Annotated in this window: 31 protein-coding genes and 5 pseudogenes (2 of these 36 running past the window's edge); 23 read left to right on the forward strand and 13 right to left on the reverse strand. The window is 66.4% G+C overall.

What is annotated here, in order from left to right; genetic code table 11:
* A protein-coding gene (locus tag K8O92_25380) for a class II glutamine amidotransferase (protein ID UAK31151.1) crosses the window boundary here: on the forward strand, window positions 1-531 show its 3' portion. It extends 291 nt beyond the left edge of the window; 531 of the gene's 822 nt are visible here — the last part of the coding sequence; its start codon lies beyond the left edge, outside the window; its stop codon occupies window positions 529-531.
* A gap of 280 nt (window positions 532-811) precedes the next feature.
* Here K8O92_25380 and K8O92_25385 read toward each other — a convergent pair whose 3' ends face one another.
* Window positions 812-1,177, reverse strand: a complete 366-nt coding sequence (locus K8O92_25385) for an HPF/RaiA family ribosome-associated protein (protein UAK31152.1) — start codon at window positions 1,175-1,177, stop codon at window positions 812-814.
* A 119-nt stretch (window positions 1,178-1,296) separates the two neighbouring features.
* On the opposite strand from K8O92_25385, the pseudogene K8O92_25390 reads away from it, so the two are divergent.
* The 7 genes and pseudogenes from K8O92_25390 (at window position 1,297) to K8O92_25420 (ending at window position 19,253) form a co-directional block, all read left to right on the forward strand.
* Window positions 1,297-1,781 (forward strand): annotated as a pseudogene (locus tag K8O92_25390) (SDR family NAD(P)-dependent oxidoreductase).
* A gap of 204 nt (window positions 1,782-1,985) precedes the next feature.
* A complete protein-coding gene (locus K8O92_25395; protein ID UAK31153.1) occupies window positions 1,986-8,483 on the forward strand; it encodes an acyltransferase domain-containing protein in 6,498 nt (2,165 codons plus the stop codon).
* Entirely contained in the window at window positions 8,473-13,767 is a 5,295-nt protein-coding gene (locus tag K8O92_25400; GenBank protein ID UAK31154.1) for a type I polyketide synthase, read from the forward strand. Before K8O92_25395 ends, K8O92_25400 begins: the two co-directional genes overlap by 11 nt.
* Complete coding sequence (locus K8O92_25405) at window positions 13,764-16,757, forward strand: acyltransferase domain-containing protein (protein UAK31155.1); 2,994 nt, start codon at window positions 13,764-13,766, stop codon at window positions 16,755-16,757. Before K8O92_25400 ends, K8O92_25405 begins: the two co-directional genes overlap by 4 nt.
* Entirely contained in the window at window positions 16,754-17,419 is a 666-nt protein-coding gene (locus tag K8O92_25410; protein UAK31156.1) for a glutathione S-transferase N-terminal domain-containing protein, read from the forward strand. Before K8O92_25405 ends, K8O92_25410 begins: the two co-directional genes overlap by 4 nt.
* Complete coding sequence (locus K8O92_25415) at window positions 17,416-18,624, forward strand: cytochrome P450 (GenBank protein ID UAK31157.1); 1,209 nt, start codon at window positions 17,416-17,418, stop codon at window positions 18,622-18,624. The genes K8O92_25410 and K8O92_25415 overlap by 4 nt, the downstream gene beginning before the upstream one ends.
* Window positions 18,621-19,253: a hypothetical protein gene (locus tag K8O92_25420; protein UAK31158.1), complete on the forward strand. Its 633-nt coding sequence runs from the start codon at window positions 18,621-18,623 to the stop codon at window positions 19,251-19,253. Before K8O92_25415 ends, K8O92_25420 begins: the two co-directional genes overlap by 4 nt.
* Here K8O92_25420 and K8O92_25425 read toward each other — a convergent pair.
* The 4 genes and pseudogenes from K8O92_25425 to K8O92_25440 all read right to left on the reverse strand — a co-directional run bounded on the left by K8O92_25425 (window position 19,177) and on the right by K8O92_25440 (window position 21,378).
* On the reverse strand, window positions 19,177-19,581 hold the full coding sequence (locus K8O92_25425; GenBank protein UAK31159.1) for a PIG-L family deacetylase: 405 nt from the start codon (window positions 19,579-19,581) through the stop codon (window positions 19,177-19,179). The genes K8O92_25420 and K8O92_25425 overlap by 77 nt on opposite strands.
* A gap of 123 nt (window positions 19,582-19,704) precedes the next feature.
* Window positions 19,705-19,887, reverse strand: a pseudogene (locus K8O92_25430) (resolvase).
* A 21-nt stretch (window positions 19,888-19,908) separates the two neighbouring features.
* Window positions 19,909-20,238 (reverse strand): annotated as a pseudogene (locus tag K8O92_25435) (MFS transporter).
* Between the two features lie 27 nt (window positions 20,239-20,265).
* The gene (locus K8O92_25440) at window positions 20,266-21,378 is read right to left on the reverse strand and encodes an epoxide hydrolase N-terminal domain-containing protein (GenBank protein ID UAK35938.1); all 1,113 of its coding nucleotides are present in this window, start codon (window positions 21,376-21,378) and stop codon (window positions 20,266-20,268) included.
* A 211-nt stretch (window positions 21,379-21,589) separates the two neighbouring features.
* Here K8O92_25440 and K8O92_25445 point away from each other — a divergent pair, with 211 nt between their 5' ends.
* The 7 genes and pseudogenes from K8O92_25445 to K8O92_25475 all read left to right on the forward strand — a co-directional run bounded on the left by K8O92_25445 (window position 21,590) and on the right by K8O92_25475 (window position 29,830).
* Window positions 21,590-22,039, forward strand: a complete 450-nt coding sequence (locus tag K8O92_25445) for a hypothetical protein (GenBank protein UAK31160.1) — start codon at window positions 21,590-21,592, stop codon at window positions 22,037-22,039.
* A gap of 1,152 nt (window positions 22,040-23,191) precedes the next feature.
* The gene (locus K8O92_25450) at window positions 23,192-23,374 is read left to right on the forward strand and encodes a hypothetical protein (protein UAK31161.1); all 183 of its coding nucleotides are present in this window, start codon (window positions 23,192-23,194) and stop codon (window positions 23,372-23,374) included.
* 384 nt (window positions 23,375-23,758) lie between these two features.
* Window positions 23,759-24,607, forward strand: a complete 849-nt coding sequence (locus K8O92_25455) for an alpha/beta hydrolase (GenBank protein UAK31162.1) — start codon at window positions 23,759-23,761, stop codon at window positions 24,605-24,607.
* A gap of 35 nt (window positions 24,608-24,642) precedes the next feature.
* Window positions 24,643-25,088: pseudogene (locus K8O92_25460) on the forward strand (VOC family protein).
* Between the two features lie 21 nt (window positions 25,089-25,109).
* The gene (locus K8O92_25465; GenBank protein ID UAK31163.1) at window positions 25,110-26,585 is read left to right on the forward strand and encodes an NAD(P)/FAD-dependent oxidoreductase; all 1,476 of its coding nucleotides are present in this window, start codon (window positions 25,110-25,112) and stop codon (window positions 26,583-26,585) included.
* Window positions 26,582-28,024 (forward strand): aldehyde dehydrogenase, encoded by a 1,443-nt coding sequence (locus K8O92_25470; GenBank protein ID UAK31164.1) that lies wholly within the window; start codon window positions 26,582-26,584, stop codon window positions 28,022-28,024. Before K8O92_25465 ends, K8O92_25470 begins: the two co-directional genes overlap by 4 nt.
* 210 nt (window positions 28,025-28,234) lie before the next feature.
* Window positions 28,235-29,830 (forward strand): ATP-binding cassette domain-containing protein, encoded by a 1,596-nt coding sequence (locus tag K8O92_25475; protein ID UAK31165.1) that lies wholly within the window; start codon window positions 28,235-28,237, stop codon window positions 29,828-29,830.
* Between the two features lie 50 nt (window positions 29,831-29,880).
* On the opposite strand, the gene K8O92_25480 is transcribed toward K8O92_25475, so the two are convergent.
* Both K8O92_25480 and K8O92_25485 read right to left on the reverse strand, forming a co-directional pair.
* Window positions 29,881-30,933: an alpha/beta hydrolase gene (locus tag K8O92_25480; GenBank protein ID UAK31166.1), complete on the reverse strand. Its 1,053-nt coding sequence runs from the start codon at window positions 30,931-30,933 to the stop codon at window positions 29,881-29,883.
* Between the two features lie 81 nt (window positions 30,934-31,014).
* The gene (locus K8O92_25485; GenBank protein ID UAK31167.1) at window positions 31,015-33,726 is read right to left on the reverse strand and encodes an AAA family ATPase; all 2,712 of its coding nucleotides are present in this window, start codon (window positions 33,724-33,726) and stop codon (window positions 31,015-31,017) included.
* Between the two features lie 131 nt (window positions 33,727-33,857).
* Here K8O92_25485 and K8O92_25490 point away from each other — a divergent pair, with 131 nt between their 5' ends.
* The gene (locus K8O92_25490) at window positions 33,858-34,286 is read left to right on the forward strand and encodes a hypothetical protein (GenBank protein UAK31168.1); all 429 of its coding nucleotides are present in this window, start codon (window positions 33,858-33,860) and stop codon (window positions 34,284-34,286) included.
* A gap of 1,078 nt (window positions 34,287-35,364) precedes the next feature.
* Window positions 35,365-35,970: a dihydrofolate reductase family protein gene (locus K8O92_25495; GenBank protein UAK31169.1), complete on the forward strand. Its 606-nt coding sequence runs from the start codon at window positions 35,365-35,367 to the stop codon at window positions 35,968-35,970.
* A gap of 416 nt (window positions 35,971-36,386) precedes the next feature.
* On the opposite strand, the gene K8O92_25500 is transcribed toward K8O92_25495, so the two are convergent.
* Window positions 36,387-36,824, reverse strand: coding sequence for a MerR family transcriptional regulator (locus K8O92_25500; protein ID UAK31170.1), 438 nt, complete (start codon window positions 36,822-36,824; stop codon window positions 36,387-36,389).
* A gap of 38 nt (window positions 36,825-36,862) precedes the next feature.
* On the opposite strand from K8O92_25500, the gene K8O92_25505 reads away from it, so the two are divergent.
* A complete protein-coding gene (locus K8O92_25505; protein ID UAK31171.1) occupies window positions 36,863-37,516 on the forward strand; it encodes a methyltransferase domain-containing protein in 654 nt (217 codons plus the stop codon).
* Between the two features lie 440 nt (window positions 37,517-37,956).
* On the opposite strand, the pseudogene K8O92_25510 reads toward K8O92_25505, so the two are convergent.
* Both K8O92_25510 and K8O92_25515 read right to left on the reverse strand, forming a co-directional pair.
* Window positions 37,957-38,211, reverse strand: a pseudogene (locus tag K8O92_25510) (cysteine hydrolase).
* 501 nt (window positions 38,212-38,712) lie between these two features.
* Window positions 38,713-39,024: a PaaI family thioesterase gene (locus tag K8O92_25515; protein ID UAK35939.1), complete on the reverse strand. Its 312-nt coding sequence runs from the start codon at window positions 39,022-39,024 to the stop codon at window positions 38,713-38,715.
* Window positions 39,025-39,392: 368 nt separating this feature from the next.
* On the opposite strand from K8O92_25515, the gene K8O92_25520 reads away from it, so the two are divergent.
* The 3 genes from K8O92_25520 to K8O92_25530 all read left to right on the forward strand — a co-directional run bounded on the left by K8O92_25520 (window position 39,393) and on the right by K8O92_25530 (window position 41,461).
* The gene (locus K8O92_25520) at window positions 39,393-40,520 is read left to right on the forward strand and encodes an erythromycin esterase family protein (GenBank protein ID UAK31172.1); all 1,128 of its coding nucleotides are present in this window, start codon (window positions 39,393-39,395) and stop codon (window positions 40,518-40,520) included.
* Window positions 40,521-40,642: 122 nt separating this feature from the next.
* Window positions 40,643-40,984: a MerR family transcriptional regulator gene (locus K8O92_25525; GenBank protein ID UAK31173.1), complete on the forward strand. Its 342-nt coding sequence runs from the start codon at window positions 40,643-40,645 to the stop codon at window positions 40,982-40,984.
* Between the two features lie 345 nt (window positions 40,985-41,329).
* The gene (locus K8O92_25530; GenBank protein UAK35940.1) at window positions 41,330-41,461 is read left to right on the forward strand and encodes a helix-turn-helix domain-containing protein; all 132 of its coding nucleotides are present in this window, start codon (window positions 41,330-41,332) and stop codon (window positions 41,459-41,461) included.
* Window positions 41,462-41,524: 63 nt separating this feature from the next.
* Here the strand turns inward: K8O92_25530 and K8O92_25535 are convergent, their stop codons facing one another.
* From K8O92_25535 to K8O92_25545, 3 genes are all read right to left on the reverse strand, one after another.
* A complete protein-coding gene (locus K8O92_25535; protein UAK31174.1) occupies window positions 41,525-43,534 on the reverse strand; it encodes a polyprenyl synthetase family protein in 2,010 nt (669 codons plus the stop codon).
* Between the two features lie 907 nt (window positions 43,535-44,441).
* Entirely contained in the window at window positions 44,442-46,322 is a 1,881-nt protein-coding gene (locus K8O92_25540; GenBank protein ID UAK31175.1) for a glycosyltransferase family 39 protein, read from the reverse strand.
* Between the two features lie 25 nt (window positions 46,323-46,347).
* Complete coding sequence (locus K8O92_25545) at window positions 46,348-46,656, reverse strand: hypothetical protein (protein ID UAK31176.1); 309 nt, start codon at window positions 46,654-46,656, stop codon at window positions 46,348-46,350.
* 388 nt (window positions 46,657-47,044) lie between these two features.
* On the opposite strand from K8O92_25545, the gene K8O92_25550 reads away from it, so the two are divergent.
* Together K8O92_25550 and K8O92_25555 are read left to right on the forward strand one after the other, a co-directional pair.
* Window positions 47,045-48,190 carry a hypothetical protein gene (locus K8O92_25550; GenBank protein UAK31177.1) on the forward strand — a complete coding sequence of 382 codons (1,146 nt, stop codon included), beginning with the start codon at window positions 47,045-47,047 and terminating at the stop codon, window positions 48,188-48,190.
* A 193-nt stretch (window positions 48,191-48,383) separates the two neighbouring features.
* Window positions 48,384-57,671 carry the 5' portion of an amino acid adenylation domain-containing protein gene (locus K8O92_25555; protein UAK31178.1) on the forward strand. It continues 6,045 nt past the right edge of the window, so only the first 9,288 of its 15,333 coding nucleotides appear in the window; its start codon is at window positions 48,384-48,386; its stop codon lies beyond the right edge, outside the window.

Genomic DNA, 57,671 nt, shown 5'->3' on the forward strand with positions numbered 1-57,671 from the left:
TTTCGGCACGGGAAATGGTTGTGGGTGCACAACGGCGTCCTACGCGGTTTCCGCGAGATCAGGCGCGACCTGTTGATGGCCGTCGACCCGGTACTCTTTTCCGACATCGAGGGTTCCACGGATACGGAAGCTCTGTTCTACCTTGCTCTGACGTTCGGTCTCGTCGATGATCCCTTCGATGGTGTCGCCCGCGCGGTCGGCTTCGTCGAAGATGTCGGGCACGCGAACAAGGTCGAGCATCCGGTTCAGATGACCGTCGCGACCACCAACGGCGAATTCTTGTGGGTCTTCCGATATTCCAGCGAGCGGCAAACGCGGTCATTATTCTTCTCCACCGAGCTCTCCCAGCTGCGCGCCCTGCACCCGGAAATCGAGGTTCTGCGCGAACTGGGCGGCGAAACCCGTTTCGTGGTGTCCGAGCCCCTGCGCGACCTCGAGGGCGCGTGGAACGAAGTGCCGGAATCGTCGGCGGCGGTGGTGGGACCCGGCACCGCCGAGATTCGGGCCTTTGCGCCGATCTCACCGGTCTGAGTTCGGAGATCAGCACAACGCCGATATCGAGTAAGGTTACCGACTCGGGCCTGGATGGATGCCGCTCATCGAGGACAGATCACGGACCTCCTCGATGTCAGTGGCAGCAGATGCGCAACCGCCCGACCGCGGCTATCGGCCGGGCGGGGCAGCGCGTCTCAGGAATCGGTGAAGATCCCGCTGGTGGTGACGTCCTACAGTCACGTGCCGCCCGAATTCCTGAACCGAGTCAACGGATCGACGGGCCGCCCCGAGTACCGAACAGCCGGGTGCTGCCGACTCAGTTCGTGTGTGGGTGGTTCTTGTGCGGGTGCCTGATGGAGTCGCCACCTTTTGTCTCGTGCAACCGGCCGAACCGGCTGGCGAGCAGATGCGCCATGCTCTCGGCCGCGCCCCGGCAGGCGTCATCGATCGTCGCGGCGTTGTGGGTCACCGCGACCGGCTGCTGACCGGTTGGACGAGCCTGCAGCACGCATCGCTTGTCGTCCGGTCCGCCTTTGCCCGCGTTCTGGTCACTGAGGTGGGCTTCCACGCTGGTGATCTGGTCGCTGAAGCGCTCGAGCGTCGACGCGATCTCCTCCTCGACGTGCCGGATCAGCTTTTCGCCGCTGTCGATGTTGCTGTCGGTGTTGACCTGAATCTGCATGTGCGCATCCATTCCGGTAGGTGGCGACTGTTACTCGGACGGAAGCGGATGATGTTCGTCATCGACTCCACCGCCGTTGCCTGCTCCGCGTATACCCCCGGTACCCGCCGTAATCCCCGATGATCATCGGACCGAGCGGGCTGGGGCGCCGAAATGGTGATGACCAGCCTCGGCTGGTGGAGGTCATGGTCGACAACGCGGGAGTCATGCCGCTGTCGCCGTTGAGCGCGTTGACAGTCGACGAATGGAACCGCGTGCTGGATGTCAACGTAGGCGGAGTGCTCCACGGCATCGCCGCCGCGCTTCCGGTCATGCAAGGCAGGGCGGCGGGCACTTCGTAAACCTCGCTTCGGTCGGCGCCTACGAGGTCGTCCCCAGCGCGGCGGTCTACCATCACGGCCGATCCGGTGGCCAGCGGCTCGGTTGCCGGAGAGGGCGGGTGTTGCCGCCGGTCAGCTATCCCGCAGTTCGCTCCCGAGCCGGGTCCAAGCGGGTGCCGGAACCGGGGTTGGGCGTTGATGTCGGACCAACCGCGGTGAAATCGCCCGGCGCTCGCTATCGCCGACCAGATCGTGGAACTCGGGATCCTCCGAACCGCTGGTAGACATCTGAAGCCGACCTACGAATCCCGCACTTTACATAGGCAATTCAGCGGGGATACCATCTGGTCTGATTCGGGCGAGCCGCCGGTCGGGCATCGGATATGCCACGAACTAGATTGTTGCTGGAGGTAGCTTCACCCGTGTTGTCCTGGTCTATGGAAGCTGTCCGGGACTGGCTCATAGCTAGAACCGCCGCCCTCAGTGGGTTGGATCCCCTTGCGATCGATGGACGTGAGCCGTTTACCAGCTACGGGCTCGACTCGCTGATGTTGACGGTGCTCGCCGACGAATTGAGTGAGGCAGGGGGACACCCCGTTTCGCCAGTCCTGTTTTGGGCGCATCCGTCGCCGATCACTCTGGCGCGCAGGCTGACCGGAGCCGCCTCGACGTCACCGGTGCAGCGCGAAACGCCGGATCAACAGCTTTCGATCGCCATCGTCGGTCTTTCTTGCCGGTTCCCCGGCGCTCCCGACCCGATGGCATTCTGGCGATTACTCAGCTCGGGCGCCGACGCGCTCACCGAACCGCCGGATGGTCGATGGCGCGACGGTCCGCCGCGCGGCGGGTTCCTCGACCGGATCGACGAGTTCGACCCGGAGTTCTTCGGTATATCTCCCCGTGAGGCTCCGCACGTCGACCCGCAGCAACGGCTCATGCTCGAACTGATGCAGGAAGCTCTCGATGACGCGGGCATTCCGCCCAGCGGTCTCGAAGGCAGCCGGACCGGAGTTTTCGTTGGTGCGATGTGGAGTGAGTACGGAGCGGGAATTCGCGCGGACCCCGACCTGGTCACCCAGCACACCTTGGCCGGAGGCGATCCGAGCATTATTCCCGCCCGATTGTCCTACACGCTCGGTGCGCGCGGCCCGAGTCTTCAGGTGAACACCGCATGCTCGTCGTCACTGGTAGCGGTCCACCTCGCGGCGCAGAGCCTGCGTGAAGGCGAGTGCGATCTCGCCTTGGTCGGTGGTGTGAGCCTGATGCTCGCGCAGGACACGGTGCACGCACTGTCCCGGCTCGGCGCGCTGGCACCAGACGGGCGGTCCAAGGCGTTCGACGCGCGTGCGGATGGATACGGCCGCGGCGAAGGTGGCGGGATGGTCGTACTCAAGCCGCTCGATCGGGCGCTCGCCGACGGTAGTCCGATTCACGGTGTGCTCAAGGGCAGCGCGGTCAACCACGACGGATTCAGTAACGGCCTGACCGCGCCGAGCCCGCTGGCCCAGGAATCCCTGCTGCGCAGCGCTTATCGCCGAGCGGGGGTTGCGCCTGCCGAGGTCGGGTACGTCGAAGCGCACGGAACGGGAACGGCGCTCGGTGACCCGATCGAGGCGAGCGCGCTGGGCGCGGTGCTCGGCGCGGGCCGGTCTCGCGACCAGCTGCTGCCGGTCGGTTCGGTCAAAAGCGCGATCGGCCATCTCGAGCCTGCGGCCGGGATCGCCGGGCTGATCAAGGTGCTGCTGGCGATGCGGCATCGCACCGTGCCGCCATGCGGCCAGTTCGAGGAAGCCAACCCGAATATCCCTCTCGGTGAATGGGGTTTGCGGGTGCCTACGCGGGCGGAACGGTGGCACGGTGACGCAGAGGGCCGCCTCGTCGCCGGGGTGAGTGCGTTCGGCTTCGGCGGCACGAACTGCCATGTGGTCCTCGAGAGCGGCGATTACGCTCCGGTCTGCCTGTTGCCCCTTGCCGCGGGCACCGAAGACGGCCTCCGTGCCGCGGCGCGGGAGCTGGCGTCCGCTCGGGACCTGACGCCGATCGCCCGACTGTGCGCCGCCGCGTCGGTCGAGGCGGACGGCTCGCACCGGCTCGCACTGTCCGTTCGCGACCGCGACGATATCGCCACGGGCGCCGAGAAATTCCTCAGCGGCCGTGCCGGGGCTGGAATCAGCACCGGGATTGTCGACCGCGACCGGCCGAAGATCATGTTTCTGTTCGGCGGCCAGGGTGGGCAGTGGACCGGGATGGGTGCGCCGTTGTTGCGTGAGCCCGCGTTCCGCTCGGCCATCATGCGGTGCGAGACCGCGCTGCGCCCACACGTCGACTGGTCCCTCACCCGGCTGCTGACCTCAGCCGACGAGAGCTGGATCGAGCGTACTGAGCTGGCCCAGCCGGCGATCTTCGCGATGCAGATCGCCCTGACCCACCTGTGGCGATCACAGGGAGTCGAGCCGGATGCCGTCGCTGGGATGAGCATGGGTGAAGTCGCCGCCGCGCACGTCGCCGGAGCGATCACTCTCGATGATGCCGCGCTGATCATGTGCAGGCGCAGCGCGATCGCCGCCAGACTGTCCGGCCACGGCGGAATGGCCGTGCTCGACCTGTCCGCTGAGGACACGAACGACCTGCTGTCCCGGCACGGCGGTGACGTATGGGTCGCAGGCAGCGCGAGCCCGGGATCCACGGTCGTCTCCGGTGATCGATCGGCGATCGAGGCGATACGGGACGAACTCGCCGCGCGCTCGGTCGCGTCGGCATGGATCAGGGTCGACTACGCCTCGCACAGTCCCTACGTCGACTCGGTGCTGCCCGACTTACGGGCCGCGCTCGCTGACCTGCGGCCCGGCGAGACCCGGATACCGTTCTACTCCGCGGCCACCGGGGCGCAGATGAAGGGCGCGCTGCTCGATGCCGAGCACTGGGTGCGCACCGAACGCGAACCATGGCGATTCGACACCGTAATGGGACACCTGCTCGCCGGGGGCCGCCAGATCTTCGTCGACGTGGACCCGCATCCGATCCTCACGTCGGTGGTCGAGCAGCACGGCGGCACGGCGCTGCCGACATTGCGCCGTGCGGACCGCGACCGCTCGACCTTGATCGACTCGATGGGCGCGCTGTACACCCTGGGCGCCGCCCAGCCGCCGCCGGACCGGGGCCGGACGGAGTTGCTGGTGCTCTCCGCCCGCTCTCGCGATTCCCTGCTGGCATCGGCGGCCACGATGGCACGCGAACTCAGCGATGCCGACGACATCGCCCTGCGCGATTTGTGTTACACGGCCGCGGTGCGGCGGGACCACCACGAATACCGGCTCGCGGTGACGGGTTCATCTTCGAAGGAGCTGGCCGATTCATTGCGTGCCGCGGCTGTGGGGACCATGCCCGGCAACACATGGATGGGCAGCGTGGCTCGTGGCGAGCGGCGAGCGATCGTGTTCGTGTGCTCCGGCCAGGGTTCGCAGTGGGCCGGTATGGGCCGGAATCTGTTGCGTGCCGAGCCGGTGTTTCGCGCGGCTGTCGAAGAATGCGAGAAGTGGTTACGGCCGCTGACCACCTGGTCGCTTACGGCCGAGCTGACCGCGCCGGTGGAACGTAGCCGCCTCGATGAGACCGCGGTCGCGCAGCCGGCTCTGTTCGCTGTCCAGGTGGGGATCGCGCGACTGTGGCAGGAATGGGGGCTTGTGCCGGACGCGTTGATCGGCCACAGCTTCGGCGAAGTCACCGCCGCGTACCTGGCCGGGTCGCTGTCCCTCGCCGAAGCGGTCGAGGTGGTGTATCACCGGGGCCGGTTGATGCAGGCCGCGGCCGGAGAAGGTGGGATGGCTTCGGTGGAGCTGCCCGCCGAGCGGGTGCGCGACCTGCTGAGCGCGTACCAGGGTGAGCTCACGATCGGCGCGATCAACGATCCCGATTCGACCGTCGTGTCCGGTGACGCCGCCGCGCTGGCCGACTTGCTCGGACGGCTGCGCGGCGAGGGGATCGCATGCCGTGAACTCCGGGTCGGTTACGCGTTCCATAGTGCGCGGATGAACCCGGCCGGGCGTGAATTGTCTCGAGCGCTCGGCACGCTTACTCCAGGGCCGAACCGGTTGCCCATCTACAGCACAGTCTCCGGAAAACTCGTCGACGATCAGCGATTCGACGCGGACTACTGGGCACGAAACGTGCGGGACACCGTGCGATTCGCGGACGCCATGAACGGGGCGATCTCCGACGGATACCGGGTTTTCCTGGAGATCGGCCCGCATCCGGTACTGCTGGAGAACGCCCAGCGATGCCTCGCTGCCCGCCGGATCGATGGTCATGCCGTTGGTTCGCTGCGAAAGGGCGAGGACGAACGATCCGCGCTGCGCCGCGCGGCCGGCGCCCTGTACGCCGGTGGCTGCTCGCCAGATTTCGATCGGCTACTCGAGACCGGCAGGGTCGTTTCGCTGCCCGCTTACCAGTGGCAACGGAAGCGATACTGGCTCGCGGCCGACCGGCGTACCGCGCTCGCCGGCGACGACGGGGGCCATCCGCTGCTCGGCACAGGCCTGATCTCGGCCGTAGAGCAGGGAACCTGCTACTGGCAACGCGCGCTGGACCCGGTAAGGCTGCCGTATCTCGCGGACCTCACGGTGTGCGGGGACACCGTGATCTCCGCGGCCACGTTCGCCGAAATGGCGTTGGCATCGGGCGCCGAGGCGTACGGAACCGAGGACATCGCCGTTACCGATTTGGTGTTCGAGCGCATGCTGGAAGTGACCGCGGCCGCGGTGCCCACGACTCAGACGGTGATCAGCACGCGGGAGGGACTCTTCCAGGTATTCGGCCCCCACGGTCCGGATCGGGTGCGGCACGCACTGGCCACCGTCGCGCCGGACACCGAAAAGCCGGATGTGCGCGAGGCGCCCGCCCTGATTCGGCACCGCTGCACCACGCACCGAGACCGGACCGAGCACTACCGCGCGCTGGCCGGGGCGGGGCTGGGAATCGGAGAGCACCTTCGTGGGGTATCGGAGCTGTGGTTCGGCCACGAGGAAGTGCTTGCCCGGCTCGTGCCGCCGGAGCGGCCACATGCTCGAGAGACCGGTTACCGCATCCCTCCCTCGATGCTCGACGCCGGTCTGCAGGCGCTGATCGCCCTGTGCAACGGTTCGTCCGGAAGCAATGTGGTGACCGGGATCGGTCGGTTGCGAGTGCATCGGACCCCGGCGGGGTCGGTATGGGCGCACGGCCGATCAGCGGGGTCGGGCGGCGACCTCTACCTGCTCGACGACGACGGCCGGGTACTGGTGCAGGCCGAGGGCGTGCGCCTACGGCCGCTCAGAGAACCCGATCCGGTCGAAGATTGCCTGTACACGGTGGAATGGCGCGAAAGAGCAGATCCACAACCGGTGGGAGATCGGGCCGGGTCGTGGATCGTGTTGGCGGGCGAGGATCGCCTCGGCGCTGAACTCGCGGAAGAGCTGCGGGCTCGAGGCAAGCAGTGTGATCTGGTGACCGCGCAGGGAGCGGACCCGACCGGAACAGAGTCTCTGCGTGCGGTTCTGACCGGAACGGCGCCGACCGGGGTAGTGCACGTCGGAAGTCTCGGCAGCGCGAGCCTGCGGGGGGTGGCCGACGTGCTGGCCGGAATGGGCTGGCGCGATCAGCCACGGCTGTGGGTGGTGACTCGGGCCGCCCAGGCAGTCGGCGAGCACATCTCGGCGGTGGATGTCGACCAGGCAGCGTTGTGGGGACTCGGCAGGGCGATCGGGCTCGATCATCCCGGGCTATCGGTCACGCGGGTGGATCTTGCCGCGCCGACCACACTCGATGAGGCAGCCACGCTGGTGACGGCTATGCTCAGCGATGATCGGGAGACCGATGTCGCCCTGCGTCCCGGTGGCCGGTTCGTGGCCAGGCTGGTCCGCGCTCCGGACGTCCGTGAGCGAGTGGCGACGTTACGGGCGGACGGTGCATACCTGATCGTCGGCGCGGATGCCGCACTCGCGGAGTCGTTTGCCAGGTGGATGACCGACCGTGGTGCGCGCAACATCGTGATCCTGAACCGAGACGGCACCATCGGGCCGATCAGCTTTCCGGGGGCGCAGGTGTCGACCATCGACACGTGCGCGACCGACGACCTGGAGATGACCGGGCTGATCACCGAGATCGAGAGTGCGTCGGGCCCATTGCGCGGGCTCATCCACGCCGAGGGCGAGGACAGCGCGTGGCGGTGGCACCAACACACGCTCGATCGCAAGCTGGATCTCTTCGTACTCTGCTCATCGGTCGCCTCGTTGTTCGGGTCCCCGGGCGACTCGATGGCAAGCGCACGAGTGAACGCGATCGCACACCATCGCCATGCCCGCGGCCTGCGCGCACTGAGCCTGCACCTCGCGCAGGCCGGCATGCCGACACACGGCATCGCCGACGCGTCCTCGGCGGATCTTGCGCGAGCACTGGACCACGGGGTATGTGCGGATCTCGGTCAACTCGCGGTGATGAAGCTGAACCTCCGGCACTGGTTCGAATCGTTTCCCAGCGTGGCGGGGACACCGCTGTTCGACGAGCTCGAATTCCGTGCCTCGGGGATCGCCACCGCGTTCGCCGACAGGCTGGCCGCGACCAACGCGCCGGAACGGGCGGGGTTGATCGAAGAGCACCTGATCGAGCAGGTCTCCCTGACGCTGCAACGAGATCCCCCGAGCCTGAGTCGCCAGTCGACGTTCCAGGACATGGGCATGGACTCGTTGATGGCGGTGGAGCTACGCAACCGGTTGGAATCGACGCTCGGCGTACGGTTGTCCGTCGCACTGGTGTTCACCTACTCGACCATCGCCACGCTCGCCGAGTTCATCGCGGACGAACTCGCGGTGACCGAGACTCCGGCCGCAGAACCGGAACCGGACGATCGGCCTTCCATGGCAGCGGACATTGATCTGCTCTCCGACGAGGAAGCCGAGGCCATGCTGCTGGAGAGCATCCGGCTCGTCGAACAGGAACAGCATGATGACTGAGCAGACATCGCCGGTGAAGAAGGCCCTGGCGGCTATGCGGACCCTGCAAGCCCGGCTGGACCGGGAACTGATGGCGAAGACCGAGCCGATCGCCGTTGTCGGCATGGGCTGCCGTGTGCCGGGCGGCGGCCGCGACCCCGACGAATTCTGGCGACTGCTCGACGACCGCGTCGATGCGATCACCGAAGTGCCTCCGGACCGGTGGGTTGGTGAGGTCGGCAGTCCGGCGCGCTGGGGTGGCTTTCTGTCTGATGTGGACACATTCGACGCGGCCTTCTTCGGCATCGCGCCCCGGGAGGCCGAGGCGATGGACCCCCAGCAGCGCCTACTGCTGGAAGTGGCCTGGGAGGCACTGGAACAGGCCGGGCACGCTCGGCCCGACCGGCTGGCCGGCTCGAGAACCGGTGTCTTCACAGGTGTCGTCGTCACCGACTACGACCGGCTGAGCCGCGGAAACCGGGACATCTACACGGTCACCGGCAACGGGCACTCGTTCCCCGCCGGACGGCTGTCCTACGTGCTCGGTCTCCAAGGGCCCAGCATGGTCGTGGACACGGCGTGCTCCTCGTCCCTGGTCGCCGTGCATCTCGCGGTCCAGAGCCTCCGTTCCGGAGAGAGCGCGATGGCGCTGGCCGGTGGGGTCAACCTGATGCTGGCCAGAGATATGACCGACATGCTGGCCAGCTCGCGCGCGCTGTCCGAGGACGGGCGATGCAAAACCTTCGATGCGCTGGCCAACGGCTATGTCCGGGGCGAGGGCTGCGGGATGCTGGTCCTGCGACGGCTTTCCGACGCGGTGGCCGACGGCGATCCGGTGCTCGCGGTGATCCGTGGTTCAGCGGTGAACTCCGACGGCCGTTCCTCCGGGCTGACCGCGCCGAACGTCTCGGCGCAGAAGGCTTTGCTCCGTCAGGCTTTGCATAGCGCTCGCGCCGGCGCGGCGGACATCAGTTATGTCGAGACGCACGGCACCGGAACGCCGCTCGGTGATCCGATCGAAGTGGACGCGCTTGCCGACGTGCTCGGCGGGTTGCGGGACGACGGTTCGCGTTGCGTGCTCGGCGCGGTGAAGACCAATATCGGGCATCTCGAGGCGGCTGCCGGGGTGATAGGGCTGATCAAGGTCGTGCTCGCGCTGCAGCGGGAGCGCATCCCGGCGAACCTGCACTTGCGCACCGTCAATCCCAGGATCGACCTCACCGGAACCGCCCTGGTTCTGCCGAGTGATCCGGTCGCGTGGCCGAAACGCGACGGTGCGACGCGGATGGCGGGTGTCAGCTCGTTCGGTATCAGCGGCACCAATGCGCACGTCATCGTCGCCGATCCGCCGGAGCAGGCCGAGCCTCCCGCGACCGAACCAGGACCGGCACTGGTGCCGATCTCCGCGCGCGATGCGGGCGCGCTGACCGATTTGGTCGCTGCGTTCCGCGCCAGGCTCGATGAGCGGCAGGCCGACATCCGGGATATCGCCTACACCGCGGCTGTCCGCAGGCATCATCATCAGTACCGGGCCGCCCTGGTGCTGCCCGGTGACGGGCCGCCGCGGCTGGTGCCCGGCGCCGAGCCGGACGAACGGCCGCGAGTGGTGTTCGTGTTCTCTGGTCAAGGCTCGCAGTGGCTCGGCATGGGGCGAGCACTGCTCGCCGGTGAGCCCGCGTTCCGAGCGGCTGTCGAGACATGCGACCACGCGATCCGGAACGAGACCGGATGGTCCGTTATCGATGAATTGACCGCAGGTCCATCCACGTCGCGGCTCGCCCGGGTGGACGTCGTGCAGCCGGTTCTGTTCGCGATGGAGGTCGCGTTGGCGGCACTGTGGCGATCGAAGGGCATCGAGCCGGACGCCGTCATCGGGCACAGCATGGGTGAGGTGGCCGCCGCGCATGTGGCGGGCGCGCTCACGCTGACCGACGCGGCGCGCATCATCTGCCGCCGCAGCGGATTGCTGCGCGGACTGGCCGGGCGCGGCGCGATGGCGCTGGTGGAACTGCCGCTCGAGCGAGCGAGCGCGGCGCTGTCCGGATTCGCCGATCAGGTGTCGATCGCGGCGAGCAACAGCGCGCGCTCGACCGTGCTCTCCGGCGACCCGGACACGCTGGAGGAGGTTCTGGCCGAGCTGACCGGCGCGGGGGTGTTCTGTCGACGGATCAAGGTCGAGGTCGCCGCGCACAGCCCACAAGTCGATGTCATCACCGATGAGCTGAGTCGCCAACTCGGTGCGCTGACGCCGGAGGCCACCACGGTGCCGATGTGGTCCACCGTGCTCGGAAAGGTCTGTGACGGGGCCGAGCTGGATACCGCCTACTGGATACGCAACCTTCGTGAACCAGTGTTGTTCGCGCAGGCGGTCCGTGACTGCATGACGCTGGGGCGCACGGTATTCGTCGAGCTGACCCCACACCCGATCCTGCTGCCCTCGATCGAAGAGGACGGAGGCCTGGTCGTTCCGTCCGGGCGGCGAGAACACGATGAGCGCGCGGTTTTCCTCGAATCGCTTGCCGCACTGTACGTCCGAGGCTGCCAGGTGGACTGGCCCGCCCTCCACCCGAGCGGCGGACGCTGCGTGCCCCTGCCCGCTTATCCGTGGCGACGCCAGCGGTACTGGTTGGATCGAACTCCGGCTGCGCGCGCCGACCACGGGCATCCATTGCTCGGTGAGCCGGTCAGCCCGGCAACCTCACCGGGTACCCGGATCTGGGAGCGCGAGCTGAACCTGCCGTACCTGGCCGACCACATGGTGGACGGCGCGGTGGTGTTCCCGGCGTCGGGCTATGTGGAGATGGCGCTCAGCGCGTGCGGACGATCGATGGTGTTGGAGGACCTCGCCTTCGACCGGATGGCGATTCTCGCAAAAGACGGCTCCGGACACGTCCAGTTCATCGAGGACTCCGACCATTTCCAGGTGTATTGCCGAGCGACAAGGGACGAACCGTGGGTTCTCTGCGCGCACGGAACCGTTCGTCATGGTGGCGGGGGGCCGCCGATGGCCGAGCCGCCGTCGTCCGTGCGGGAACGGTGCGGCACCGAGGTAGCCGTAGCCGAGCACTACGCGCGGTATGCCGGGCGAGCTATCGACTACGGCCCGGCTTTCCGTGGTGTGCAACGAATCTGGACCGGTGACGGGGAGGGCGTGGCCTTGGTCGAGTCGACCGGATCGTCCTCGGGGTATGTCTGCCACCCTGCACTGCTGGACGCTTGCTTCCAGGTGCTCGGCAGCGTGCTACTCGACCAGCGGGCGAGCGGCGGGGTCATTCCGATTCGGATCGACCGGCTGCGAGTCCACCGGCCACCTGGCGACCGTGTGTGGGTACACGCACGCGCCCGGTCCACCGAGGACAGCGGGGATCTGCTGGTGCTCGACGAAGACGGCACGGTGCTGATCGAGGTCGAGGGTTTGACAGTGGCAAGGCCTGCCGGACCGGGACCGTACCGGGACTGGCTCTACCAGGTGGCATGGCGCGCCGCCGAGCGGCTCGTTGCCCCGGATCGTGGCGAGGGGTCTCCCGGGACGTGGCTGGTGCTCACCGACTCCACCGGTGTCGGTGCAGGTTTGGCCACGCTGCTCGAACAGCGAGGCCAAACCTGCGTGCTGATCGACAAGCGGGATATCGACGTCGCCGACGACGACGCGTGGAGCACGTTGCTCGACAACGTCACCGCCGGTGGCGAAAGAGCCTGCGTCGGGGTAGTGCATCTGTGGAGCCTGGACACCACAGCTATCGAGCACGTCACCGCCGACACGCTGACCGCCGATCAGCACATCACCGGACTCACTACCGTGCGCCTCGTCCGCGCGCTCGCTCGCCTCCGTCTGCGGGACCATCCCCGGCTGTGGTTGGTCACCAGAGGCGCACAGCAGGTGGGCTCCGAGCCGGTCGAGGTGTCCCAAGCTCCGTTGTGGGGATTGGCAAGGACATTGAGCGTCGAGCATCCCGAACTGGAGTGCGTGCGGGTCGACCTCCGATCGGGTTGGGCGCCAACCCGTTGCGCCGACGAACTCCTTCCCGAACTGGTCGGGCCGGACGGTGAGGACGAGATCGCTTTACGGGAGGAAGGGCGGAATCTGGCGAGGTTGGTACGGGCCTCGGTCGAGCCAGGGGATGTCGAATTGTCCTTCGCCCGGGGCACGTACCTGATCAGCGGCGGGCTCGGCGGGCTCGGCATCGGTTTGGCGCGCTGGCTGGCCGCGCACGGTGCGCGGCACCTCGTGCTGGCCGGACGGCATGATCCGGTTCCTGACGTGCAGGCCAGAATCGACGAGCTCAGGAGGGAAGGCGTCGAGGTCGTGGTCGCCCGGGCGGACGTGGGCCGGCGCCAGGACGTGGCCGCGATGCTCGCGGACATCGATGACCGGCTGCCGCCACTGCGCGGAGTGCTGCACGCGGCCATGGTGCTCGACGATCGGACCATTCTGGAACTGGATGCCGAACGGTACGACCGCGTGCTGGCACCCAAGATGCGGGGCGCTTGGAATCTGCATGAGCTCACCGAGGACCGGGAGCTGGAATTCTTCGTGATGTACTCGTCGGCCTCTGCCCTGCTCGGCTCGCCGGGACAGGCCAACTACGCGGCCGCCAACGCATTTCTCGGCGCGCTCGCCCGGCATCGGGACCATGGTGGCCGAAAAGCCCTGTGCGTGGACTGGGGGTTGTACTCGCAGGAAGGAATCATGGCAGAACGCAACACCGAAGGGCAGCGACTCGCGCATCGAGGAGTTGGCACCCTGACCCCCGAACAAGGTACGGACATCCTCGGTCTGCTGTTGGGTGGCAGCACCAGCCAGATCGCTGCGGCCAATCTCGATCTGCGACAGTGGCTGGCGTTCTACCCGGTTCTGGCCGGTGCGTCGCTGCTCACCGAACTCGGTGACGATGACCGGGAGAGTGCGAGCAGACCATCGGATCCGTGGTTGGCGGACCGGCTGCGCGCGGCGACACCTGCCGAACGCCCGCGATTGATCGATGACGTCGTCACTGAGCAACTCGGCCGGATCCTGCACCTCGACGCCGCTTCGATCGACCGGAAGGCGCCGCTGACGACCATGGGAGTCGACTCGCTGATGGCGCTCGAACTCAGGAACCGGCTGGAGGCGGCGCTCGGCGTCCGGCTGTCCGCGACGCTGCTGTACAGCGCACCGACGGTGCGGGCATTGAGCGAACAGCTACTCGACGTACTCGGCATGGCCGAGCCCGAGGAGGTCATCGAAGAGGTCGATGACCTTCGCGACCTGCTGGCGCAGATCGACGATTCGATCGACCGGCTCGAACGCAGGCAGCTGCCGTGACCGTCATCGATGAGGAAGGCTACCGCTCGCGTCTGGTGAAAGCGGCTGCCGCGCTGCGGAGCCTGGAGGCCGAGGTTGCCCGGCTGACGCGGCAGCAATCCGAACCTGTCGCCGTGATCGGCATGGGCTGCCGTTTCCCCGGCGGCGCCGACGACCCGGAATCATTTTGGACGTTGCTTTCCGACGGTGTCGACGCGGCGTCCGAGCGGCCGGCTGGCGGCACCGGCGATGCCGCGCGAACCGGTGCCTTCCTTTCCGCTGTCGACGGTTTCGACGCGGCGTTCTTCGGGATCTCGCCGAAGGAGGCGGCGGCGCTGGATCCGCAACATCGACTGCTGCTCGAAGTCGCGTGGGAAGCGCTGGAAGATGCCGGCGTGGTGACCGAGCGGCTGGCCGGTAGCAGAACCGGTGTGTTCGTCGGCATGAGCAGCAACGACTACCTTCTGCTCAGCGCCAGGTCCGGCGCGATGGGCGCGTACGCGGGCACCGGAACGGCCCACTGTTTCGGCGCGGGCCGGTTGTCGTACCTGCTCGGACTGCGTGGGCCGAGTCTCGCGGTGGACACCGCGTGCTCATCGTCGCTGGTTGCGGTACACCTGGCGATCCGCAGTCTGCGGACAGGAGAGAGCTCGCTAGCGCTGGCTGGGGGAGTGAACCTCGTTCTCGACGAGTCGGTGACCCAGATAGTCGCCGATCTGCAGGCGCTGTCGCCGGACGGCCGGTGTCGCGCATTCGACGCGCGTGCGAATGGGTTCGTCAGGGGCGAGGGGTGCGGAATCGTGGTGCTGAAGAGATTGTCCGACGCGCTGGCCGACGGTGATCGGGTGCTTGCCGTGCTGCGGGGTTCCTCGATGAACTCGGACGGTCGCTCGGCCGGACTGACCGCGCCGAACCCGCTGGCCCAAAAGGACATGCTGCGTCAGGCGTTCGCCGATGCGCGTGTGCGGCCCGACGAGATCGGATACGTGGAGACCCACGGCACCGGAACCGCGCTCGGGGACCCGATCGAGATCGAGGCCTTGACCGAAGTTTTCGGCGAACCGGAGCCGGACAGCGGCGGTTGTGTACTCGGCGCCGTCAAGACCAACATCGGGCATCTCGAAGCTGCCGCCGGGATCGCCGGATTGATCAAGGCGGTACTGGCATTGCGGAATGCGGAGATTCCCCGGAACCTGCACTTCAGCAGCCTGAATCCGAGGATTTCCCTGACCGGAACACCATTCGTGATCCCGAAGACGGCCGTGGCGTGGCCTCGGGGCGATCGGCCACGGATCGCAGGCGTCAGTTCGTTCGGCATGAGCGGCACCAACGCTCATGCCGTCGTCACCGAAGCGCCTACGCCCGAGCAAGTGCCACCGCGCGCCGGGCCCGTTGTGGTGCTCCCGCTGTCGGCACGAAGCCCGGCGGCGCTGACCGAGCTGGCTTCGGCACACGCGAGTGTCCTCGAGCGGGGCAACGACCCGCACGATATCGCCTACACAGCGGGGGCACGGCGCGATCATCACGAGTGGCGGACCGCGGTGGTCGGCGAGTCCGGAGCCGAATTGGCCGAGAAGCTGCGCGCCTTCGCACGGGACGGCGCCACCGTGGCACGAGCCGACGCACCGCCTGCGCTCACCTATGTCTTCTCCGGACAGGGCTCGCAGTGGATCGGCATGGGACGGCAATTGCATTCCAGCGAGCCGGTTTTCGCCGCTGTGCTCGGTCAATGCGATGAACTCATCGCGAAGAACACATCGTTCTCGCTGCTCGCGGAGCTGGCCGCGCCACCGGATCGGTCGAGGTTGCAGCGCACCGAGATCGCCCAGCCCGCGCTGTTCGCCTTCCAGATCGCGCTGACCGCCCTGCTGTCCTCATGGGGCGTCCGACCGGACGCGGTCATCGGGCACAGTGTCGGTGAAATCGCCGCAGCGCATGTCGCGGGGGCGTTGAGCCTCGCGGAAGCTATCAGGATCGTGGTGTCGAGAGGCCGGATCATGGCACGGGCAGCCGGTTCGGGGACGATGGTCGCGGTCGAGCTCACCCACGATGAGGTCGCGGCCTCGTTGTCTACCATCGGTACGTCGGTCGCTGTGGCGGCGATCAACGACGACAAATCCGTTGTGCTGTCCGGCACGGTGGAAGAGCTGCACACCGTGCTCGGCCCACTTCAGCGACAAGGCGTTCGCTGCCGCCGGCTGCCTGTCGACTATGCGTTCCACTCGCCGTCGATGGCTCCGCTGGCCATGGAACTCGCGCAGGAACTCGGCACGGTGGAGGCAGGCCGGACCGCATGCCCTCTGTACAGCACGGCACGCGGAGACCGGATCGCCGGAAACGAATTGACCACGGATTACTGGGCGGACAACGTCCGGCATCCGGTCCGGTTCGCCGACGCCGTGCATACTGCCGCCAGAGATGGGCAGCGGCTCTTCCTCGAGATAGCACCGCACTCTGTGCTCTCCGGCCATGTCGCGAACTGTCTCGGCGCGCGGGCGGCGATACCGACGCTGCGCAGGGAACGCCCGGAAACGCGCAGCCTGCTGAACTCTGTCGCCGATCTCTATACCGCGGGGTATCCGGTGGACTTCGGCGCCCTTTACCCGGATCGCCGCCCGGTGGTGTCGTTGCCACACTATCCGTGGCAGCGCAGGCGTCACTGGCTCGACACCCCGGAACCCCCACGCGAACAGGTCCCCGTCGAGCCGGTGCATTGGCTCGAGGAGTTGATCGGGCTGCCGGACGGCGAGCAGGAGGCAGCGATCGAGTCAGCGGTACGCGCGGATGCGGCTACCGTGCTCCAGTTGTCTTCGCCATCCGATGTCCCGGTCGACGGCAAATTCACGGAATTGGGCATGGATTCGCTGATGACCGTACAACTGCGGCACGAACTGGCCGCGCGAACAGGCCTCGCGCTGCCATCCACCCTCGCCTTCGAACACCCGACCCCACGGGCGATCACTCGGTACTTGCTGAAGATAGTCGCGGAGCGCGAAGAGGATGGATCATGATGAAGGTTTACGGGACAGCCACCAGCGCGTGTACGCACAAAGTGCTGATGGTGCTGGCGGAGAAGGATCAGCAAGCCGAGCTGGTCGAGGTCAGTGTTCTCAAAGGACACGACAAGTCGCCGGAACACCGGCAACGCCAGCCCTTCGGTGAGATTCCGGTACTCGAAGACGACGGGTTCCTGCTGTATGAATCGCGGGCGATCATCCGCTATCTCGATCAGCGGCTGCCGGGCCCCGCGCTGACGCCGGACAACCTTCAGCTGCACGGGCTGATGGAACAGTGGATCAGCATCGAGCAAAGCTATGTCAGCGGCCCGGTGTGGGAGCTGGTCCGTGGCGGCCCCGTCTACGAGATCATCCGGAGCAGCCCCGCTGCTGCGCTGTTGCCGCCGCCGCCGGACCAGGACGCTATCGCCGCTGCCCGCACTGCACTGGCGACACCTTTCGACGTAGCGGACGCCACGCTGTCCAGGCAGGAGTTCCTCGCCGGCCCCGAGTTCTCACTCGCCGAGGTCACCTGGTTGCCCTACTTGCAATATCTGGTCGCCTCGGGCGGCGCGGACCTGATCGATGCGCGGCCGAACCTGGCGCGGTGGTGGCGGGAGATCAGTGGAAGGCCGACCTGGCTTCGAGTCGGCAAGGTGCTGGAGCGACCCGAATGAACCAGTTCGACCTGTGGGGTGAGCAGATGCGGGTCGATCCGTTGCCGACGCTGGCGCGGATGCGTGCCGAGGCACCGATCGTCCGGCTGTTCAATCCGCATCAGGGGGCGCCCGAGTGGCGCGTGACCCGCTACGCCGACGTGGTCGAACTGCTCCGTGATCCCCGTTTCAGCAAGGACAAGCGGAAACTGTCCGATCAGGCGCGCTCCCGGTACTTCCGGGTCACCGAATTCGATCGGTTGGACAAGCACATGCTCTACGCCGATCCGCCCGAGCACAGCAGGTTGCGCGCACTGGTGGCCAAGGCCTTCACCGCCCGCCGAATCTCGCAGCTGCGCCCGCGCATCGCCGAGGCGACGGAGAGTCTGCTGGACCTGGCCGAGCAGCAGGTCTCGGTGGACCTGCTCGACACTCTGGCATTCCGGTTGCCGATCACCGTGCTGGTCGAGCTGATCGGGGTTCCGATCGAAGACCAGGAGCGGTTCCGGGAGTGGACCAGAATTCTGATCGCTCCGCCGTCGGACGGAAACTTCGACGCCCTGCGCCGGATGGCGATCGAGTTTCAGCAGTACCTCGAGGAATTCCTCGCGCTACGCCGCAGGCACCCCCGCGACGACCTCACCAGTGCGTTGATCGAGGCGCAGACGCATGGTGACCGGCTCTCATCGGTGGAACTGATGAGCATGGTCTTCCTGCTCATCGCGGCGGGTTTCGAGACGACGGGCAACCTCATCGGCAACGGAGTGTGGGCGCTGCTCCGTCATCCAGCGCAGTTGCGGCGGCTGCGCGACACGCCTGAACTCATCGAGTCGGCCATCGAGGAAGTGTTGCGATACTGCCCGCCGGTGGCAAACAGCACCGGGGCCTTTCCGCTGACCGATGTCGAGTTCCGAGGCACGGTCATTCCGGCCGAGGAACTGGTCGTCGCTTCGCTGCTGTCGGCACATCACGATGACGAACGGTTCCTCGAACCGGACCGGTTCGAAATCACCAGGACGCCGAACCAGCATCTGGGGTTCGGCCATGGCCTGCACTTCTGTCTCGGATCGTCGCTGGCAAAACTCGAGGCGCAGGTGGCTATCGGCACCCTGGTGCAGCGCTTTCCCGGACTGGGATTCGCAGCTGATCCGGACACATTGCGATGGAAGATCGGCGTATTCGTCCACGGCCTGGAATGCCTGCCTGTCACCTGGGAAGCGCGATGACGATCACAGTGCGCCAGGCGGCGCTGGATGACCTCGACGAGATCATGGCGGTCGAGCAGGACTGGGAGGAAGCCCAGCGGGCGAGCCGGGACCAGATGACAGCTCGCCTGCGCGCCTTCCCCGAAGGATTCTGGATTTTCGAGCAGGACGATGAGGTCGTCGGAACTTTGATGGGCTTCCCCATGCACTACACGCCGGACAAGATCGCCGAACTCAGCGATTGGGATACGGTGACCGGTCACGGCTACTACCCGACGATAGATCTGGACACCGCGAACGCCATCTACCTCGCCTCCGGCTCATTGAAGCGGACCGCGCGCGGCGGAATGGCATACGCGGTGATGATGGAGACCCCGGTCGAGCTGGCCGAGCGGTTGGCGCTGGACTATGTTCTCACCGGAGCCAAGATCCCCGGCTACGACGCCTACTGCCGCCGGTTCGGTGAGATCGACGCAGGCGACTACGCGTTTCGTCAGCTCGGCGGCTGCCTCGTCGATCCGTTCCTGGAGATGTACCGGGGGCACGGCTATCTGGTGCCCGACCGACAGCACATCATCCCCGACTACTATCCAGATCCGCCGAGCAGGGACTACGGGGCGATCGTCGTACGGAACACGTCCGGTCGGTGATGCGCCAAGCCGCTTGGGCGACAGGGACGCCGCAGAAGCCGCCTGGCACATGACCGTCGAGTCCGGAATCCCCGTACCCGAGGAATTCCACCCGGTCGCATCCCAGGACCGCGGCTGATGCCAACGCCTCCGCCTCGCGACGCGCTGCGAGCTGCGGACCTGGTGGCGAATCCGCGAGTCCCGCGGCGCCATCGGTCGCGAACACGACGACGGTGCGCCGTCCGGCCTCGCTGACCCTGCGCATCGTTCCCGCCGTCAACAGTGACTCGTCATCGGGATGGGCGTGCACGAAGACCCACGGCGTATCCGGCGCACCGAGCCACTCCACAGGGGTTTGAGATGTCGGGGTTCCGGCGGTAACCGTGCGAAAAACAACGACAATGGCTTGACCAGCGGCGATGTCAAGTGGTTCGGGGGATGCCGGGCACCGGGTACATGAACGCCGTGGGCGCTACGCGCGTGGCGCAGTGCCGCTGATGATGCGGTGGATGGTGGAGCGGCCAACGCTGTATTCCTCTGCCAGGTCGGCCAGGCTCGCGTCGTCGTCGGGGTCGTCGTCGGCGGTGGATCGTTTTCCGTGCTGCGAGAGGCAGTTCGGCTGTTTGCCTCTGAGGCGGCCGTTCGCGCGGGCCTGGCCATGCCCTCGCGGGTGCGCAGTCATCGCCAGGCCCATGCCGATTCCCATGGCGAGGATGCCGGGCAGGATGGACGGGTAGCCGCCGTCGACGGAGGCGAACCCGGCCATCAGCGCCAGGCCGACGACGGAGATCAGCGCCCCGACGGTGTCGAAGGCATGTGAGGAGTGCTCGTGAGAGTTCGGCAGGGCTTTGAGCGTCGTGGCCAGGGCTGCGATGACCAGAGCCGCGGGAAGGACGAACAGCCAGCGCCAGTCGGCGACATCGACGAGCAATGCGGACAGGAACATGCCCAGGATGCCGCCGCCTCCGGCGACGCCGGTCCACACACCGATCGCTTTGCCGCGCAGCGGCGGCCGAAAGAATCGGGATAGGGCTCAGCGGTTCGCGAAGAACACGCGCATGTCCTCGACGAGCAGGGTGGGCTGTTCGAGGGCGATGTAGGCGCCTGCCTTGTCGAACTCGGTCCAGCGGGCGACCGTGGTGTCGCGGTCGGCGAAGCGGCGGACGGTGACGTCACCGGCGGCGACCACGAAGGCGGTGGGAACGGTGACGCGCTCCTTGGGCGCCCACGTCATGGGGTCGTGTGCCAGGTCGTGGTAGCTCTGCGCGATGGAACCCGACGTGCCGGTGAACCACTGGACGCTCGCGTCGAGGAGCATCCGGTCCTTGGGAACGGTGTGCTCAGGCAGCTCGGCCTGCGGGTCGCTCCACTCCTTGAACTTCTCCACCACCCAGGCGAGCAGGCCGATGGGGGAATCGTTGAGGCCGTGGGCGATGGTCTGCGGGCGGGTGGACATGATGATGTTGAAGCCGATGCCGTCGCGCATGAAGGCGTCGATGGTGGCCATGCGCTGCTTCTCGGTGTCGGTGAAATCACCGGCGCTCTCGTCGGGCATGGCGACGTAGGCGTTGACGTGCAGGCCGATCAGCCGCTCGGGGATCTGACGGCCCAGCTCGAGGGACAGGTTCGCACCGCCACCGCCGCCGTGCGCGCCGAAGCGCTCGTAGCCCAGGCGGGTCATGAGTTCGGCCATCGCGGTCGCGGTACGCGGGACGGTCCAGCCGGTGTCGGCCAGCGGCGTGGAGAACCCGAATCCGGGCATGAAGGGCACCACGAGATGGAAGTCGCGCGAGAGCGGCTCGAGCACGTCGAGCAGGCCCATAACCCCGCCCGGGTTGTCGTGCAGCAGGAGCAGCGCCCGCGCGCCGGGCCGCGCGGAGCGGATGTGCTTGAAGTGAATGATCTGGCCGTCTATCTCGGTCGTGAACTGCGGCCACCGATTGAGCTCGGATTCGGCCTGCCGCCAATCGAATTCGCCGGCCCAGTAGGCGACCAGCTCGCGCAGGTAGTCCACCGGCACGCCGCGGCTCCAGTCCGCCCCGGGCAGGGCGGGAGTCCAGCGAGCCCGGTTCAGCCGGTCGCGGAGATCGTCCAGATCGGCCTGTGGAACCTCGACGCGGAAGGGGTGGATTGCGTTCACGACCAACTCCTTGGAACGGAATACTTTGTTCCACAACCATAGCGGAATGGTCCATTCCGCTGCAAATCCGGTCGAGGATCAGCCCGCACGAGCACTGGCCGCGCGAGGTGGAACAGGGGCGGAGTGACGTACTATCGGTGCGCACTGAAGCGATGGGGGTAGGGTCACCGTGAATCAGACACAGCCGAGCTCGGGGCGCGCCGATAGTGGAGATGTCGTGCAGCCATCGCCCGGAGGCGGCCCGCCCCCCGGCGATCCCGGCTCACTGTCGCACGATCTGCTGCAGTGGTCAGCGGCTGCGTTCGGCGCGGTCGCGCCCGCGGCGACAGTGTTCGGCAAAGCATTCCTCGAAGCGCTCGGTCAGCGTGCCGCCGACGGTGCGGCAGCGCTTCCGAGCAAGCTACGCCAACGCTGGTTTCAGCGGGCACGGCGATCGCACGGTGATGTCGAAGTGGTTACCGTGCTCGACATCGAGAACCTGAACGCGGCGGCGATCCTGGTCACCACCGGCCTTCCGGACGAGGCGCGCCTGGCCCTGCTCGACCTCGACCCTACCGAGCCCACACTGCACGGAAAGGTTCTGGAGTGGAACCTCTCGAGCCAGCAGTGGGTCCCGGTGGAAGCACCAGTCACACAGGTGAGTCCACCGCCCAGTGAACCAATCTGACCGAAGGCGTCGGCCGAATCGGTCACAAACCCCGATCCTGGATGGCGTCTCGTCCAGGATCAGAGTCTGGCTGACGAGCCTCAGGTCGGGAGATGTCGCATCTGCTGCGCCCACCACAGTTCGGACCGGTCATCCGCTCAGCAGTATGCGTCGTCGGTGCGGGCGATCACTACATCCATGGCAGACCGGGCTCGGAGCTCGGCCGGGGTGCCGGGGATGGTGGCGCGGCCTCGTATAGGACGGGGAAGTCACAAGATACCCATGGCCAGCATTTTTGCGAGCTCGGCGGATCGCCCGGCATACGCCTCGTGGTAGGCGGCATCAGTTATCCACACGCGCAGAACGAGTTTCGGTGGCATCACGCATCATGGTGATGACCACGACCCAACACGAACATGCGGAGCGCTGCGCCGATGACCACTACGGATAACTTGCTGTACGGCGGCACCCGTTGGGACGAGCGCGGCCAGTGGTGGTATGAGCTGATCCACGGTGACGGATCGACCGAGCGCGTGCCCGGTCTCGGTACGCGCTTGGCGTTCAGGATCCGCGACACGGCGCGATACTGCTTGGGATATCACGGATTCGGCAGTTTCCCGGGGCGGCGAGCGTGTCCGGATTCCGCGCAACTTGTCAGCGGCCGGCAGTGCCCGCTTTGCCGGGTGCGGGAAGGGTGGGCGGTGGTGCACACGCACCGCGGACCGATCTCGGCCTTGCCCGAGCAGATCCGTGCTTACGTGTCCCAGCCCCACCATCTCTATATCGCCTATTTCGGTGAGGGATTGGCCAAAGTTGGTACGGCGTCGGCGGTACGTCGGCATCGCCGCCTGTACGAACAGGGCGCGCTCGCCGCCCGGTTCATCGCCGACTCACCAGATGGCATGCATGTGCGCGAACTGGAGCGGGTGGTATCGGCACAGGCCGGTTTCCGGCAGGCCGTCGGCAGCGCGGCGAAGACTCGCGTCCTGACCAAGCCGCTGGCTCCGTGGGCGGCAGTGGAGGCTGCGGTGACCGCCGCAGCCTCCGAGGCGCTCGCCGTGCTGCCCACCGGGACGATGCGCACTGAAACGACCTGGTCGGGTGGCGGCGAGTTCTATCGCACAGTGGCGGAGCGAGGCCGCTACGCGACCGTCATCGATTTCGGCGGGGCGTTTGCCGCCGGGGGAGTACGTCCTCGACGCGGTGACCGCGCACGGGCACACCATCGCTTGCCGCGACGGATCCGAGACCGGAGAACTTCTCCTGGCCAACGACACTCAGCTCATCGGGCGGCGTATCGAGCTCGACGATTCGATCACCGGCGGGTCCGTTGCCGCGCAGACGAGCTTGTTCTGAGGACTCCGGGACGTTTCGACGACCTGATCGAGTGGAACGTTCGCCTCGATCACAGTGCTGTCGGGATGGTCGGATCGAGGCGGGAGCGGGTGAACGTCGAGCAGCGACAGGCGCCGTATTCGGTGACACCGCGGCGGCCGTACCCGGGGCGGTTGAGTCGTTTCTGTGCCCGGAGGAAGACACGACCACTACGCACACGCCTCCACCAGCGGAAGCGTTGTGTGATCGGCGCGTAGGACGCTGGTCGATCCGTCCGCCTTTCTGGTGGCGGTGTCGGCTGACTACGTCATGGTCGGCGTCAGTTGACAGATGTGGCGGTGGGGGGAGCGGGACCAGAGTCGAGGCTGCGCAACATGCTTCAACGCTCCTCGGAAGGACATCGACATGGTCGACATTCGACACCCTCGTACGCGGCGCGCGGGCGGGGCGATCGCGGCGGTCACGGCTGCGGTGGCGGTCGGCAGCCTCGCCGTCGCCTGCACTGCGAGCACCACCCATGCCGGACCGACCGAGGACGCGCCGAAGCCGACCGTCGTCCTCGTACACGGCGCGTTCGCGGATGGGTCGAGCTGGAACGATGTCATCGACAAGTTGCGCAAGGATGGGTATCCCGTGGTGGCGGCCGCCAATCCGCTGCGGGGGCCCGCCGCCGACGCCACCACTGTGCGGGGACTGATCAGCCATATCAATGGGCCCGTGGTCCTGGTCGGACACTCCTACGGCGGATCGGTCATCAGCACCGCCGCAGCGGGCAGCGATCAGGTGAAGGCGCTGGTGTACGTCGCGGCCTTCCTGCCCGCGCCCGGTGAGACTGCGTTCGAGCTGACCAATAAGTTCCCCGGATCTACCCTGCCGGGCACGCTCAACGCCGTGCCGTTCACCGATGCCGACGGCAGTACCGGCACCGATCTGTACATCCAGCAGGACAAATTCCACGATCAGTTCGCCACCGACGTCCCCGCCGATCGCGCCGCCCTGGCGGCCGCCGCACAGCGCCCGATCCGGCAGTCCGCGCTCGAGGAGAAGGCGACCGTCGCTGCTTGGACCGACAAGCCCAGCTGGGATGTGGTCACCACGCAGGACCTCAATATTCCGGTCGCGGCGCAGCGGTTCATGGCCGAGCGGGCGCACGCGCAGGTCACCGAGATTGCCGCGTCGCACTCGGTCGCGGTTTCGCACCCGGATCGGGTCGCCGAGGTGATCGAGCAGGCCGCCCGGAACAACGCCCACTGAAGCGTCGCGAAAGACATTCGAGGAGAACACGAATCATGGACATGAAGCTGGAAGTCGCCGTCGTGCCGGTCGCCGATGTCGACCGCGCCAAGGCCTTCTACACCGAGCGGCTCGGATTCCGTCTCGACGCCGATTTCCCGGTGGACGACGGCTATCGCGTCGTGCAGGTGACCCCACCCGGCTCGGAATGCTCGATCATCTTCGGCACGGGAGTGACCGCGGCCGCACCGGGCAGTCTGGCCGGGCTGCATCTGATCGTCACCGATATCGAGAAAGCGGTCGCGGAATTGACCGCGCGCGGGATCGCGGTCGACGGACCGTTCCACGACGCCACCGGCGTTTCCATCACGCCGGGACCGAAAGTCGAGTGCCGGGAGCGGATCCGCAGCGTCGCAGCTACGGCTCGTTCGCCGCGTTCACCGATCCCGATGGCAATGGCTGGTTCCTGCAGGAAATCACCCAGCGCGCACCCGGCCGCTGACCTCCATCGAAGGTGAAATCCGTGTCCGACAGAAAACTTCGTAGCTACGACGTGGTGGTCATCGGGGCTGGACCGGTCGGTGAGAATGTCGCCGACCGTACTCGCGCCGCCGGGCTGAGCACCGTGATCGTCGAATCCGAACTGGTCGGCGGCGAATGTTCGTACTGGGCCTGCGAACCCAGCAAGGCGCTGCTGCGCCCAGCCTCGCTCTACCGTGAGGCCGCGGCCTTCCCGGGAGTCGCCACCGCGGTCACCGGCGCGCTCGATGCGCCCGCGGTGCTCGAACATCGCGACCGCATGGCGGCCGGCTGGAACGATCGGGGCCAGGTCGAGTGGCTCGACTCCGTCGATGTCGACCTGATCCGCGGCCACGGTCGCCTCGACGGGCCCCGTCAGGTGACGGTCCACACTCCTGAAGGTGAGACCGTGCGGCTCACCGCCCGGCACGCGGTGGCGGTGTGCACCGGCACCTCCGCGGCGCTGCCGCCGCTGCCGGGCCTGGATGCGTTGCGGCCGTGGACGAGTCGCGAAGCCACCAGCGCCCGCGAAGTACCGGGCCGGCTCGCGATTCTCGGGGCCGGGGTGGTCGCCACCGAAATGGCCGCCGCCTGGCAGGCATTGGGTGCCCAGGTCACGCTCATCGCCCGCGAGTCCCGGCTGCTGGGCCGCGTCGAAGCCTTCGCCGCGGACCTGGTCGCCGAGCGGCTCCGGGCAGCCGGGGTGGACCTGCGATTCGGCACCACCATCACCGCAGCAGATCGCGCGGGTGGCCCCGACGACACCATCCATCTGACCCTCGCCGACGGCGCCCGGCTGGTCGCCGACGAACTGTTGCTCGCGACCGGACGCGCACCCCGCACCGAGGACCTCGGCCTCGACACGGTCGGTTTGCGACCGGGAGCGTGGCTCACCACCGACGACACGTTCACCGTGACCGCCGTCGACGGCGAGTGGCTGTATGCGGTCGGCGACGTCAATCACCGTGCGCTGCTCACCCATCAGGGCAAGTATCAGGCCCGTATCGCGGGGTCGGTCATCGCCGCCCGCGCGCTGGGGAATGCGCTCGACACCAGTCGTTGGGGCCCGCATGCCGGGACCGCCGACCTCGAGGCGGTGCTGCAGGTCGTCTTCACCGATCCGGAGATCGCGGCGGTCGGCCTCACCACCGAGGACGCCGCCCGCGCCGGACGGACGGTGGACGTGGTCGACTACGACAGCGGCCGCGTCGCCGGTGCGATCCAGCACGATCCCGGCTATCGCGGACGGGCCCGCATCCTGATCGATCCGGACCGCCGGGTCATCGTCGGCGCGACCTTCGCCGGCGCAGGCGTCGCCGAGCTGCTGCACTCGGCCACTATCGCCATCACCGCCGAGGTCCCCCTCGACCGGCTCTGGCATGCCGTCCCCTCGTTCCCCACCATAAGCGAAGTCTGGCTCCGCCTGCTGGAGACATATCGCGACCAACAGCCATCGTTCGCCCTGGGAGAAACCCGATGATCATCTACGAGCGGCTCTACGTCGGCGGCTCCTGGACCGAACCCAGCGAACCGGCACTGCTGGAAATCCTTTCGCCACACGATGGCTCGGTCATCGGCAGGGCGGCGCAGGCGCAACCCGCCGATGTGGACCGCGCGGCAATGCTGGCGCACACGGCGTTCGAAGGACGCGTATGGCGTGACACCCCGCTCGCCGAGCGAATCGCATTGCTGCGCAGATTCAATAAATTGCGCGAGGACGAGGCAGACCGGATCGCCGACCTCATTTCCGCAGAAAACGGCGCCGCCGCATGGTTCACCAAGGCAGGCCAGGCCGGTCTGACCCGCCAGGCGAATGCCTACCTCGCTGCTGCCGAGCATTTCGACTGGGAACGCACCCTCGAACCGTCGGACCCGAGTTCCCGCGTGCGCAGTGTGGTGCGGCGCGAGCCGGTCGGCGTCGTGGCGGCGGTGATCCCGTGGAATTCACCCTTCTCCTCCGCGACCTCGAAGATTCTGCCCGCTCTGCTCGCCGGGAATTCGGTGGTGCTGAAAGTATCTCCGGAGAACTCCCTGAGCATGGGTCTGCTGGCCGAACTGGTGGATCGAATCGGACTGCCGGACGGCGTGCTCAGCGTGCTGCCCGCAGATCGCGAAACGAGCGAGTATCTGATCTCCCATCCGCGGGTGGACAAGATCGCGTTCACCGGCTCGACCGCGGCCGGTCGCCGGATCGCGTCCATCGCGGGCACCCAGCTCAAACGAGTGAGTCTCGAACTGGGCGGCAAATCGGCGGCGGTGATCCTGCCCGATGCCGATCTGACGGCGGTGATGAACGGCCTGAAGTTCGGCTCGCTGTTGAGCAACGGTGAATCCTGCATTGCTCAAACCCGTATCCTCGCCCCCCGCTCCCGCTACGAGGAGGTCATTTCGGCGCTGGCGGCGCTGGTCGAGTCCCTGCCGGTCGGTGATCCCCGCGACCCGGAGACCTTCATCGGCCCGATGGTTCGCGGCGATCAGCAACAGCGCGTCCGCGACTACATCGAGATCGGCATCGCGGAAGGCGCGCGCCTGGTCTGCGGCGGCCCGCAGGTCCCGCCCGGCCCGCGGGGCGGCTTCTACGTCACCCCCACGGTTTTCGCCGATGTGACGCCGACCATGCGCATCGCGCGGGAGGAGATCTTCGGTCCGGTCCTGGTCGTCCTGGCCTACGACGACATCGACGACGCGGTCCGCATCGCCAACGACTCCGAATACGGCCTCTCCGGCGGCGTGTGGTCGGCCGACGAGGCCGCGGCGCTGGCCGTCGCCCGCCGAATCCGGACCGGCACGGTCACCATCAATGGCGCGCCGATCGGATTCGACGGTCCCTTCGGTGGCTTCAAAGCCAGCGGAATCGGACGCGAGTACGGCGTGGTCGGGCTGGGCCAGTACACCGAATACCAGACGATCACCGTCTGACTCCGCTGGTAGGGTGGTCACGTGATTATCGAGGAAGTCGACAGACGCTAGCCGCCCAGTCGAAGGCGGCGCATTCCTCATTCATTTCTCTCGGTGCCCCGTAACCGAACAGCCCGAGATTTTTCGAGCCTGATTCGCCTTCGTCTGCTTCCGCAATGTCTTTAAATCACGCGGCCCGCTCGTTCACGAGCAGGAAAGAGTCGACGACCCATGTCCACATCCATGCAATCAGCGATCACTCTGCAGCACGTGTCCTTCGAATGGCCCGACGGAACTGCCGCGCTCTCCCAGCTCAACGGGACCCTGACCACCGGGCGCACCGGTCTGGTAGGGCGCAACGGCTCCGGAAAATCGACACTGCTGCGGTTGATCGCGGGAATCCTCACCCCGACCTCCGGACGCATCGAAACCACCGGAGAGGTGGGCTACCTGCCGCAGACGCTGACCCTCGGCAACGACCACACCATCGCGGAATTGCTCGGCATCGCGGGCACGCTCGCGGCCGTGCGCGCGATCGAATCCGGCGAGACCGGGGAAGCGCACTTCGAGACGATCGGCGACGACTGGGACATCGAATCCCGCGCCGACGAAGCGCTGCACGACATCGGTTTCAGCGCCGCCGATCTCGACCGCAAGGTGGGGGAGATTTCCGGCGGCGAAGCGGTGCTGATCGCCATCACGGGTCTGCGGATTCGGCGCACACCGATCACGCTGCTCGACGAGCCGACCAACAACCTCGACCGCGAGACCCGCTCCAAGCTCGCCGAATTCGTGGACTCGTGGCCCGGCACCCTGGTGGTGGTGAGCCACGATCTCGAACTGCTCGAGCATATGGACGCCACCGCCGAACTGCACGGGACTGCGCTGGGTGTGTTCGGCGGGCCCTACAGCGTCTGGCAGCAGCACGTCGAGCAGGAGCAGGCGGCGGCCGCGCAAGCGGCGCGCACCGCAGAGCAGGCCTTGAAAGTCGAGAAACGCCAGCGCATCGAAGCCGAGACGAAGCTCGCCAGACGTGAACGCACCGCCAGGGCGACCCAGCGCGGCGGCGGCATACCCCGGATCCTGGCGGGCAACCGCGCCAGTAGAGCGCAGGGCTCCGCGGGCGCGATGCGCTCCACGCTCGACGCGAAAGTGCTCGCGGCCCAGAAAGTTGTGGACACCGCCGCATCCCGTGTCCGACGTGAGGAGCACATTCGTCTCGAATTGCCCGACCCGGATGTGCCGCGCAGCCGTCGCATCGCGGAACTACGCGACGGCGACCGCTCCATCGTCGTTCAGGGGCCAGAGCGGGTCGCTCTGATCGGCCGCAATGGCGCGGGCAAGTCGACATTCCTCGAAAATCTGATTCATGGTCGAGATCTGGAACGCGGGACGCTGCTGACCGACCGCGTCGGGTATCTGCCGCAACGCCTGGACAATCTGGACGAACAGGCCGGTGCGCTCGAGAACGTCCTTTCGGTGGCCGCTGCCACCGCGCCGGGCGCGATCCGCAATCAGCTGGCCCGGCTCCTGTTGCGCGGCAGCAGTGTCGAACGGCCGGTTTCGACACTGTCGGGCGGGGAGCGCTTCCGGGTATCCCTTGCGCGCCTGCTGTTCGCCGATCCGCCGCCGCAGCTGCTGATCCTCGATGAGCCGACCAACAACCTGGACATCGCCAGCGTCGACCAACTCGTGGAGGCCCTAGGCGACTATTGCGGCGCGATTCTCGTGGTCAGCCACGATTATCCGTTCCTGCGCAGGATCGGTATCGACACTGTGATCGAACTCGATGTGGACGGCGGATTCCAGCTACGCGACTCCTTATAGACGCGCAAAGGCGGGGCCCGGTTGTTGACCGGGCCCGGCCTTTCCGGCTTTCAGAGGTGGTCGGCGTCGATGATCGCCTGGGCGAACGGGCGCGGCGCCTCCTGCGGCACGTTGTGGCCGATACCGTCGAGAACACGGTGCTCATGCTTGCCGGTGTACTTTGCGGCGTAGAGCTTTCCGTCCTTGGCCGCGCCGTCGAAGTCGCTACCGAGCGTGATGGCGGGCACGGTGATCGCCGGTGCGGCGGCCAGTTGCCGCTCGTAGCTGTCGTATTGCGGCTCGCCCGGCGCCAGGCTCAAGCGCCAGCGGTAGTTGGAGATGACGATGTCGACGTGGTCGGGATTGTCGAAGGCGGCGGCGCTGCGGTCGAAGGTAGCGTCGTCGAAATTCCAGGCCGGGGAGGCGCGCTTCCAGATCAGCTTGTTGAAATCGTGCCGATTGCGGCTGTAGCCGAGGCGGCCACGCTCGGTGGCGAAATAGTATTGGTACCACCACCCGAGTTCGGCCTCGGGAGCCAGTGGCTGCTGCTGTGCCGCCTGCACCGTGACGATGTACCCGCTCACCGCGACCATGGCCTTGACCCGCTGCGGCCACAGCGCGGCGATGATGTCGACAGTCCGCGCGCCCCAATCGAAGCCGCCCAGTACGGCCTTGTCGATGTGCAAGGCGTCCATGAAATCGAGGATGTCGCGTGCGATGGCCGACTGCTGACCGTTGCGGACGGTCTGGGTGGAGCGGAAGGTGGTCGGACCGTAGCCGCGCAGGAACGGAACCAGAACCCGGTAACCGGCGGCCGCCAGCAGCGGACCGACATCGGCGTAGCTGTAGGCGTCGTAGGGCCAGCCGTGCAGCAGGATCACCGGTTGACCGGTGCCGGGCCCGAATTCGGCGTATCCGACGCTGAGAACACCAGCGTCGATCTGCTTGATCGGTCCCAGGGTTGTGTTGTCGCCCGAGCCCTTCCGCAGATCCGCGCCGGGGACCGGCGTCGTGGCCCCCGGCGCGGTGGCGGAATCGGTGCCGCAGGCGCTCAGCGAGGCGGCGGTCAGGCTCGCGGCACCCGCTACGAGCGCACCACCGAAGAATCGTCTGCTGATATTCATTCCGCCGACGCTAGGTAGCGCGCGGTCGTGGCCGCGAGCGTCGGATGACGTAATCGGTGTCCATTGCCCAGGCCCGTTCTACTACGCCGTCTGTTCCTCGGTCGGCAGCACCCCCGCGAGATCACCGCGCGAACTGATCCCGAGTTTCGGGAAGATCCGGTGCAGGTGAGTGCTCACGGTCCGGTGCGACAGGAACAGCCGCTGCCCGATCTCCCGGTTGGTCAGCCCTTGGGCCGCCAGTTGCGCGATGCTCAGCTCGTGCGGGGTGAGCCGGTCGCGGGCATCCGGGTCGCGATTCGGGCTCGATTCGCCCGCGCTGCGCAATTCCAGGCGGGCCCGTTCACTCCACGCCGTGAAGCCGAGGGCGTCGAAAGTCTCTCGCGCCTTGCGCAAATGGGTGCGGGATTCGACGACTCGCCGCTGCCGCCGCAGCCACTCGCCATAGGCGAGATGCAGGCGGCCGCGTTCGGCCGGCCAGCCGGTCAGATCCGCCTCCAGTGCGGCGGCGAACAGCTTTCCGGCCATATCACCTGCGAGCACCGCTCGTGCGTAGCGCATTCCGATGTGCAGGGCGGGCGATGACGTGGCTGCCGCGACCGGTTCCAGTTCGCGCAACAGTTCCGCCACCGCGTCGGTCTGTCCGGCGCGGACCGCGGCCTCGGCGATTTCGGTGAGGAAACACGCGCGCAGCGTCAGTGAATACGACGGATCCCGCGGATCGTGGACGCGAGCCAGATCGGTGAAGGCGTCATCGAATCGGCCCTCGCCGAGCGCGATGAGCCCGCGGGTGAGCTGCACCGTGGCCAGCACAGGCCGCGCGCCGGCCGCCAGTCCGGTCCGTTCGGCGTCCGCCGCGAGTGCGGCGGCCTGCAAGTAGTCGCCGCGCAGCGCCGCGATTTCGGCCTGTACCGCGACGACCACCGCGTGCATGAACGGCGCCCCGGTCTCCCCGGCGAAGGCCGCGGCCTCGGCCGCGATGGGCGCGGCAGCGGCGAGGTCGCCGAGCCGGGCCAGGCTCCAGGCCTGGATCGCGAGTGCCCGGGTCAGCAGCCCCAACTGTCCGGCGGAGCGGAATCCGGGTGCGGCGGCGGCCGCGAACTGTGCCGCGAGGTCGAAAGCGCCGACCTGATAGGCCGCACTGCTGAGAAAGTGATCGACCTCCGGATCGCGCCCCGTGGTCGCGGCCAGCGCGCGCAGGTGACCGAGGACCTGTTCGCCGCGCTCGAACGGGGCAACGATCGAGTCGACCGCGAGCTTGCGCGGATCACCGTCGGGAATGCCGAAGGTGTCGGCGACCGCGAGCACCGCGCGCCGGGCCTCGGGTCCGGGTTCGACCCAGAAGCACCGCATGGCCGCACCCCACAGGATCCGCAGCGCGGGATCCACATACCCGTCGGCGGCGACGGCGGCCGCGAGCGCGGCCAGTTCGCCGATACGCGAGGGGCTTTCACGCATCCCGTCCTCGAACCCGCTGAGCAGCCAGTTCGCGGTGGCCTCCTGCGCGGCGGTGAGAGGGAGCGTACGTGCGGTGTCGACCAGGCGATCGGCCGTGTCGCGGTGACCGGCGTCGACCGCCAGTTCAGCAGCGCGCAGGAGTCGATCCGCGCGTCGGCCGGGGGTGGCGCTCAGCGCCGCAGCACGCTCCAGCGCCGCGATCGCGCCGCCGCGGTGCCGGGACCGTTCGGCGGCGTCCTCGAGCGCCGTAGCCACCTCCTCGTCGGCGCCGACCGCACCCGCCGCCCGATGCCACACCTGACGATCCGGTGACTCGGTGAGCAGGTCCGAGAGGGCCCGGTGGGCCCGCTGGCGCTCCTCGGGCATCGCCGCCGCCACCAGGGCCGAACGAATCAGCGGATGCCGGAAAGCCACCGTGCCGGGACCGATATCGATCAACCCGGCCGCCACGGCAGGGGCGAGAATCTCGGTTCCCACCTCGGATCCCAGGAGAATCCCTGCGGCAATCAGCGTCTCACTGAGCGAATCGCTGTCATCGAGCGCCGCGACGAGCAATGCCGATCGGGTGCGCTCGGGCAGCGCGGCACCACGCGCCGAGAAGGCGCGTTCGAGGCGCTCGGTCAACGGCAGCGCTGGAGCGGTTTCGCTGAGATACCCCACCGCCGTGGGCAGTTCGATCAGCGCGAGCGGGTTGCCTTGCGCCTGCGCGAGCACCCGACGACGGACCTCGGCAGGCAATTCCGGTGCGATGCTGTCGAGCAGCGCGTTCGCGTCGTGCTCGGGCAGCGGACCCAGCCGCATGGTGGTCAGTCCGGCCTCGCGCAGCGGTGAATCTGCACCGTGGCGCACCGTGGCGAGCACAGCGACGGGTTCGGAGTCGATGCGGCGCGCGACGAAGGAGAGGACCTCTGCGCTGGCGGGATCGAGCCAGTGCACGTCCTCGGCGACGACCACCAGCGGCCGTTCGACCGCCAGGTCCGCCAGCAGGGTCAGCGCGGCCAGCCCCACCAGGTGCAGGCTCGGCTCCTCGGTGGTATCCGACATGCCCAAGGCGTTCGTCAGCGCCTCGAATTGGTGCCTCGGCAGGGTATCGAACGCGCTGCGTAGCGGGTAGAGCAGCCGGTGCAGCCCGGCGTAGGTGAGGCCGTGTTCGGCCTCCGCACCCGCGGTCCGCAGTATCCGCAGCCCCGCGGCGTCCGCGGCGGCGGCCGCCTCCGCGACCAGTGCCGACTTGCCGATTCCGGGTTCCCCCTGGATCAGGATGCCGCTTCGCTCGCCGGGACCGTCCACCAGTGTGGCCAGGTCTTTCAGCTCGGTCTCTCGTCCGAACATCGGCATGTGGGCGTTCTCCTCCCGGGGCCGTCACGGGATGCGCGGCGACCCGCCGCGACCTTACCGAAACCGGATTACGTCACCCCAGCGTCAACTTACAGATTCGGCGCCCTGGTCGCGGCGGCGAAGGTAGCCCCATGACTACGGTACGTTTTCACCTCCTGTCCACACTGACTCCCGCCGAGGTCGTGCGGGTACTCACCGACTTCGGACCCGATCGCGCCGAGGTGTGGCCGAACATCGACGCCGAGCACTTCCGAATCCACGACCGCGGCGACACCTGGGCCGAGGTCACCGAGGGCACCGCCGCCGCCTGGGAGCGCGCCCGCTACGAATGGGATCCCGCCGGTGACACCGTCACCATCACCACGCTGGACTCGAAGCTGTTCGGCACGGGCGGCGGCTGGGTCTTCCGCGCCACCCCCGCCGCGTCGGGCAGCCGCGTCGATGTCGAATTGACCCGCACTCCGCAGGCGGTCAAGGGGAAGATCCTGGCGATGCTGCTGCGGCTGGTCGGGCCGTCGTCATTGCGCAAGGCGTTTGCCGGACCGCTTCGCGCCGCGTGATGAGCAGAGTCGCCGCGCGCGAGATACCCGGCCACGACGGCGTCACGCACCATTCGACTGGCGCCGGAGTGATCGAGACCCTGTGACGGCGGCTTCCACACCCGTCCGTAGCGCGGCGGCGACCGACACACGACGCCTGGTGGCTCGGCTCGTACTTCGCCAGATAACAGCCAAAGACGGTCACCACCTGCACAGCGAACCGCACCCTCGTCCGCGTCGAGTTCAGTGTTCTGCGCGCGCACGCCTACATCCTGTCGGCATGCGCCGTGTGACGAGTACCGCGATCCGCGGGCGACGTCTGCCGGTCGCCGAACCCCGAGCCCGCACCGGTTTCCTTCCTCGGGTCCGAGCGCGACCATCGAAGCGTGCGTCAACTTCTCCGCTCGGTGTGGTACGGCGCCGAACCCGCCGCGGCGGTCCTGGCGGGACTGGGCGCTGGTGGGGGTGTTCATCGGGCTTGTGCTGCTCGAAGGGGCGGGACGGCGGGATCATCGCCAGACCGTGATTCCCGAACGCCGGGACCAGGTCGTCAACCGCAAACCCAAGGGCCGGGCAGGCGGGCGGACACCGAGCTTCGATGCCGAGATCTACAAACGCCGCAATGTCATCGAATGTGCCTTCGACAGGGCCATTGTCGTAATAAGAAGCGGGCGGGTTGATCGGCCTGGGAGTGCGAGTCCGAATCACTCTCGCCGATCGGGCTCGAGGAACTCTTACCGACAGGTAGCCCGCCGGACCGGTAGCCGCGATCGGCGCCGTGCCGGGTGCGAGCCGGCAGCGCTGCAACACCCACTACGCGATCGAAGTTCGTGGCTGTGGGTGCGGACCCTGCCGCATGCGGTGTTCGACCAAGCGGATCATGACCACCAATACATGTCCATCGCCTTCACCGAGCGCCTCGCCGAGGCCGGGGTCCAGCCCTCGGTCGGGGCGGTTGGATCGGCCTACGACAACGTCACGTAACACCCCTCGTTTGCGGCTGGTGACACGATCCTCACCGGCACCCCCACAGTGCGGCCGATGAGTTTGGGGCTCCCGATCGGTCGAAGCTCGTGACACTCTAGGAAAGGACACCGCCATGTCGGAGCTTCTCGTCGACTTCATCACCTCTCTCGACGGCTACGCATCGGGAGAAGGATGGCCCGGGTTCTGGGGCCTCGAGGGCCCGGAGTACCTCGCATGGCTCGGCGAGCAGCCCGAGGCCACCTACCTGATGGGAGCGAATACCTACCGCCTGATGTCGGGCTTCGCCGCCGGCGAGGTCCCGAGTGGCCAAGACGAGTTCAGGCCCGAGGAAGAGGCGTCCGTCGACGAGCTCACGCGAGCGTCCAAGGTGGTGTTCTCCTCCTCACTCGAGGAGCCACTGAGGTGGGCCAACTCCACGCTCGTCCGCGACGACGCCGTCGAGGCGGTCCGCTCCATGAAGTCGAGCGGCTCAGGACTGCTCAGCACGATCGGCAGCCTGAGCCTGTGCGGGTCCCTGCTGAGAGCCGGACTCGTCGACCGATTCCGGGTCGTGATGTTCCCGGTGATCACCGGTGCCACGGGCGCGGAACGCATCTACGACGGCTATCCGGACGTTGCGCTCGAGATGATCGATCACCGCACCTTCGATGGCCGCATCCAGCTGGTCGAGTACAAGCCCCGCGTGCTCGAGCACCCGCCGCTCGGCGCCCCTGCGTGACGTCGCCCGTCCTCCGGTCCGGACCGCCGCCAGGCCCGGCATCCAAGTGCCCGATGCCACGTAATGCCGCTGGCCGCGCGGACCGAACCGGCAGCCGGCTCGGTCCGGCGGAAGATCGGCCCGTGAGGTCCGAGTCCGCCGGATCTGGCGGTAAGTCGCCGCCGCAGATAGTTACGCGAGTCGGTACCACCCGCCGGGTGCATATGCCCACGTCGCTGTTCGAGCTACTGTTGGTGCCATCCCTTGCAGGTATCCAAGCCGGGCTTCGTGCTGCCGCGAGCTGTGAAGAATTCGGTTAGAAGTTCACTGACGGGAAGGCCTCGGCTTCGAAGGAAGTCGTCGAGCATCGCGAGCACCTCGGCGAGTGGGTGAAGAGCTGAGGTCTCAATAGCGAGGCCGCCTATTTCGAGGCGAGGTCAGTGCGAATGAACCTGTGAGTGCGCCTCTTCGAGAGAACATCCCGCCAGGAGCGCCTCGACTCCGCTGGTGAAGTTGGGGCACTCGACGATGTCATCGTGCGGGCAGGCCAGACCATGGGCGATGGCGGTGCGTGCCGCCAGTGCCTGGGCAATCCGTTGATCCAGCTCGGTGAGTTTGCGTTGATACAGCTCCCGCCAGCTGTCGTCGGTCAGCGAACGAGACGCGATGAACGCTTTGACCTCCCGCAATGTGAAACCGACGTTTTGCAGCGCCAAGACCACACCGACCAGCCCGACCGCCGACGGCGGATAACGCCGTTGGCCCGAGACCCGGGCCGGTGGCGGTAGCAGGCCCAGTTCCTCCCAGTACCGCAGCGCGGAGGTGGCGACACCGGTGCGGCTCGCCAGCTCACCGATCGTCAACTGTTCGCTCATTTGACTTCAAGCATACTTGAAGCCGTTCACTGGCGATCATGCAGAAAGCAGCCACAGCTCTCAAACAACGGGCGATCAGATATTTGGTGCTCCAGGCCCGTCACCCTCGCGGCTTCGTCGGGTGGGCGAACGGCTGGATGTTCGCTCTTCGCCCCTCCAACCGGCAGCGCAACGTCTGGGCAGTTTCGTTGCTGGACGTGCAGCCCACCGATCGGGTATTCGAGATCGGTTTCGGCCCCGGCGTCGCCATCGCCGAGTTCGCCGGCCGCGCCACCCAGGGGCATGTCTTCGGGATCGACCACTCCCGAGCCATGGTTCGGCACGCCGCCCGCCGCAACGCCGCCGCCGTCCGTGCCGGCCGAGTGCATCTCACGCACGCCTCGGTGGAGCAGTTGCCGAGTTTCGACGATCCGCTCGACGCCATCCTCGTCGTCAACTCCGTGGGATTCTGGCCTGACCCGGTGGAGCGGCTTCGCGAGCTGCGCCGCCTGCTCCGGCCCGCAGGACGCATCGCGCTCGTCAGCCAGCCCCGCTGCCCCGGCGCCACCTGGGACACCACGGCCCGAGCCGGCCAAGAACTCCAGGACCTGCTCGCCCAGGCCGGCTTCACCGAGCTCCGGGTCGAAACCCTCGACCTCGATCCGCCTGTCGCCTGTGTTCTCGCCATCAACCCGACCGACGTACCCTCTTGACCGCCCGCAGCACACCGGACAGCCTCGGTAGTGCTGACTGCATGACTAAGAAGCCAGGGCCGGAATCGTCCTCGATGGGGAATGGGTGACACGACGGTTGCCGATACCGGCTTGATGCCGCCGAGGTCGAGTCGAGGGACCTCGGACATCGGTTTGCGGAAAATCTGGATTCCGTATTCGGTGAAGGCATCGGTGGTTCTCGCCGAGTAGTGCCGGCCGCTGTCGCTGATCAGTTCGACGCCCATCCGCGGTTCGTCCCAGCCGGGATACTCCCATTCATCGATGTAGATGTCCTCATCGTCGGTGGTCAGCAGGTAGTACACGACCTCGGTGATGCGCTCGCCGGGCAGTTCGGCAACGATCGCCGTCAGTGATTCCTCGGCGCATTGGATCGCCTCCCGTGACATGCGTTGCGGTGTTGGTGACGGCAGCCACTCGGCGCAGGTGACGACCTCGAAACCGCGATTGGGGAAAACGGTATCCATGAAGAAGTCGTGCGTTGTCGGTTCGTCGTCGGCACAGCCGTCGCGCAGAACGATCACCCGGTAGTCGCGGTCTGCTGCGACGTAGCACGTTGCAGTTACCATTGCGCTGGTGGCGACACCTGCGATCGCGAGCGTGTCGACACCGTGCGCACGGAGTACGAGGTCGAGATCGGTGCCTGCGAATGAGCTGGACCGGCGCTTGGACACGATGACATCCTCGGCGGCGACCGGCGATTCGACCTCGTTCCGGGCGCCCCCTCATGAAAGGCGTCGCCCGCTTCGTGGAAGGGCCGGAACAATTCGCCGTGTCGCGGCAAGTCGATTCCATTGGGGGCGCAGAGCAAATCGCACGAACCCTACTAGCGTGCCGATCTCGCGAACCCGGGGGAGCAGTTCGTACCGTGGGTCCACCACCTGTGCGGCGAATGGATGGTTGGCCGTGATGCCCCCGCTGGAGGGAAGGTTTCAACTGAGATGAGGCGGTTCCTGCAGCTCGGTACGGACTACCCGCATGGCCAGATCATGACCATCGCTCAGGCCATCGGCTCACCGGACGCGGTTGCGTTCTCCGGCGGCCGACTTGGTCGCCGAAGCGCTCGAATCAGGTCACGGCCATGACAGCTACGCCCGCCTGGTGGAACGCTTCAGCCGCGGATAGCTGCGCTCACGGCCTCACCGGTCCGATGAGGTTCGAGAAACCGCCTTCGATCCTCACTCGTGGTTCGAAATCAGGTGCACCGTCTGCACGACATGGGCGCACATGTTGCCGGCGTCATTTCGCACCTCGACTGTGACCACGACCTGACGTCCGCTGACCCGGAGCGGAACCGCGATCGCGGTGGCGACATCGGTAATCGGACGCAGAAAGTGGGTGGTGGAGTCCGCTGTCGCGGGCAGTGCGCCGGGCTTGCCGTTCACGGCCGCGCGGTCACCCGGTTCGGTTCGATGTGATCGAACTCCACTTCTAGCCCCATTCGAACTGGGTGGGTATGTGGTGGCGGGACCGCTCCGGTGTGCGGAGATTGTCGAGGGGGTCCTTCGATCGTGGCACGGGTGACCGTCCTTTCTGTGTCCCCCGGCTGTCGCTGGTTTGGTGGGTGTCGAGTCGACGCCGGACTCACCCAGCTCGGACCCACCGGCTACCGGTTGCTTCGGGTCCGCGACACCCTTTTCTGACTTCGGCCACGGGACCCCTGCACTCCTCTGCTTCCGGAAATGGCGGTGAGGCCGCCAGCCGATGTACACAACGGGTCATGCGAAGGAGCGACGCAGCGCGAATCGAGTCGAGACCGACTGACTGGGAAGCCCCACCCGTTTGAGACTTTTGTGGTTCTCCAAGGCTCGATATCGACTAGGTCTCAACAGTGAATTCAACGATACGGTAGAGACACATGAGCCAGAACATTCAAGACTTCGTTCCCGCGACATGTGCTTTGCTGGCGTTCGGCGAACCCACACATCAAGAACCCGCTTTCGCGCGGGTCCGCAACCAACTATTCGCTCAGTTGGTCGGCTGCGGCTTCAGATCAATCACGATCGAGACCGACCGCGTGGCGGCGCTGACCGTAGACGACTTCGTCCGGAATGGGGTCGGCTCCCTCGAGCAAGTGATTGACGAAGGCTTCTCGCACGGTCTCGGAAAGCTCGATGCCAACAGGCAGCTGGTCACCTGGATGCGCGAGTACAACGCGACCAGGACCGAAGACCAGCAGTTGTCCTTCCACGGGTTCGATGCACCCACCGAAATGACGAGCGCCCCCAGTCCACGGCATTACCTCGAATTCGCCCGCGACTATCTGGGACTTGCCATCGACCTCGCGGGACTGACCGGCGACGACGAGCGATGGAGCCGTATGGAGGCGATCATGGATGCGGCCGCCTCGCCCGGCGCCACAGCCGAGGCCGAGCGACTGCGGGTAATCGCCGACGACATGCTCACCATGCTCTATGCCCGGGCACCGGAACTCATCGCGGCCACCTCACATGCCGAATGGATCACTGCCGAAACGCATCTCACCGCCGGTCTCGGCCTACTGCGCTACCACAAACAGTCCGCCGACCGGCAACTCGACGAAACCGCCCGGGTATCCCGGATGCTCGCGGTTCGGGACGCCCTCATGGCCCAGAACCTGCTCGCCATCCGCCGAGCCGAGAGTCCGCGAGGCGCGACTTTCGTGTTCGCGCAGAACGGTCACCTGCGACGAAATCGGTGCCGCTGGTCCCTCGCGGGCATGGATCTCACCTGGTTCAGCGCCGGGGCGATCGCCGATTCCCTGCTCGGCGAACGCTATTGTTTCGTCGCCGGAAGTCTCGGCCACAGCACGGCTCTCGGACTTGGCGTCCCCGAGCCGGACACCTACGAGGGTCTGCTGAGCGAGCGCATACAAACCTGGGGTCTGACCAGCCCCGCCACCCTCGGGCCCGCTCGCATCCGAACCGATCCCACACCCGAGCAAGGCTACTTCCCGCTCGACCAAGCAACCCTCGACGGCGCCGACGCGGTTCTGCACATCGCGTAACAGCACAGACGCGCTGGCGCTGATCCAGATCATCAGATCCGGCCTGCGGCGACGTCGTCGCAGAGCGAAACGGTGTACTGAAAAAGCTTCACTGCAGGATGTAGACATCTTCTGAAGCCCACATGGGCCGGGCCGCGGAAATCCTCGACGTCACCCCCGCCTTCTTGCGCGGTCTCGACGCCGCCGAACTATTGATCCCGCAACGCTCCCCGGGAGGGCACCGCCGCTACTCCCGCTACCAGCTGCGTATCGCCGCCCGCGCCCGCGCGCTGGTTGACGCCGGCGCACCCCTGGCGGCGGCGTGCCGGATCATCGTCCTGGAGGACCAGCTCACCGAAGCCTTGGAACTCAACGCCCAACTCTCCCGACAAGACCCACCCACACCGGACCCGACAACTGACCCTCACTCGCCGACGCAGCGGGCGCCGAGTTCGGCCCACATCGTTTTGCCGCCGCCGCGGTAGTCCACACCCCAGCAAGTGGCCAGCTCATCGGCCAGGATCAACCCGCGCCCGCCGATGTGACCAGGGCGGCGGAAGCGTACCGGCGCGCGTGAACCGTCATCGACCTCCACGCGAAACCAGCGGCGACCAGCCCTGATCAACCGGCACCCGCGCGGGGCGCGGGCATGCGCCACGGCGTTGCCGGCCAACTCGTCACACCTATACCGCGTCCTCGACGCCGATACCACAGTGGCGTGCTCGAGCAGGCGCGCCTTTGCTCAAGTGCCGAGAGAGTCTCCGTCGCGGGGTGTGTGGGTTGCAATGCTGCGGCCGAGGCGGACCATGGCGCGGTAGAGGGCGCGGCGGCTGGGCGGCGAAGTTTCGGTGCCAGGCCGAAGAACTGCCGTGGGTCGCCGACGTCTCGCTCTGGCCGCCGAGTTCGGCATCAGCCGCGAAACCGTCTACCGCTACCTGCGAGCCGAGCCCACCGTAGACTGAACGACACCTGATATTTGCAGGTCGGCCTGCTCGGACCTGGCATCTCGGGCCGGCCTGCGGGGTTTACGACGCGGTCTGAGCTGGTTCGGCTGCCGGATGGTAGATCTCACGGCGCAAGCGTTCCAGGTCCGGCGCCGCAGAATCTGCGGTTTTCCTGTACCGATCGGTTTGGCTCCCCCAGAGCCCCCCTCTCACTATGTTTGTGTACATCTCGGCATAGTCCTTCCCCTGACCGGACAGGCCGGGAAGCACCCGGAGCAGGGCGGGGATGTAGCGGATCACCGTCTCGAGTTGGGCGCGTTGCTCGGCCAGTTGGCGCTGTACCTGCTCGACGGCTTCGCTGCGGGCACAGCCGGTCTCGTGACGGATCGCGCGGACCAGGTTGTAGGGGACTTGGTCGGCTTCGTCCCGATCCAGCCCCGCAAGATCGTTCTCCACGAAGACCACGAAGAACAGCAGTTCTTCGAGACGGCGGATCACGGGGTGGTTGCGCAGCATCGACGGCACCTCACGGTCCTGGTATGCCTCTAGGCAGGCGATGGCGGTTTCGAACCCGCTGGTCGACTTCCGCAGCGGCAGATAGTCGGCCGTGGCGGGGATGTCGCCGTTGATGCGCTGGTGCGCTTCGCGTTCGCAGGCTTCGAACCACTCCTCGAGGTTGTCGAGGAACCGCTGCTGCCAGCGGGTGCCGCGGCCCTCGCGCAGGCGCGGCCACAAACTCGCCCACGCCGTCGGGATCGCTCCAGGCCGCGACGGCGCCTGCGGGTCTTGGTGCAGCATGGCCACCAGGCCACGCCGCAGCGCGGTGACGGCTTCGGGGTCGGTCAGCTGCGGATCCTCGAACAGGTCGTCCCACACAAGGGCCAGCGTGAACATGCCGGCGAAGGTCTGTTCACGGGCCGCGTCCGCTGCTGGGGCCCAGGTCCGTGCCGGGACCCGGAGCCCTCCCGTCCACCGGTGATAGGCGGCCTCGGTCGGTGTCAGGGCCAGGCCGGTGTCCACCAGCCAGCTCCGCAACCATGACGCGGCCTGCGCAGAGACCACCTCACTGTGGGTCTGGGGTGGCTGCGTCGAGGCCCGGGAGACCGTGGGACCAGGAGTTCGCCGATCGAGTATGGACCGGGCGTAGGCGGTCATCGCGTGACGGGCGCGCGGGTCGACGGGCAGGGTGGCGAGCTGACCGGCAGCCTGGTCCATGAATTCCTCGGCTCGCGCCAGTGCTTCGTCCACGGCGCCGGAGGCGACGACGAGTTCGCGGGCACGTGCGGCTTGCTCACCGGTCATTCTGCTGCGCAGCAGGCGGGCAAGGTCCCGATCGCGTGCTGCGGCGCGGATCACGGGCAGGGTGTAGATGCCCTCGGGCAGATCCTGATTGACCGGCTTGCCCATTTCTTCGGCGGTCGAGGTCAAATCGAAAATGTCGTCATACAACTGGTAGGCCATCCCGAACTGTCGACCGAACACCGCCAACGCCTCTTCTCGATCCTCGGGGCGGCCGGCTTGCATCGCGCCCACCCGGCAGGCCAGCGACAGCAGCGCCGCCGTTTTGCCGTCGATCGACTCCAGGTAGGCCTGCTCGCTGCGGGAGGCCACGTACTGGTCGGCGGCCTCGAGCACCATGCCCGCGCACATGTGCGCACTCGCGGTCGATCCCGCGAGCCCTTCACGTCGGCCGAGTTCGAGCAGTACGCGCCCGCCCTCGGTCGTCACGGAGTCTCCAGCCAGTACGGCCATGTGCGATCCCCACACCGCGTTCGCGCTGGGCCGGCCGCGGCGCTGGTAGGCGTGATCGATGACGTCGTCGTGATACAGCGAGCCCAGATGCAGCAACTCCACGGCGGCGGCGGCGCGCACCGCCCGGTCGTCGGCGGGCGTCGCAGGATCGGTGAGCAGGTAATACGACAGCAACGTCAAGGTAGGGCGGACCAGGCGGCGGGAGGTGTCGGTCCCTTCGTCGGTGAGTGCGGTCAACTCTGGCCTGCCCTCGAACCGCACGGGTCCGAGAACGTCACGGACGCGGTCGAGGTCCGCCTCCAGATGCGGGAACACAGCCGAATCGATTTCACGTGGCACGCGCGTACTCCTGACTGGTTACATCGGTCATCCACAAACACCGTTGATCAACGTCAATTCGACACCACCATCACGCGGAAGACGTTGGTATCGGCCGTTTTCGACGTTCGCAGCCCCTGCATGACGACGGTCCGTGATTGTCGTTGCGCGACGAGCACCTCGACCGAATCGCCCACCCCTCACCGGCCACCGGCCTGCGGCCACTGCGCGATCACAGCGAGGCATCACGGTCAGAGGGGCCGTGGTCGCCGTGTGTTGCTCGTGTGGCGGCACGGCCGGGCCGCAGTACCCGTCCGGACACTCGGCACTACCCACATCGTGCGCTGAGGTCGGCACCGCGGCGGACGATGCGCTGCACCGATTCGCGGGCGCCCTGTCGACCAGTGGATGCGCAGCCTGTCACCACGTCCAAGCTCGACAACGGGGTTGGGCAGACGCTCACCTGCACGGTCACCTACGAGGATCCGATTCCGCACGGTCTCTGGGTGTGGACAACTCCAGCCGTGGTCGGGCAATCCTCGCCGTGCGCGAAAGAGGCTCGGGCGTGGACACCTTGTCGGGGTCAATCGTACGATGTGGCCGTATTCACTCGGGACAGTAGGTTCACGGACTGGGCCTACGAGGTCTTCACCCAACCCCGGCCGCTCATGGCCGGTCCACCGGCATTGTTTCTGCTCCGGGTACGGGGTCTCCGTCTTCTTGGACTGTGGATTCAGCCCCGCCGCCGTGATGTCGGCGTCGGGAGCAGAACAGGTCGTCGCGCGCATGTCCTTCAGCGCACAACCCCGCTGAGATTCGCGAAGGTGTCGAGCGCCTGGCCGCTGTGCTCGACGGAAGCTAGCCGGACGGCCGCGGTCGTTGATTGCCCGGATGCGTTCGGAATCCGACGCCTGTCGAAGATTTCGGCTCAATTCTTCTGTCTGGCTGGGATCGACAGGTCATAGAGAGTGACGCTGTCCACGATCGTGGGAGAGTAGTGGTCCTGGATCCATTCGGTGATATGTGCGTTTGCTCCGGTCTCGCGCTCTCGCCCGTTCGGTGTGATGATGAAATAGCGTATCTCGCCCTGCGCGGCGTATCTTTTGAACTGTTCGAGCGTCGGAGACGGATCGCGGCCGTTGAAGCCGCCGATGGGCATGATAGGCAGCTGGGCGGCAAGTTGGTATCCGGCCGCGTTCATCGATCCGATTGCCGCGCCGGCCCAGCGGTGACCGGTACCGTCGCGCCGCAATAGACGAACCACTTCAGAACTCGGTGTGGAGGGCTCGAGGAAGAACGCGATCGACGCCGGAGTCACGCCGCCGCCGGTAGGTGCGGCGACTACCGGTCCCGCGATGGGATTTGTCCCGTGGTGCGGGGTCGCGATGGTGTGCACAGTGTACGCGACCGGTCCCGCGAATGCGGTCAGCGCGGCGGCAGCCGCAACAACGACGCCGGGTTTGTCACGGACTATCACGGTGACGAAGGCGAGCAATCCGGCTGCCAGCACCGCCCAACGCAGCCATGGCGCGAAATCCGCACTGCGACTCCATAGCAGCCACGCGGTCGCCGTGGTAGCTCCCAGCGCGAGGGCCGCGGAAAGGCGCACCGACAGTCGGTCACGGTATTGCCAGGCGAGGGCGGCGCCTATGCCGACCAGAGCGGCGACCGCCGGAGCGAGGGTCACCGTGTAGTAGGGGTGAAATATGCCTGCCATATAACTGAACACCAGCCCGGAGACCACCAGCCAGCCACCCCAGAGGAGCAGCGTTGCTCGCCGGCGATCGGTGCGAGGGGATCTGCCGCACAACAAGAGTCCTGCCACGAAGGTGACCAGCGCCGCTGGGATGAGCCACGCGATCTGGCCACCCTGCGCTGGTTCGAAGAGCCGGGCGATGCCCGTATCGCTGGGTGCGGTCGCGCGGCGGACCGCTTCGACTCCCGGCGTGCCGACGCCGCGCCGGTCGTTTCCCGTCAGCCGGTCGAATCCGTTGAAGCCGAGAGTCAATTCGAGCACGGAATTATGCTGCGAGGCGCCAATCCACGGCCGCGACCTGGCCGGCCAGAGTTCCACCGTGAGTAGCCACCAGGCAGTTGCCGCGACCATGGTAACGCCGGCCGCCAGCAGTTGGACGATGCGCTTGCCGAGGCGGGGCGGACCGGTGACGAGATAGGTCAGGGCCAGGGCGGGCAACACCAGCATTACCTGCAATTGCTTTGTGAGAAAACCGAATCCGATGAAAGCACCACAGAGGACCAGCCATCGGGTACGTCCGTCGTCGAGCGCTCGTATCAGCGCCCACGCCGCGGCGACCTCCAAGAACACCAACAGGGCATCCGGATTGTTGAACCGGAACATCAGTGCGGCCACTGGTGTCACCGCGAGCGCGAATCCGGCGAGCAACCCGGCGACCGGCCCGAAGGACCTGCGTACCGCCGCCCAGAGCAGAGCCACCGACGCGGTACCGAACAATACCTGCGGCACCAGAATGCTCCAGCTGTTCAACCCGAACACCCGCACCGACAGTTCCATCGGCCATAGTGCCGCGGGTATTTTGGCGGCGGTGATCGAGTTCGCGGAGTCGGAGGACCCGAAGAAGAATGCCTTCCACGACTCCGAACCAGCCTGCACGGCAGCCGAATAGAACTCGTCGGCCCACCCGTTGGCGCTGAGATTGCACAGGTAGGCGATCGTGGTGGCCGCCAGCAGCAGTGCCAAACTCGGCAATTCGTGTCGAACACGAGGCGTTCTCGGCACGATGTCCGCTTCGATCGGATTTTTCGGCGGCACTGCGCTGGTCCCGTTCATATGGCCGTCCTCAGGACCATACGCATCAACCTTCCCGGGGCGGGGCAAGCGGCTCGCGTGCGAGAACCTCGTTTTCGATGAACGAGGCCAGCCGTGTAAATCCGCTCCGGATGTCTGCTACATCGAGGTCGCTGCACGACAAACGCAGTCGGCGGCTGCCGCTTCTGTCGAGATAGAACTGGTCCATCAGGGTCCACAGCACGCTGTACTTGGACGCTGATCTTTCCAGGAGCGCGAGGTTCGCCTGAAGGCGCATGACGAGGAAGACACCGCCGTCCGGTCGATTCCACTCGACCGCCGGCCGGCCGTGCCCACCGGCGTCGAGCGCGGTCAACAGGCATCCGAGGTTTTGTCGGTGCCATCCGGCTTTGCGCCGGGCTCTGCTGGGCGAGCGTGCCGCCGTCCGCGATCAGCATCGACGTTGGTGGGACTGTCGTTCCGACACCAAGAATTCGCAAGCCGAATTCACCAACTCACTCTCCGGCCGTTGAGACCTCGACCCGGAGTGGCGCATCGGTGGCAATGCGCTGGTGCAGAGATCGGCGCCTCGGCATTTGGTGTGCACGGCGTGCGAGATTCATCGTGAATCACATCCATTCCCTGGGGAGCCCGCCTCGGGGCACGGCCGCAGCCGAGCGGGTCGTCGCTCGGGAAGTTTAATCCGATCTGACAATTCACGGCGCCACGGTGGGTCCACCGTTGGGAACGCTCTCGTTTCCCTGATGCTCCCGGAACTCGGGCGGTTTCACCGCGCGGACTGGTTGTTCGGCGGGTGGGCGACGGTGAAACCGAGCGGCATCGAGTGGCGGAAGGCGTTGTGGGGGTGTGGGTTCGAGATGGTGCTGGACGGTGCGGAGGAGTGTGGCTGGGTAGCGCGGCAGCTGGCGGGTCGCGTCATCGGTAGCGGATGGGCTTCTCCGTGCCGATTTCTGGATAAAATTTTACCGGGCTGCATCGCTGTGTGTGATCGAGTCGAGCATGCCCATCCATGGGGATATCGAGTTTGTGTTGCCTGGAATACTGCCAGCATGGAAGACGCGCTTCGGGTCGTGATCGTGGCCGGTGGCGCTGCGCACTTCAAAACCATCAACTCGGTGTGCGAGAAATCCGGATATTCTGTGGTGTCCTGTTTGTTCGCTCGTTCGGTGAAGTCAGGCTCTCCGATCCTGCCGTCGTCGGCGGCGGTGATAGGGGAGTTGCTGGAAGTGATACCGGGAGGGATGGACCTGGTGCTGCCAGGCAGTGCCGCCGGGCTGGCTGACGCATTACCCGGATATCGACCCGACGTCATCGTGGCGTGTGGATTCCCCTGGAAATTCCCGGCCGCTGTTCTGCGGATTCCCGAACTCGGTGTGCTCAATATACATCCGTCACTCCTGCCGAAACATCGGGGGCCGATGCCGATTGCGTGGGCCATAAGAAATGGTGACACGGGATTCGGACTGACGGTACACAGAATGGATGAAGAGTTCGACACCGGCGAGATACTGTCCAGTCGGGGCGGTATACCGCTGGACGAGGATCCGACGCCGGAACGGTTGTGGGGTCGTATGGATCCGGTGATCCACGACCTGTTGCCCGACGCGCTGAACAAGGTCGTGGCTGGAATTCCCGGACTTCCGCAAGATGCGGGGGAGGCGTCGTACGAGTCGTCCTTCGAACCTGGATTCTATCGGGTGGATTGGTCGAATACTGCTGTCGTAGTACACAACCAGGTCCGAGCGTTGCGCTCTCTCGGGACGGGTCCGGTCGCGCAGATCGGCGATCGTCGCATCAGGGTGTTGCGTACTCGCCTCGACCCTGGGGAGGGGGAGCGGGTGGAGTGCGCCGATGGCCCTTTGTGGATCGTGGAATCGACGTCCGTCTGAGCTCGGCCTGTTCCCGAAGGTGGTCCAGCCCGCGACGCAGCCGTCCAGTTCGTCCGGCGGCACCACATCGTTGACAAGCCCCACCTCGAATGCGCGTGCTTCCGAGGAGCGGCCGATCGACCCGGAATGTGGTCCAGATTGCTCATGTCGAGCGCTGCACCCGAGCGACGGGAATTTGACAGGAGGATGCACCATGAAGCCACGGTCGGAATTGCCGTTGTCCGAAGCGGAACGTACGCAGTTGGATGCCTTCGGTAACTGTGCGGCGCTGCGGGAGGTAGGCAGCGGAAGCCGCTCATTACTCCGGCTGTTCGCCGCACAGGTCGACCGGGTGCCGGACAACCGCGCTGTGGTGTGTGCCGACCAGGAGTGGAGCTACCGTGAGATCGACCAACTGTCATCTCGTCAAGCGCACTTCCTGATCGGGCTGGGCGTACGACCAGGTCGAACGGTTGGCCTGGTGTTGCCGCGTTCGATGCACTGGATCACCGCGGTGCTGGGCATCCTCAAGACGGGGGCAGCGTATGTGCCGATCGAGCCCGCATACCCTGATCATCAGATTGCCGCCGTGCTTGCCGAAGCGGGTGTGATGGCGGTCGTCACCTCGGCCGAACTCGTTTCCCGCGTCGAGGCGGCGCTGCCGGTCGAAGCCGACGATATCCCGATCGTCGATGTATCCGATCGGCGGCTCGACAGCCAACCGTTCTCCGCGTTGCCGTTGCCAGGTGCACAGGAGCTGGCCTACTTGATCTACACCTCGGGAACGACAGGGCGGCCCAAGGGCGTCGCGGTATCGCACGGTGCCGTGTGCGATCGGATCACAGCGCACATTCGGCGGGTGCGGATCCGCAGCGACAGCCGCGTACTGCAGTTCTCGCCTTTGGTCTTCGATGCGTCGGTGCTCAATATGTGGTCGGCACTGCTGGCCGGTGCGTCGGCCGTCGTGCCCACCGATGACGAAGCCCTGCCCGGGGCCGCCCTCGTTCGGTTGATCGACCGCCAGAGAGTGACTCATGCACATCTCACACCCTCCACGGTCGAAGTACTCACTGCCGAACAATTGGCGGGGGTGACGCTGGTAACCGGTGGCGAACCGTGCAGCGCGGCGCTCGTGGACCGATTCGCCGGCGATCGAGCCATGTTCAACGCCTACGGCCCGACAGAGACCACCGTGATGGTGTCGATGACCGAACCGCTGGCCGTCGGATCGGGTACGCCGTCGATCGGAACACCGGTACCGGGCGTGGGCATGGTGGTGCTCGATGACCTGATGCGCCGAGTGCCGACAGGTGCGATCGGCGAGCTGTATGTGGGGGGATCCGGCCTCGCGCGGGGCTATTGGAACAGGGCGGGCTTGACCGCGTCGAGGTTTGTCGCCGATCCCGTCGGTGGATCCGGCGGCAGGCTGTATCGCACGGGTGATTTGGTGCGTTGGAATGAGGCGGGGGAGTTGGAGTTCGTCGGCCGAGTCGACGATCAGCTGAAGATTCGCGGGTTTCGGGTGGAACCAGGGGCGGTCGAAAGAGAATTGGTTGCCCTGCCGGGGATCGGTCGGGCCGCCGTTGTGGCACAGGTGGATCAGGACGGCGAGAAACGACTGGTCGGGTATGTGGTGCCGGATCCGAGCGCCCCTGGCGCGGGCATCGAACCCGAGGCCGTCCGGCGTCGGCTCGGACGCCGGTTGCCCGAATTCATGGTGCCGGCCGCGATCGCGGTCATGGACCGGCTTCCGGTGATGATCAGCGGAAAGATCGACAAGGCGGCCCTGCCGGTGCCGGAATACCTGTCGACGGTTCCGTATCGTGCGCCGCGGTCCCGTGTCGAAGTCGAGCTCGCTCGACTGTTCGCCGCGATCCTCGGGCGCGGCCGGGTAGGCGTGGACGACAACTTCTTCGAGCTCGGCGGCCACTCACTGGCCGCGACTCGGTTGACCAACCAGATCCGCGCAACGCTCGGAATGGATGTGCCGGTCGCCACGATCTTCGACAAACCCACGGTGTCAGGGTTGGCGCCGGCGCTGAACGAGCGGCGGCTCATGCGTCCGCCGCTCCAGCCGATGCCGCGGCCGCACGCTTTGCCGCTGTCGTTCGCACAGCGTCGACTCTGGTTCCTGCACCGCCTCCAAGGGCAGTCGGCAACGTACAACATTCCACTCGCGTGGTCACTGACCGGTCCTTTGGACCTGACTGCCCTGCGGTCCGCATTTATCGACCTGCTCGCGCGCCATGAATCGCTGCGCACGGTCTTCGCTGAAGTGGACGGCATTCCGCGACAGCGGATCATTGATGTGGATCATGCCGATATCGGTTGGGCCCTGGTCGACGCCGGTGCGTGGGCACCGGGTCGGCTGGCCGCCGAGATAACGGCGGCCGCGGCCTACACCTTCGACCTCGAGCGCGACGTTCCGCTGCGCGTCACGGTGTTTCAGCGCAGCCGCACAGAGCACGTATTGACGGTCGTACTCCATCACATCGCCGCCGATGGCTGGTCGTCTCGGCCGCTGCTGAACGATCTGGCGCTTGCCTACCACGCCAGGCTCGGCGGCCGAGCCCCCGAGCGGGCACCGCTACCGGTGCAGTACACCGATTACGTTCTGTGGCAACGACAGTTGCTCGGCACGGAATCCGAACCGACCGAGGTACTGTCCGCACAGCTCGATTACTGGTGCGCCGAATTGACGGCCGCTCCACCATGTCTCGAGCTGTCCGCGGACCGCCCGCGCCCGCCGACGAGATCGCACCGGGGTGGCACCCGGCCATTCAACATGGACGCGCGACTCCGATCCGACATCCTCCGCCTGGCTCGCGACGCCGGTGCTACGGCGGCGATGGTGCTGCAAACCGCATTGGTGGTGTTGTTGCATCGGCGCGGTGCGGGCAACGACATCCTGGTCGGTTCGCCGATCGCCGGCCGCGCCGACCAGGCCACGGACGAGCTCATCGGCTTCTTCGTCAACACCTGGGTCCTCCGTGCGAACGTCACCTCCGACCAGTCGGCGTCCGAGCTGCTCGCGGTAGTCAAGCGAAAAGCGCTCGCTGCCTACGAAAACCAGGACGCGCCCTTCGACCTTCTGGTCGAGCGGCTCAACCCGATCCGGTCCTCGGCGCACCACCCGGTGTTCCAGACGATGCTGGTGTTCCACCACGACATCGTCACGGATCTGGATCTCGACGGTGTCGACAGCACGGTCGTGCACACGGACACGGGAACTTCTCAGTTGGACCTGACGATCGTGATCACCGATCGAGGACGCGGTGCGGGCTGGCATGCCCACATCACCTATGCGTCCGATTTGTTCGAGTCCGAGACAATCGACGAGTTGGCAGCGCAGTTCATGCAGGTGCTGCGCGGCATCGTCGCGGATCCGAGCGTCCCGGTGGGCTCACTCGAACTCTTCGGTAGCCAGGGGATCCAACAGCTGGATACATTCGGCAATCGGGCCGCGTTGTCTGTCGACCGCGGTCCTGCTACATCGATACCGGAGGCCTTTGCCGCGCAGGTGACGCGGACACCGGATGCTGTCGCGCTCATCTTCGACGACCAGACCTGGACCTACCGGGAGCTCGACAGACAGTCCACCCGGGTAGCGCACCGGCTGCTCGGTTGCGGTGTCCGAACAGGGGATGTCGTGGCACTGCTGCTGCCCCGCTGCGCCTACAGCTATGTCGCACTGTTGGCGGCTCTGAAGATCGGCGCGGCCTATGCTCCGATCGAGCCCAACTATCCGGATCACCGAGTCCGGTACATCCTCGACGACGCCGCTGTGTCGGCGGTCGTCACCACAGCCGCCCTGCGGGCCCGCGCGGAGTCACTGTTGCGGTCGCTGGACCGCCGCGACAGGTCCGTCATCGATATCGCTGATCCGACGCTCGACACCGAGCCACATACGCCGGTTGCCTTCCCTTATCCGTGGTCGGTGGCCTACGTGATCTACACCTCGGGAACGACGGGTGAACCCAAAGGCGTCGCGGTAACTCATGCCAGCGTTGTCCAGTTGGTCGCTGCCCACACGCGGCATCACGCGGTACACAGTGGAAGCCGGATTCTGCTGTTCGCCCCGCTGGTTTTCGATGTATCGGTGACCGATATGTGGTCGGCGTTGTTGAACGGTGCGGTTGCGGTAGTGCCGACGGAAGATCAGGCGCGCCCGGGGGATGCGCTGGCGGCACTGATTTCTCGTGTCGCAGTCACGCATGCTCATGTGACGCCCTCGACACTGGCGGTGTTGTCTGCCAGCGATCTGGGCTCGTTGGAATTGTTGTCGGTGGGTGCTGAGGTGCTGTCGGCAGAGTTGGCCGATGAGTGGGCTGGGCGCTTACCGATGGTGTATAGGTATGGTCCGACCGAAACGACGGTGTATTGCACGATTACAGGTCGTTTGGTTGTGGGTTCGGGTGTTCCGTCAATTGGTGGGCCTGTTTCCGGTGCTGCTTTGGTGGTGTTGGATGCTCGGTTGGGGCGGGTGCCGGTGGGTGTGGTGGGTGAGTTGTATGTGGGGGGGTCGGGCGTGGCGTTGGGGTATTGGGGTCGGTCGGGGTTGACGGCGGGGCGTTTTGTCGCTGATCCGTTCGGTGGGGTGGGGGGTCGGTTGTATCGGACGGGTGATTTGGTGCGGTGGAATCGTTCGGGGGAGTTGGAGTTTTGTGGCCGGGTCGATGATCAGGTGAAGATCCGGGGGTTCCGGGTCGAACCCGGTGAAGTGGAAGCGACGCTGCTTATGCATCCGCAGGTGACCCGGGCTGTGGTGGTGGTCCGTGAGGACGTGGTGGGTGATCGCCGGTTGGCAGCGTATGCGGTGGTAGTCGGTGCCGGCGTTGATTCGGCGTCGTTGCGGCGGTTTGTCACGTATCGATTGCCGGAGTATTCGGTGCCTGCGGCGATCGTGGTGGTCGACGAGATTCCGGTGACGGTGAACGGGAAGGTAGACAAGTCTGCGCTGCCTGCGCCGGAATATGCCTCAGAGCGTGCTTTTCGGGCGCCGGGGACGCCGGTGCAGGAGGCGGTGGCGAGGTTGTTCGCGGAGGTGCTCGGGTTGGACAAGGTCGGCGTCGATGACGACTTCTTCGCTCTCGGCGGACATTCGCTGGCGGCGACACGGTTGTCGAGCCGGATCCGCAGCGTGCTCGGTATCGAGATCCCGGTCCGTGCGGTGTTCGACGCACCGACCGTGTCGAGACTGACCGCTGACTTCGACGCGGCGGTCGAACCGCGTCCATCGTTGCGACCTTCGCCGCGACCGCCGATGATTCCGTTGTCGTTCGCGCAGCGTCGACTGTGGTTCCTGCATCGATTGGAAGGACCTTCGGCGACTTACAACATTCCCATGGTCCGAATGCTGATCGGGCCTTTGGACCGGGACGCCCTGCGTGCCGCGATAGCGGATGTCGTGGCTCGGCACGAATCTTTGCGGACCGTCTTCCCTGAATCGGATGGTGTGCCGAGCCAGCGCGTCATCCCCGCCGACGCCGCTTACTTCGGCTGGGCCACGGTGGACGGCACGACCTGGAACGACATCCAGCGCCAGACCGCTGTGGCGCAGGTGGCCCGGTATCACTTCGAACTGGCCACCGAGATTCCGATCCGGGCCCAACTGCTGTGCTGCGGCGAGGACAAGCATCTGTTGTTGATCGTCGTGCATCATATCGCCGCGGACGGCTGGTCCGCCGCACCGCTGTTCAACGATCTGGCCGGCGCCTATCGAGCGCGCGTCGCCGGTCATGCGCCCGGGTGGCTCCCGCTGCCCGTGCAGTACGTGGATTACACGCTGTGGCAGCAAGCACTACTCGGTTCGGAAGACAACGCCGACAGCCTGCTGTCCACCCAGCTCGAGTACTGGAAGCGTGAACTGGAGGACGCTCCGCGACTGCTGACCCTGCCCGCCGACCGACCGCGGCCGCGCACGATGTCGCACCGCGGCGAATTCGTGTCCTTTGCGATAGAGCCCACCGTGCGCGAGGCGATTTCGCGGTTGGCCGAAAGCGAGGGCGCGACGGCATCGATGGTGTTGCAGGCCGCGTTGGTCGTGCTGTGGCACCGACTGGGCGCCGGAGCGGATGTGGTGATCGGTTCGCCGATCGCCGGTCGGACCGATCAAGCGCTCGAGGACCTGGTCGGGTTCTTCGTCAACACCTGGATATTGCGTGTTCAGCTTACTCCGCAGCAGACCTTCGCCGAGGTGCTGGCTCAGGTTCGGCGAAAGGCTCTGGCCGCCTACGCGAACCAGGATGTTCCGTTCGAGGTACTGGTCGAGAAGCTCAATCCGATCCGATCGCCCGCCTACCACCCGATGTGCCAGACTCTGCTGGCGTTCCAGAACAACACGGCCGCGGACGCGGAATTCTCCGGCCTCACGGCCGAGCCGGTGTCCGTGGCGACGGGTACTTGCCGGATGGACTTGAATATCGCGATTGTCGAGCAGGCTGATGTCGCGGGCTGGACCGGCTGGATCGAGTACGCCACCGACCTGTTCGACGCGGCCTCCGTCGACGCGATCGCCGCACAGTTCGTTCGGGTGCTGATTGCGGTGGCGGCCGATCCGGCGGTACCGGTGACCGCGATCGAACTGCTGGCGGCACAGGACATCCGGCAGTTGGAGTCCTTCGGCAATAGTGCCGCGCCGAAATCCGACTGCGGTAGCCGGGTATCGGTGCCGGAAGCCTTCGCCGCACAAGTCGCGCGCACCCCGAATTCCGTTGCGCTCGTCTTCGACAACCGAACCTGGACGTATAAGGAACTGGACCGGTCGTCGACCCGCTTCGCGCACCGGCTGATCGGCTGTGGTGTCGAGCCCGGCGACCGAGTTGCGTTGCTCTTGCCTCGGACCGAGCATCCGTTCGTCGCGGTACTGGCTGCTCTGAAAGCTGGTTGTGCCTATGTTCCCCTGGATCCGTCGTATCCCGACCGCCGGCTCGCGTTCGTGCTCCGTGATGCCGCACTGGCGGCGGTGGTGACGACATCGGCGCTGGCAGACCGTTTGGCCTTAGTGCTGGCCGACATCGGCGTCGATCATCTTCCGATCATCGATATGTGCGAATCGAGCAAGGAAGCGCACCCGGAGATGACGCTGCCGTTTCCGGATCCTGGTCAGGTGGCGTACTTGATCTATACCTCGGGTACGACGGGTGTGCCGAAGGGTGTTGCGGTGTCGCATGGGGGTGTGGTGGAGCTTGCTGTCGGGCAGGGTGTGCGATTGGGGATTGATGGGGGGAGTCGGGTTTTGCAGTTGGCTCCGTTGGTTTTCGATGCGTCGGTGATCAATATGTGGTCGGCGTTGTTGTGTGGTGCCGCCGCGGTCGCGCCTACGGAGGAGCAGGCGCGGCCGGGTGTGGGGTTGACGGAGCTTATTGCCCGGCAGCGGGTGACTCATGTTCATGTGACGCCGTCGACGTTGGCGGTGTTGTCGCCGGTTGGTTGGGATTGGGTGGAGTCGTTGTTGATGGGTAGTGAGGTGTTGTCGGCGGGGTTGGTCGATGAGTGGGCTGGGCGTTTTCCGATGGTGAATACGTATGGTCCGACGGAGACGACGGTGTATGCCACGATCACCGGTGAGTTGTCTTCGGGGACTGGTGTGCCGTCTATCGGTTCGCCGGTGTCGCATGCTGCTTTGGTGGTGTTGGATGCTCGGTTGGGGCGGGTGCCGGTGGGTGTGGTGGGTGAGTTGTATGTGGGGGGGTCGGGTGTGGCGTTGGGGTATTGGGGTCGGTCGGGGTTGACGGCGGGGCGTTTTGTCGCTGATCCGTTCGGTGGGGTGGGGGGTCGGTTGTATCGGACGGGTGATTTGGTGCGGTGGAATCGTTCGGGGGAGTTGGAGTTTTGTGGCCGGGTCGATGATCAGGTGAAGATCCGCGGGTTCCGGGTCGAACCCGGCGAGGTCGAAGCGGTACTGGTTTCGTGCTCTTCGGTTGCGCGGGCTGTCGTAGTCCTTCGTGAGGAATTGGGCGATCGCCGCTTGGTCGGTTACGTGGTGCCGGCCGTCTCCGAAATTGATCCGTTCGAGCTGCGAGACTTCGTTGCGCGGCGGCTGCCCGCATTCATGGTGCCTGCGGCGGTCGTGGTGGTCGACGAGATTCCGGTGACGGTGAACGGGAAGGTGGACAAGTCGGCGTTGCCGGTGCCGGAATTCGTGTCCGGGCGTGCTTTTCGGGCACCGGGGACGCCGGTGCAGGAGGCGGTGGCGAAGCTGTTCGCGGAAGTGCTCGGACTCGACAAGATCGGCATCGACGACGACTTTTTCGAGCTGGGCGGGCATTCGTTGTTGGCAACGCGGTTGACGAGCCGGATTCGTGCGGTGTTGGGGGTCGAGGTTGCGGTGCGGTCGGTGTTCGAGGCGCCGACCGTGGCGCGGCTGGCGTCGGTTTTCGATGCGAGTGTCCGGTTGCGTCCGGCGTTGGTTGCCATGCCGCGCCCGACGCGGGTTCCGTTGTCGTTTGCACAACGCCGACTGTGGTTCCTGTCCCGCCTGGAAGGACCGTCGGCGACCTACAACATCCCGATGGTCTGGCGCCTCACCGGTGCTCTGGATGTCGATGCGCTGAAAGGAGCGATAACCGACGTCGTTGCCAGGCATGAATCCTTGCGCACAGTATTCCCCGATGTTGACGGTGTGCCGTACCAGCGGGTCCTCGGCATCGACACCGCGGACATCGGTTGGCTGGTAGTCGATGCGACCGAATGGGGCTGGAACGAGTGCTCCGAAACCCTCGCGCGGGCGGCGCGGCACACATTCGATCTGGCCGAGGACATTCCGATCCGCGCGCAGCTCCTGCACTGCGCCGCACGCACGCATGTGCTGATGATCGTGCTGCACCATATCGCCGCGGACGGGTGGTCGTCGACACCGCTGCTGCGTGATCTCGCCACCGCCTACGACGCACGGCGCAGCGGCCGCGCCCGGGATCTGCTGCCGCTACCTGTCCAATATGTCGACTACACGCTGTGGCAGCTGGAACTGCTCGGTTCTGCGAGCGACCCCGCCAGCCGGGTTTCCGAGCAGCTCGATTACTGGCGAAGTGAACTGGCTGAAGCGCCACAAATGCTCGACCTGCCGACCGATCGACCGCGGCCGCAGGCGATGTCCTATCGCGGTCACGTGATGCCGTTCACGATCGAACCCGAGTTGCGGGCGGCGATCTCGGAACTGGCGGCCGGTCACGGCGTGACGGTGGCGATGATTCTCCAGGCCGCATTGGTGGTGACGTGGCATCGGCTGGGAGCCTGCAACGACATCGTGATCGGATCACCGATCGCGGGCCGAACCGATCAGGCGCTCGACGACCTGGTGGGTTTTTTCGTCAACACCTGGGTATTGCGGATATCGGTCGCACCGTATTCATCGTTCGCCGACGTGCTTGCCGCAGTGCGACAAAAGGCTCTGGCGGCCTACGAGAACCAGGATGTCCCGTTCGAGCTCTTGGTCGAGCAGCTCAATCCGAGCAGATCGGCCGCACATCACCCGCTGTTCCAAACGATGATCGTATTCCAG

This window comes from Nocardia asteroides (assembly GCA_019930625.1).
Lineage (GTDB): Bacteria > Actinomycetota > Actinomycetes > Mycobacteriales > Mycobacteriaceae > Nocardia > Nocardia sputi.

Excerpts from the sequence above, each read along its gene's own strand:
- K8O92_25385 (UAK31152.1), bottom strand. The coding sequence starts at position 1,177 with ATGCAGATTCAGGTCAACACCGACAGCAACATCGACAGCGGCGAAAAG.
- K8O92_25400 (UAK31154.1), top strand. The coding sequence starts at position 8,473 with ATGATGACTGAGCAGACATCGCCGGTGAAGAAGGCCCTGGCGGCTATG.
- K8O92_25410 (UAK31156.1), top strand. The coding sequence starts at position 16,754 with ATGATGAAGGTTTACGGGACAGCCACCAGCGCGTGTACGCACAAAGTG.
- K8O92_25415 (UAK31157.1), top strand. The coding sequence starts at position 17,416 with ATGAACCAGTTCGACCTGTGGGGTGAGCAGATGCGGGTCGATCCGTTG.
- K8O92_25420 (UAK31158.1), top strand. The coding sequence starts at position 18,621 with ATGACGATCACAGTGCGCCAGGCGGCGCTGGATGACCTCGACGAGATC.
- K8O92_25455 (UAK31162.1), top strand. The coding sequence starts at position 23,759 with ATGGTCGACATTCGACACCCTCGTACGCGGCGCGCGGGCGGGGCGATC.
- K8O92_25470 (UAK31164.1), top strand. The coding sequence starts at position 26,582 with ATGATCATCTACGAGCGGCTCTACGTCGGCGGCTCCTGGACCGAACCC.
- K8O92_25475 (UAK31165.1), top strand. The coding sequence starts at position 28,235 with ATGTCCACATCCATGCAATCAGCGATCACTCTGCAGCACGTGTCCTTC.
- K8O92_25480 (UAK31166.1), bottom strand. The coding sequence starts at position 30,933 with ATGAATATCAGCAGACGATTCTTCGGTGGTGCGCTCGTAGCGGGTGCC.
- K8O92_25485 (UAK31167.1), bottom strand. The coding sequence starts at position 33,726 with ATGCCGATGTTCGGACGAGAGACCGAGCTGAAAGACCTGGCCACACTG.
- K8O92_25490 (UAK31168.1), top strand. The coding sequence starts at position 33,858 with ATGACTACGGTACGTTTTCACCTCCTGTCCACACTGACTCCCGCCGAG.
- K8O92_25495 (UAK31169.1), top strand. The coding sequence starts at position 35,365 with ATGTCGGAGCTTCTCGTCGACTTCATCACCTCTCTCGACGGCTACGCA.
- K8O92_25500 (UAK31170.1), bottom strand. The coding sequence starts at position 36,824 with ATGAGCGAACAGTTGACGATCGGTGAGCTGGCGAGCCGCACCGGTGTC.
- K8O92_25505 (UAK31171.1), top strand. The coding sequence starts at position 36,863 with ATGCAGAAAGCAGCCACAGCTCTCAAACAACGGGCGATCAGATATTTG.
- K8O92_25520 (UAK31172.1), top strand. The coding sequence starts at position 39,393 with ATGAGCCAGAACATTCAAGACTTCGTTCCCGCGACATGTGCTTTGCTG.
- K8O92_25525 (UAK31173.1), top strand. The coding sequence starts at position 40,643 with ATGGGCCGGGCCGCGGAAATCCTCGACGTCACCCCCGCCTTCTTGCGC.
- K8O92_25540 (UAK31175.1), bottom strand. The coding sequence starts at position 46,322 with ATGAACGGGACCAGCGCAGTGCCGCCGAAAAATCCGATCGAAGCGGAC.
- K8O92_25550 (UAK31177.1), top strand. The coding sequence starts at position 47,045 with ATGCTCCCGGAACTCGGGCGGTTTCACCGCGCGGACTGGTTGTTCGGC.